General features: G+C 57.6%; 53 protein-coding genes (1 of these 53 cut by a window edge). 28 read left to right on the top strand and 25 right to left on the bottom strand.

From position 1 onward, the window contains the following. Positions 1–134 precede the first annotated feature (134 nt). Positions 135–527: a methylglyoxal synthase gene (locus GOW48_RS20495; protein ID WP_170755957.1), complete on the bottom strand. Its 393-nt coding sequence runs from the start codon at positions 525–527 to the stop codon at positions 135–137. Further along, positions 524–1447, bottom strand: a complete 924-nt coding sequence (locus GOW48_RS20500) for a GntR family transcriptional regulator (RefSeq protein WP_170755958.1) — start codon at positions 1445–1447, stop codon at positions 524–526. Before GOW48_RS20500 ends, GOW48_RS20495 begins: the two co-directional genes overlap by 4 nt. A 390-nt stretch (positions 1448–1837) precedes the next feature. On the opposite strand from GOW48_RS20500, the gene GOW48_RS20505 reads away from it, so the two are divergent. The 8 genes from GOW48_RS20505 to GOW48_RS20540 all read left to right on the top strand — a co-directional run bounded on the left by GOW48_RS20505 (position 1838) and on the right by GOW48_RS20540 (position 9817). Continuing rightward, positions 1838–2818: a Bug family tripartite tricarboxylate transporter substrate binding protein gene (locus GOW48_RS20505; protein ID WP_170755959.1), complete on the top strand. Its 981-nt coding sequence runs from the start codon at positions 1838–1840 to the stop codon at positions 2816–2818. Positions 2819–2890: 72 nt separating this feature from the next. Next, positions 2891–3322, top strand: coding sequence for a tripartite tricarboxylate transporter TctB family protein (locus GOW48_RS20510; protein ID WP_170755960.1), 432 nt, complete (start codon positions 2891–2893; stop codon positions 3320–3322). A 9-nt stretch (positions 3323–3331) separates the two neighbouring features. Beyond that, positions 3332–4876, top strand: a complete 1545-nt coding sequence (locus GOW48_RS20515; RefSeq protein WP_170755961.1) for a tripartite tricarboxylate transporter permease — start codon at positions 3332–3334, stop codon at positions 4874–4876. 50 nt (positions 4877–4926) lie between these two features. Next, the gene (locus GOW48_RS20520) at positions 4927–6012 is read left to right on the top strand and encodes an isocitrate/isopropylmalate dehydrogenase family protein (protein WP_170755962.1); all 1086 of its coding nucleotides are present in this window, start codon (positions 4927–4929) and stop codon (positions 6010–6012) included. Between the two features lie 105 nt (positions 6013–6117). After that, positions 6118–6762 (top strand): aspartate/glutamate racemase family protein, encoded by a 645-nt coding sequence (locus tag GOW48_RS20525; protein ID WP_170755963.1) that lies wholly within the window; start codon positions 6118–6120, stop codon positions 6760–6762. A gap of 10 nt (positions 6763–6772) precedes the next feature. Next, positions 6773–8050, top strand: a complete 1278-nt coding sequence (gene otnK / locus GOW48_RS20530) for a 3-oxo-tetronate kinase (protein ID WP_170755964.1) — start codon at positions 6773–6775, stop codon at positions 8048–8050. Continuing rightward, positions 8047–8688 carry a 3-oxo-tetronate 4-phosphate decarboxylase gene (gene otnC / locus GOW48_RS20535; protein ID WP_170755965.1) on the top strand — a complete coding sequence of 214 codons (642 nt, stop codon included), beginning with the start codon at positions 8047–8049 and terminating at the stop codon, positions 8686–8688. The genes otnK and otnC overlap by 4 nt, the downstream gene beginning before the upstream one ends. A gap of 628 nt (positions 8689–9316) precedes the next feature. Continuing rightward, positions 9317–9817, top strand: coding sequence for a hypothetical protein (locus GOW48_RS20540; protein WP_170755966.1), 501 nt, complete (start codon positions 9317–9319; stop codon positions 9815–9817). A gap of 11 nt (positions 9818–9828) precedes the next feature. Here the strand turns inward: GOW48_RS20540 and GOW48_RS20545 are convergent, their stop codons facing one another. The 3 genes from GOW48_RS20545 to GOW48_RS20555 all read right to left on the bottom strand — a co-directional run bounded on the left by GOW48_RS20545 (position 9829) and on the right by GOW48_RS20555 (position 14877). Beyond that, positions 9829–12573: an AsmA family protein gene (locus GOW48_RS20545; RefSeq protein ID WP_170755967.1), complete on the bottom strand. Its 2745-nt coding sequence runs from the start codon at positions 12571–12573 to the stop codon at positions 9829–9831. Positions 12574–12681: 108 nt separating this feature from the next. Then, positions 12682–13446: a DUF3299 domain-containing protein gene (locus GOW48_RS20550; protein ID WP_170755968.1), complete on the bottom strand. Its 765-nt coding sequence runs from the start codon at positions 13444–13446 to the stop codon at positions 12682–12684. Between the two features lie 69 nt (positions 13447–13515). Then, the gene (locus tag GOW48_RS20555) at positions 13516–14877 is read right to left on the bottom strand and encodes a metal-dependent hydrolase family protein (RefSeq protein ID WP_170755969.1); all 1362 of its coding nucleotides are present in this window, start codon (positions 14875–14877) and stop codon (positions 13516–13518) included. A gap of 182 nt (positions 14878–15059) precedes the next feature. Between GOW48_RS20555 and GOW48_RS20560 the strand changes: the two genes are divergently transcribed. Then, the gene (locus GOW48_RS20560) at positions 15060–16085 is read left to right on the top strand and encodes a helix-turn-helix domain-containing protein (RefSeq protein WP_170755970.1); all 1026 of its coding nucleotides are present in this window, start codon (positions 15060–15062) and stop codon (positions 16083–16085) included. A 492-nt stretch (positions 16086–16577) separates the two neighbouring features. Here GOW48_RS20560 and GOW48_RS20565 read toward each other — a convergent pair whose 3' ends face one another. Both GOW48_RS20565 and GOW48_RS20570 read right to left on the bottom strand, forming a co-directional pair. Further along, entirely contained in the window at positions 16578–17909 is a 1332-nt protein-coding gene (locus GOW48_RS20565; RefSeq protein ID WP_170755971.1) for a tetratricopeptide repeat protein, read from the bottom strand. Positions 17910–17973: 64 nt separating this feature from the next. Beyond that, a complete protein-coding gene (locus GOW48_RS20570; protein ID WP_170755972.1) occupies positions 17974–18213 on the bottom strand; it encodes a hypothetical protein in 240 nt (79 codons plus the stop codon). A gap of 110 nt (positions 18214–18323) precedes the next feature. Between GOW48_RS20570 and GOW48_RS20575 the strand changes: the two genes are divergently transcribed. Both GOW48_RS20575 and GOW48_RS20580 read left to right on the top strand, forming a co-directional pair. Continuing rightward, a complete protein-coding gene (locus GOW48_RS20575; protein WP_170353692.1) occupies positions 18324–19967 on the top strand; it encodes a sulfatase-like hydrolase/transferase in 1644 nt (547 codons plus the stop codon). Between the two features lie 304 nt (positions 19968–20271). After that, complete coding sequence (locus GOW48_RS20580) at positions 20272–21090, top strand: outer membrane protein (RefSeq protein ID WP_170755973.1); 819 nt, start codon at positions 20272–20274, stop codon at positions 21088–21090. A 135-nt stretch (positions 21091–21225) separates the two neighbouring features. Here the strand turns inward: GOW48_RS20580 and pnp are convergent, their stop codons facing one another. Both pnp and GOW48_RS22825 read right to left on the bottom strand, forming a co-directional pair. After that, positions 21226–23373 (bottom strand): polyribonucleotide nucleotidyltransferase, encoded by a 2148-nt coding sequence (gene pnp, locus GOW48_RS20585; RefSeq protein ID WP_170755974.1) that lies wholly within the window; start codon positions 23371–23373, stop codon positions 21226–21228. A gap of 117 nt (positions 23374–23490) precedes the next feature. Continuing rightward, positions 23491–24102: an excalibur calcium-binding domain-containing protein gene (locus tag GOW48_RS22825; protein WP_414478924.1), complete on the bottom strand. Its 612-nt coding sequence runs from the start codon at positions 24100–24102 to the stop codon at positions 23491–23493. A 337-nt stretch (positions 24103–24439) separates the two neighbouring features. Here GOW48_RS22825 and GOW48_RS20595 point away from each other — a divergent pair, with 337 nt between their 5' ends. Beyond that, on the top strand, positions 24440–26041 hold the full coding sequence (locus tag GOW48_RS20595) for a BCCT family transporter (RefSeq protein WP_170755975.1): 1602 nt from the start codon (positions 24440–24442) through the stop codon (positions 26039–26041). Between the two features lie 164 nt (positions 26042–26205). Here GOW48_RS20595 and GOW48_RS22330 read toward each other — a convergent pair whose 3' ends face one another. The 3 genes from GOW48_RS22330 to GOW48_RS22340 are packed head-to-tail and all read right to left on the bottom strand — an operon-like array spanning position 26206 to position 27150. Next, complete coding sequence (locus GOW48_RS22330; RefSeq protein WP_214648694.1) at positions 26206–26673, bottom strand: alpha/beta hydrolase family protein; 468 nt, start codon at positions 26671–26673, stop codon at positions 26206–26208. A 27-nt stretch (positions 26674–26700) separates the two neighbouring features. After that, entirely contained in the window at positions 26701–26922 is a 222-nt protein-coding gene (locus tag GOW48_RS22335; protein ID WP_214648695.1) for a hypothetical protein, read from the bottom strand. Between the two features lie 36 nt (positions 26923–26958). Then, positions 26959–27150 carry an alpha/beta hydrolase family protein gene (locus GOW48_RS22340; RefSeq protein WP_214648696.1) on the bottom strand — a complete coding sequence of 64 codons (192 nt, stop codon included), beginning with the start codon at positions 27148–27150 and terminating at the stop codon, positions 26959–26961. A gap of 116 nt (positions 27151–27266) precedes the next feature. Here GOW48_RS22340 and GOW48_RS20605 point away from each other — a divergent pair, with 116 nt between their 5' ends. Next, positions 27267–27857, top strand: a complete 591-nt coding sequence (locus GOW48_RS20605; protein ID WP_170755976.1) for a TetR/AcrR family transcriptional regulator — start codon at positions 27267–27269, stop codon at positions 27855–27857. A 170-nt stretch (positions 27858–28027) separates the two neighbouring features. Here GOW48_RS20605 and rpsO read toward each other — a convergent pair whose 3' ends face one another. From rpsO to rbfA, 6 genes are all read right to left on the bottom strand, one after another. Beyond that, complete coding sequence (rpsO, locus tag GOW48_RS20610; RefSeq protein ID WP_039528663.1) at positions 28028–28297, bottom strand: 30S ribosomal protein S15; 270 nt, start codon at positions 28295–28297, stop codon at positions 28028–28030. Positions 28298–28443: 146 nt separating this feature from the next. Then, positions 28444–29499, bottom strand: a complete 1056-nt coding sequence (locus GOW48_RS20615; protein ID WP_170755977.1) for a calcium-binding protein — start codon at positions 29497–29499, stop codon at positions 28444–28446. A 95-nt stretch (positions 29500–29594) separates the two neighbouring features. Continuing rightward, on the bottom strand, positions 29595–30098 hold the full coding sequence (locus GOW48_RS20620; protein ID WP_170755978.1) for a DUF1643 domain-containing protein: 504 nt from the start codon (positions 30096–30098) through the stop codon (positions 29595–29597). Between the two features lie 20 nt (positions 30099–30118). Further along, a complete protein-coding gene (gene truB, locus GOW48_RS20625) occupies positions 30119–31024 on the bottom strand; it encodes a tRNA pseudouridine(55) synthase TruB (protein ID WP_170755979.1) in 906 nt (301 codons plus the stop codon). 54 nt (positions 31025–31078) lie between these two features. Beyond that, complete coding sequence (locus GOW48_RS20630; protein ID WP_170755980.1) at positions 31079–31822, bottom strand: phosphodiester glycosidase family protein; 744 nt, start codon at positions 31820–31822, stop codon at positions 31079–31081. Continuing rightward, complete coding sequence (gene rbfA, locus GOW48_RS20635) at positions 31819–32214, bottom strand: 30S ribosome-binding factor RbfA (protein ID WP_170353683.1); 396 nt, start codon at positions 32212–32214, stop codon at positions 31819–31821. The genes GOW48_RS20630 and rbfA overlap by 4 nt, the downstream gene beginning before the upstream one ends. A 91-nt stretch (positions 32215–32305) precedes the next feature. On the opposite strand from rbfA, the gene dapB reads away from it, so the two are divergent. Beyond that, positions 32306–33115 (top strand): 4-hydroxy-tetrahydrodipicolinate reductase, encoded by an 810-nt coding sequence (gene dapB, locus GOW48_RS20640; RefSeq protein ID WP_170755981.1) that lies wholly within the window; start codon positions 32306–32308, stop codon positions 33113–33115. 38 nt (positions 33116–33153) lie between these two features. Further along, the gene (locus GOW48_RS20645) at positions 33154–33837 is read left to right on the top strand and encodes a DUF2306 domain-containing protein (protein WP_170755982.1); all 684 of its coding nucleotides are present in this window, start codon (positions 33154–33156) and stop codon (positions 33835–33837) included. Here the strand turns inward: GOW48_RS20645 and GOW48_RS20650 are convergent. From GOW48_RS20650 to tmpA, 3 genes are read right to left on the bottom strand one after another with little or no spacing between them, the layout of a single operon-like run. Continuing rightward, on the bottom strand, positions 33824–34492 hold the full coding sequence (locus tag GOW48_RS20650; protein WP_170755983.1) for an ureidoglycolate lyase: 669 nt from the start codon (positions 34490–34492) through the stop codon (positions 33824–33826). The genes GOW48_RS20645 and GOW48_RS20650 overlap by 14 nt on opposite strands. Beyond that, on the bottom strand, positions 34489–35079 hold the full coding sequence (tmpB, locus tag GOW48_RS20655; RefSeq protein WP_170755984.1) for a (R)-1-hydroxy-2-trimethylaminoethylphosphonate oxygenase: 591 nt from the start codon (positions 35077–35079) through the stop codon (positions 34489–34491). Before tmpB ends, GOW48_RS20650 begins: the two co-directional genes overlap by 4 nt. Next, positions 35076–36212 carry a 2-trimethylaminoethylphosphonate dioxygenase gene (gene tmpA, locus GOW48_RS20660; protein ID WP_170755985.1) on the bottom strand — a complete coding sequence of 379 codons (1137 nt, stop codon included), beginning with the start codon at positions 36210–36212 and terminating at the stop codon, positions 35076–35078. The genes tmpB and tmpA overlap by 4 nt, the downstream gene beginning before the upstream one ends. A gap of 99 nt (positions 36213–36311) precedes the next feature. On the opposite strand from tmpA, the gene GOW48_RS20665 reads away from it, so the two are divergent. Further along, on the top strand, positions 36312–37166 hold the full coding sequence (locus GOW48_RS20665) for a LysR family transcriptional regulator (RefSeq protein WP_170755986.1): 855 nt from the start codon (positions 36312–36314) through the stop codon (positions 37164–37166). Between the two features lie 4 nt (positions 37167–37170). Here the strand turns inward: GOW48_RS20665 and GOW48_RS20670 are convergent, their stop codons facing one another. Beyond that, positions 37171–37353 carry a DUF1674 domain-containing protein gene (locus GOW48_RS20670; protein ID WP_170353677.1) on the bottom strand — a complete coding sequence of 61 codons (183 nt, stop codon included), beginning with the start codon at positions 37351–37353 and terminating at the stop codon, positions 37171–37173. An 89-nt stretch (positions 37354–37442) separates the two neighbouring features. On the opposite strand from GOW48_RS20670, the gene GOW48_RS20675 reads away from it, so the two are divergent. The 7 genes from GOW48_RS20675 (at position 37443) to GOW48_RS20705 (ending at position 45899) form a co-directional block, all read left to right on the top strand. Further along, the gene (locus GOW48_RS20675; protein WP_170755987.1) at positions 37443–38699 is read left to right on the top strand and encodes an RsmB/NOP family class I SAM-dependent RNA methyltransferase; all 1257 of its coding nucleotides are present in this window, start codon (positions 37443–37445) and stop codon (positions 38697–38699) included. Positions 38700–38788: 89 nt separating this feature from the next. Beyond that, positions 38789–40525: a heparinase II/III family protein gene (locus tag GOW48_RS20680; protein WP_170755988.1), complete on the top strand. Its 1737-nt coding sequence runs from the start codon at positions 38789–38791 to the stop codon at positions 40523–40525. A 22-nt stretch (positions 40526–40547) separates the two neighbouring features. Further along, on the top strand, positions 40548–42137 hold the full coding sequence (purH, locus tag GOW48_RS20685) for a bifunctional phosphoribosylaminoimidazolecarboxamide formyltransferase/IMP cyclohydrolase (protein WP_170755989.1): 1590 nt from the start codon (positions 40548–40550) through the stop codon (positions 42135–42137). Next, positions 42137–42607 (top strand): signal peptidase II, encoded by a 471-nt coding sequence (gene lspA, locus GOW48_RS20690; protein ID WP_170755990.1) that lies wholly within the window; start codon positions 42137–42139, stop codon positions 42605–42607. The genes purH and lspA overlap by 1 nt, the downstream gene beginning before the upstream one ends. Before the next feature lie 49 nt (positions 42608–42656). Continuing rightward, positions 42657–43175 carry a DUF3035 domain-containing protein gene (locus tag GOW48_RS20695; protein ID WP_170755991.1) on the top strand — a complete coding sequence of 173 codons (519 nt, stop codon included), beginning with the start codon at positions 42657–42659 and terminating at the stop codon, positions 43173–43175. 82 nt (positions 43176–43257) lie between these two features. Further along, on the top strand, positions 43258–44598 hold the full coding sequence (locus GOW48_RS20700; RefSeq protein WP_170755992.1) for a M16 family metallopeptidase: 1341 nt from the start codon (positions 43258–43260) through the stop codon (positions 44596–44598). Then, positions 44595–45899: a M16 family metallopeptidase gene (locus GOW48_RS20705; protein WP_170755993.1), complete on the top strand. Its 1305-nt coding sequence runs from the start codon at positions 44595–44597 to the stop codon at positions 45897–45899. The genes GOW48_RS20700 and GOW48_RS20705 overlap by 4 nt, the downstream gene beginning before the upstream one ends. Positions 45900–45904: 5 nt before the next feature. Here GOW48_RS20705 and GOW48_RS20710 read toward each other — a convergent pair whose 3' ends face one another. From GOW48_RS20710 to deoC, 3 genes are all read right to left on the bottom strand, one after another. Continuing rightward, complete coding sequence (locus tag GOW48_RS20710) at positions 45905–46636, bottom strand: Crp/Fnr family transcriptional regulator (protein WP_170755994.1); 732 nt, start codon at positions 46634–46636, stop codon at positions 45905–45907. Positions 46637–46758: 122 nt separating this feature from the next. Beyond that, the gene (locus tag GOW48_RS20715) at positions 46759–49092 is read right to left on the bottom strand and encodes an aldehyde dehydrogenase family protein (protein WP_170755995.1); all 2334 of its coding nucleotides are present in this window, start codon (positions 49090–49092) and stop codon (positions 46759–46761) included. Between the two features lie 11 nt (positions 49093–49103). Next, a complete protein-coding gene (deoC, locus tag GOW48_RS20720) occupies positions 49104–50102 on the bottom strand; it encodes a deoxyribose-phosphate aldolase (RefSeq protein ID WP_170755996.1) in 999 nt (332 codons plus the stop codon). 198 nt (positions 50103–50300) lie between these two features. Here deoC and GOW48_RS20725 point away from each other — a divergent pair, with 198 nt between their 5' ends. The 5 genes from GOW48_RS20725 to mutL form a co-directional block, all read left to right on the top strand. Next, entirely contained in the window at positions 50301–51254 is a 954-nt protein-coding gene (locus GOW48_RS20725; protein WP_170755997.1) for a metal ABC transporter solute-binding protein, Zn/Mn family, read from the top strand. Position 51255: 1 nt separating this feature from the next. Further along, positions 51256–52062: a metal ABC transporter ATP-binding protein gene (locus GOW48_RS20730; RefSeq protein WP_170755998.1), complete on the top strand. Its 807-nt coding sequence runs from the start codon at positions 51256–51258 to the stop codon at positions 52060–52062. A gap of 3 nt (positions 52063–52065) precedes the next feature. Further along, complete coding sequence (locus tag GOW48_RS20735; protein WP_170755999.1) at positions 52066–53271, top strand: metal ABC transporter permease; 1206 nt, start codon at positions 52066–52068, stop codon at positions 53269–53271. Further along, positions 53268–54197: a metal ABC transporter permease gene (locus GOW48_RS20740; RefSeq protein ID WP_170756000.1), complete on the top strand. Its 930-nt coding sequence runs from the start codon at positions 53268–53270 to the stop codon at positions 54195–54197. Before GOW48_RS20735 ends, GOW48_RS20740 begins: the two co-directional genes overlap by 4 nt. 281 nt (positions 54198–54478) lie before the next feature. Beyond that, positions 54479–55996 carry the 5' portion of a DNA mismatch repair endonuclease MutL gene (gene mutL / locus GOW48_RS20745; RefSeq protein WP_170756001.1) on the top strand. 333 nt of this gene lie beyond the right edge of the window, so the window shows 1518 of its 1851 coding nt (coding positions 1–1518); the start codon lies at positions 54479–54481; its stop codon lies beyond the right edge, outside the window.

Below are 55996 nucleotides of genomic sequence, written 5' to 3' on the forward strand. Positions count from 1 at the left end.
TCTTCAATGAAATCAATGTTGGGAATGCAGCGTTATGAGCGCACCTACAGTCGGTGTAGGCAGAAGGGATAGTCTGTAACGAGCCCCAAAACAGTCACAGTCGTTAGACGAACTATCGTATCGTTTGGACTCTATTAAACCTCGCTGATGACCTTCGACGCAGTCGCTTCGTTGATAGCCAGAACTGTGTTGTACAGCGTGGCCAATCGAAGAAGCGATTTTACGTCCACGTCGTGTGGCAACGCTGACAATGGATCAATGAAAAAGATCAGTGTGTCGAGCTTCCCTTCGGCAATCATAGCGCCGATTTGAGCGTCGCCTCCCAAAGGACCACTTTTGAGACGCGTGATTGAAAGGCCGACTTCATCCGCAATTCGCCCGCCAGTCGTGCCAGTCCCAAAAAGCTTCATTGTGCTCAGTGCGGTTTTGTGGGATTTGGCCCACTCGACCATTGTGTCTTTCATCTGATCATGCGCCACAAGCGCGACTCGTTTACGGCCATTTGGACCGTCGCTCCCATTGCTCATGGTGTTGTTTTCCTCGGGGTTGATGTGTCCGTAGCCCAACTCCATGCTAGCGGAGATTTGCGTTTAAGGGCGCCGCTCAAATGCTGCCGCATTCTGTAGGAGGCATCCACGGTGTTACCGGATTCCAGGAGTGTAAGGATCTCAAGGTGCTCAGTACATTGTTCGATCAGTCGTTGATGGTTCACTTCGGCTCGGTACTCCATGAGGCGTCGCATTCTATTCACGCGTTGGAGTGCCATGAGAAAGAACGGGTTTCCGGACAACTTGATGAGCTCCTCATGGAATAATGCCCCGCTTTCTAGCAGCGCTTCTCCATTTACGGCGTCCATATCCATATCAAGCATTCCCTGCTGAATGCGCCGCTGTTCCTCCAGGACTTTGTGATCGAGTTCAAACGAGGGCTCCAGCATGGCGGCTGGCTCTATCGCCATTCTGAACCGGTAAATCTCATCAAATGCCTCGGGCGTTTTTGCGACCGGAAGAAACCGCCAGCCGTAGCCTTCTTTGCGTTCAGCCCAGCCTTCTCGAGAAGCGCGGATCAACAGTTCTCCGACCTTAGCTTTAGTCCAGCCGTACTTCTGCTTTAAGAACTGCTCAGTAACTTCTTCTGGAATTTCATTTGTTAGCCAATCGTTTGCAAGCAGTTGGTATTCGTCTAGCTCGCTCGGGTCGACAGAATCCAGGTTTTCTTTAATGGCTGGAGGCAACTTGTCGGCCACAAAGTACCCGCGGTTTTCCAGGCGGATGAGAACATCTTTTTCCTCTAAGGATATCAGCGCCTCGCGCACTGGGGTTCTGGATACGCCATACCTGTCGGCGACTTGCTGAGCGCTTATGTGCTGGCCACCTTCAAGTGTACCCACAACGATATCATGCAAGAGACGGTTTGATATCTTCTTTGACAATTCGCTGGCTCGCATCGGTATGCCTGACTCCTCTTGCCGCTCTCACCTACGTAGATTGCATCTGACGGCCAGCATACAACCAAATTTTAGGTTTTCTACACGTAAAAAGCCAAAGGCAGGTGAATTCCACACTGCTGAGACGATGATGTTTGCGTGAATTAGATTGGTTTTTTGAGCTTTTCAGCGAAGCCGTTTCCTTTCTAGTGAGCGCCAAGATCTGTAATATAATATATAAAACAAATAGTTAAATTATATCTGGGGATAGCACGTTTAGCTATTTTGGTTTTTCCGGCAGAAAAAAGCAAAATAAAATTGGCTTTTTGAGCAGCAATATGCAATCAAAAGAGCCAGTGCGGGATTCGCGCTGAAAAACACTTGGAAAACTGGGGAGGATTACCCGTGTTCATGAAATTTACTCGCATCGGCGTCATTGTTGCCGCGGCAACCGTTGCCGGCGTGACTGGCGCGTCCGCCGAATTCAAAGCTGAAAGCCCGCAATGCATTGCGCCCTCAAATCCCGGTGGTGGATGGGACTTCATCTGTCGCACAACGGCAAAGTATCTTTTCGATCTCGGGATCATCGAAGACTCGATGCAGGTTACCAATATGAGTGGTGGCGGCGGCGGAGTTGCGTTCGCGCATGTCACGAAAGAGCGCAACGAAGACAACAACCTTATCGTTGCGGCTTCTATGAGTACCAGCGCTCGAATTGCGCAGGGCATTTACGAAGGCGCCCAACAGGATGACGTGCACTTTCTTGCCACTTTCGGAGCTGAATATGGAGCCATCGCTGTTCCCGCAGACTCCAAGTACACCTCTCTTTCTCAGATGATAGAGGACATTGTCGCTGATCCAAAATCAGTTGGGATCGCGGGTGGTTCGTCTGTGGGCAGTTTTGACCACATCAAGCCCATGTTGGTCGCCCGCGAAGCTGGCCTCGAAGATGTTACCCAGATGAAATATGTATCGTTCGATGGTGGCGGTGAAGCCATGACCGGCCTGCTTTCTGGTTCGGTCGAGGCGCTGTCTGGAGATTTCTCCGAGATGCTGGGCTTCCTGGAGTCGGGTGATATCCGGGTAATCTCGATCCTGGCTCCTGAGCGTCTGAAGAACTATCCGGATATTCCTACTGCAAAGGAGGAAGGCTTCGACGTCGTTGGCGCGAACTGGCGCGGCCTTTACATGCCGGCTGGTGCAACTGACGAAGCTAAAGAGTTCTGGAAGAACGCGATCATTACGCTGACCGAGGATCCTGGGTTCCAGGCAGAGCTCGAAGCAGCTGCTATTGAGCCGTTCAACAACTTTGGCGACGACATGTACACCTTTGTTGAGGGCAGTATTGCGGACGTGACCAAGCTCTCGAAAGAGATCGGTATCATCCAATAAATGTCATGCGTGCCCAACCGGTCGAATCTGGTTGGGCACCTAAAATAAATTCCGGAAATCTGGGAGGAAACTATGAGTGACCGCATCTTCGGCGGTTTCGGGCTGGCCCTTGCGATATTCTATATTTGGGCCGCATCGATCATCAAAGACAGTTTCATGGTCGATGTCGTGGGTCCGCGCGCCTTTCCTTACATCGTGGGCACCGTGTTAGGCCTTACGTCGCTCTACTTCATAATCCGCCCGGATGAAGAGCCAAAATGGCCAGGGTTGCGCGACTTTGCCGAGATGTTGTTCGCCACTGCTGTGATGTTTCTGTACGCATGGTCTCTTTCCGAGATTGGGTTTGTTATCGCGACAACCTTTGCAACTGCCTACCTAACCTGGCGACTGGGAACCACTCCGCTTTGGTCGTTCGTCGTAGGCCTGCTGACAGCCATCGGTATCTACGTCGTTTTTCACCTAATCCTAGGCCTTGCTTTGGCCGAAGGACCATTGGGGTTCTGAGGGGGCGCTATGGAAACGCTTGCACTTCTTGTTGATGGATTCTCGGTTGCGTTGTCACCGCAAAATCTGTTCCTTGCTGTCGTTGGATGCTTCCTCGGCACTTTGATGGGAGCATTGCCTGGCTTGGGCCCGGCAAATGGGGTCGCGATCCTCATTCCGATTGCCTTCTCGCTCGGTCTTGGGCCCATCCCATCTCTCATCTTGCTTACAAGTGTCTACTACGGCGCCATGTACGGAGGTCGAATTAGTTCGATCTTGCTAAACATCCCGGGCGATGAACCCGCGATGATGACGTGCCTCGATGGATATCCGATGGCAAAGAACGGTCAGGCCGGCGAAGCCTTGTCTTTAGGGGGCATCGCATCTTTCTTTGGGGCGTTTGTCGCAACAATTGGTCTGGTGATTTTGGCACCGCAGTTGGTCAAAATCGCGCTGCTTTTCGGACCAGCTGAGTACTTTGTCCTCTTTACAGTCGCATTTGCGACACTGGGTGGTGTGTCCTCTACGAACCAAGCCAAATCTGCTTTCGCAGCTGCACTAGGGCTGGGTATCGCGATGATTGGCAGTGATAGCCAAACAGGGTCGCAGCGTTTCACCTTTGGTGAAATCCACCTCTTCGATGGAATCGACTTCTTGATCGCTATCGTTGGCTTGTTCGCCTTGAGTGAAGTGTTGATTTTTCTCGAACATCACCGTGGCGGTGCCGTTGGATCAGCTGGCGCGACAAAGGTTGGACGCATCTTGCCTGACTTCGGCATGATCAAACGTTGCATGCCTTCAATCGCTCGCGGCACTGGTCTTGGTTTCTTCTCAGGCGTCTTGCCAGGTGCCGGAGCATCGCTGGGGTCATTCCTTGCGTACTCACTGGAGAAACAAAGCGTCGACCGGGATGGGAAATCCTTTGGAAAGGGCGATCCACGCGGTGTTGCAGCTCCGGAGGCAGGCAATAATGCGGCCGCTGGAGGCGCGTTGGTGCCGATGCTTTCGTTGGGCGTACCGGGCTCGGGGACGACCGCCGTTCTGTTGGCTGTTTTATTGCAACTTAACATTACCCCGGGACCACTGCTCTTCACAAAGAATCCGGACGTGGTGTGGGGGTTGATCGCGGCCTTGTTCATCGGCAACATCATTCTGCTTTTGATGAACGTTCCGTTGGTCGGGTTGTTCACGCGCGTGTTGCTGGTGCCGACGCGCATTCTGATGCCTGTCGTCGCAATGATCTCGTTCGTTGGGATTTACTCGATAACGGGCTCCACCTTCGATGTAATGCTCATGGTTGGTTTCGGTTTTGCAGGCTGGCTTCTACGCAAACTCGACGTGCCGCTGGTGCCAGTCATCTTGGGCATCCTTCTTGGCAACCAAATGGAAGTGAACCTTCGCCGCGCAATGACGATTTCAGACGGGGATTGGTTGGCGCTAGTGGGAAGTCCCTTGGCAATAATCCTCTGGCTCATCGCAATCGCCGGTTTCGTGTTGCCCATGTTTGTTGGCCGTCGGGTTAAGGACCGCATGGATGCGCAGCGCCATGACGAAGAGGCATCGGTCGGGGATTAAACCCACCGGATTTCAAGAATGACTGGCTTCGGCCAACAAGGAGACAAAAGATGCGTATCATGACATTGCCCTGCGATGGCATCGGACCTGAAATCATGGCGGCGACTTTGGAAGTCGTTGAGGCCGCCAACAAGAAGTACGATCTGGGGTTAACGTTTGAAGAAGAAGAGGCCGGTTTTACCAGTCTCAGGAACCACGGTATCACTCTGCGTGACGACGTGTTGGAACGTGCACGAACTGAGTTCGATGGAGTCATTTTAGGGACGCAGTCCCATATGGACTACCCGCCAGTCGTTGAAGGTGGTCGCAACGTTTCGGCCGGGTTCCGTATCGGCCTCGATCTTTATGCGAATGTGCGGCCGGCCCGGAGCCGTGACTTTATACCGAACAAAGCGCCTGGGATGGATCTTGTGATCATGCGTGAGGCGACAGAGGGATTCTATCCTGACCGCAACATGTACAAGGGCGTCGGAGAAATGATGCCCGATCCGAACATGGCGTTGTCGGTTCGCAAAATTACGCGACACGGATCAATGCGGATTTGCAGAGAGGCTTTCAAACTGGCCATGCAACGGAAGAAGAAAGTCGCCGCGATACACAAGGCCAACTCTTTTCTCATGACCGACGGCCTGTTTCTGGAATGTTTCCGCGAGGTGGCGAAGGACTACCCTGAAGTCGAAACCGAAGAGTTGATTGTCGACGCATTTGCAGCGCTGCTGGTTCGAAAACCGCACGAATATGATGTTATCGTCGCGACTAACTTCTACGGCGATATTCTCTCGGACCTTGCCTCTGAACTTTCAGGGTCTTTGGGGCTCGCTGGGTCGATCAATGCAAACGCTGAAACGGGCTTATGCTGCGCACAAGCACAGCACGGTTCTGCCCCGGACATCCAAGGGCAAAACGTTGCGAACCCGACATCACTTATTCTCTCCGCCGCTATGATGCTCATCTGGCTCGGCGAGCAGAAGGGTAGTCCGAAGCTTATGGAGGCTGGGCGAGCCATTGCGGATGCAGTTGATGCCGTCATGGATGATCCTGCAAAGCGCACCCGTGACCTTGGTGGCACCGTAAACACCGACATCTTCGGGACGCTTGTGGCCGAAATGGTCTCCAAGGAAACGATCCCGGCGTGATTGGATCTCCCGGTGGGCAAACGTGCCCACATCAACTGGTGGCGTCGCTCCTTGCGGCGTCACCCGTCTTGAGCTGGAGCAATTATGAGAAGACCAAGACTAGCGTTGATCCATGCCACCCGCGTCGCGATTGATCCAATCGAAGTTGCGGCACGCGAGCACTGGCCGGAAGCAGAAACCATTTCGATCCTAGAAGAAGGGTTGTCTTTAGACAGGTCTAAGCAAGTCGAATTGTCCGCCGATCTTTTCCGGCGCATCGTAGACCTTTGCCGGTATGCGGAAGGCGCTGACGCCGATGGTGTACTGTTCACGTGCTCAGCATTCGGAGCCGCAATCGAAAGAGCAGATTTCGAGGCGCTCATCCCAGTCATGAAGCCGAATGAAGCGATGTTCGATGCGGCTTTCTCATACGGTGATCGCATCGCAATGGTTTATACTTTTCCTCCAGCAGCGGCAGGTATGGAAGAGGAATTTCTAGATGCTGCTAGGGCGCGCGGCAGCAATGCGGAGATTACGTCATACTATTGCTCTGGCGCGTTGGCTGCAAAGCAAGCGGGTGATGATGAAAAACACAATCGCCTGATTGCGGAAACCGCATCAAGTATCGACGACGCGGACGTTATTCTTCTAGCCCAGTTTTCGATGTCTGACGCCGTTGAGGATGTCCGTAAGACAGTACAGATTCCAGTGTTGACCAGTCCACAGGCGGCGATTCACGAAATCCGACGGCGCGTCGAAGGCAATCAGTGAGGGAGGTTCAATGCTAGTCGGTGTCATAGCGGACGATTTTACCGGTGCGAGTGATATTGCGAACACCTTGGCGAAGGGCGTTGAGCCGGAAGGTGGGTTACGAACCGCGCAGTTCCCGGGTGTTCCAACGACCCCAGCCGACGAGGAGATCGAAGCGGGTGTGATCTCACTCAAGAGCCGCACCGCACCGACTGAGGAAGCGGTAGCGGACAGTTTGCGCGCTCTGCGGTGGCTTAAGGATCAAGGATGCAAGCAGTTCATCTTCAAGTATTGCTCCACCTTCGATTCCACTAAGGAAGGAAACATCGGCCCCGTTGCGGAAGCACTGGCCAACGAACTGGGCGCGCAAAAAGTGATTTTCAGCCCGGCCTTTCCGACCACGGGTCGCACCGTCTATCACGGTCATCTTTTTGTGCTCGGCAAGCCGTTGAACGAGTCCGGGATGGAAAACCACCCACTTACTCCGATGACGGATGCGAACCTCAAGCGATGGTTGCAGCATCAGACCGAAGAAGCCGTTGGGCTGGTGTCAATTGACGCCGTGAAGCAAGGTTCAAAGGCGATTGCTGATGCGTTGCATAACGCAAACGAACGCTTTGTAATCGGTGATGCGATTTCGGATGAAGATTTGCTGGCCTGGGGCGAGGCGCTGAAGGATGCCAAGCTCATTACCGGGGGATCCGGGATAGCATTGGGTCTACCCAGAAACTTCGTCAGAAAAGCTTCCTCCAAAAGAGGTGGCAGTGCGTTCACTGGTATCGCAGGGCCTGCCGCGATACTTGCTGGGTCTTGCTCGGGAGCGACCCGAGGGCAGATTGATGTTCACGCGAAGTCCAATCCGACGTTCGCCATCGATGTTCCGGGTGTCATGTCCGGGGATGTGACCACGCAAACGCTTCTGGATTTCTTTGAAAAGCATCCGGGTCAGGCACCGCTCGCATATTCATCGGGAAGCCCGGATGATGTGCGTGCTATACAAGGTCAATTCGGTCAGGAAGCTGTAGCGGACAGGCTGGACAATCTCTTTGCAGATACCGCGCGAGAGCTTGTTCAGAAGAGCTACAAGCGATTGGTGGTGGCAGGAGGGGAGACCTCGGGAGCTGTTGCCAAAGCCGTCTCTGAGGCACTGGGATCCCCGGCCATGTCAATTGGGCCAGAGATCGACCCGGGCGTACCAGTCTTGAGCGTTGGGAAAACTGAACCCATTGCGCTGGCTCTAAAGTCTGGAAACTTTGGCGCTCCGAACTTTTTCGCGAAGGCCCTAAGAATGATGGAGGCCAGCAAATGAGTTCTCAAGAATTGGCTTTACGACAGCAGATGTCGGAACTGTGTGCTTCGCTGTTTGAGCGTGGCTTTTCCGTCGGCACTGCGGGCAATGTCTCCGCACGTCTTGATGACGGAATCCTCATGACGCCAACCAATTCCAACTTGGGTGATATCGACCCAGAGCGTATTGCTAAGATTGATTTGGATGGCATCCACGTATCCGGCGACAAGCCGACCAAGGAAGTTTTTCTACATCAAGCCTTCTATGAGACAAGACCTGAGGCTGGCGCCGTGGTGCATCTGCATTCGACCTGGGCCACTGCACTGTCGTGTCTGGAAGAAACCGATCCAGACGACTGTATTCCACCGCTGACACCATACGTGGTGATGCGCGTCGGCACGGTCAAACTGGTTCCATACGCTAAGCCTGGCGACCCGAAGTCCGGTGATTTGATCCGCGAACTGGGCGGCAAGTATAGTGCGGTTCTATTGGCCAATCACGGACCCGTTGTCTCGGGAAAGGACCTGTTCTCAGCGGTCTGTGCAGCTGAAGAGTTGGAAGAAACAGCCAAGTTGCTCGTGGCACTGCGAGGTATGCCAACCCGGATGTTGGATGAAGCACAAGTCGCAGAACTCAAAGAGACTTTCGGAAGGATTTAATTCGACACCGAAATGGGGGCGTGCAAACTTTTGGGAAAATCGTGCAAAACTATGCGCAAATACGGCGCAAAGTTATGGGCAAGCACACTTGAATTTGATGAACGAAATCAATGGCAGGAGCGCAGCGTTATGAGCGCGCCTACAAGCAGTGTAGGCGCGCTCATAGTATTTCGCGCACCTCATAAGTTTGCGTATTTTGCCAATAGTTTATCATCTTCATGTCTGACATCGCCCTCGCGACAAAGCTTTTGATTGGGTAAACTGCGCAATACGTCAAAGTTCACCGACTACTCGGCCAGGGAAATTTCGTGGTTGCTTTTAGCCATGTAAAACAAGACGAGGACGATTGGGCCGTCTTTGACTTGTTCCGGCTGGAGGGTGGAAAGATCGTCGAACATTTGATGTTCAGGACCAGATCGGCCCGAAAGAGACCTGTAACAACTCTGGCAAATTCTAGGGGAGTAGAGTGTTACAGCCTATCTGGCGGAGGCCGATGATGATTTCTTTCTCAGGCAAACGCGCGTTGATGCCGGGTCAACATTCCAGAAATCGAATGGTTGTCTTTGACTGAACCAGCGCGATAGTCTGATTGCATCTAAGGATTGGCGGAACATGTGTGGAGCTTTGAATGAACAGGTTGGTGTTATCAGCAATGGCATTGATCTCCACTGGCGCGGTGTGGGCCGCCGGTATGGAACGGTGGGGTGAATCCGGCGACTGGACAATTCTGATTGATGCCGAAAAGGGCAATGGCTGTCTTGCGTGGAAGCCCTTTGAAAATGACATGACCGTTGAAATCGGCGCAGCACCTAATCAGGACGGCGGCTTTTTTGCCGCTTTTAATCCAGCCTGGGTGCAAATCGAAGAAGGTGCGACCGGGATCGTACAGTTCGATTTTGGTGATGCGAGATTCGAAGGCGAAGCGGTGGGTGTCTACAAGAATGGCGTGCCCGGTGGTTACGCCTTTTTCGACAACCCGGCATTTGTAACCGAGTTTGGAAAACGCCAAAGCGTCACGATTATTGGCGAAAGCGGGGCCGAGGTTGAACTCGATCTCAGCGGGTCTGCCAAAGCCATTGAGGCCGTTCTGACGTGTCAGGCCGAACAGCCGGAACCACTAAAGAACTAGGTCGCGTCAGATCACTGCAATTGGTTGATATCAGGCACGCAGGGTTGCCTGTCGACAGGCATAGCATCTGCGCCGTCTGGAGCCTTGTTTCTGGACCCGCCTACATCCAGCTTGAACTTTGGCGACGAAAGTTGGCCAGTCACATCAAAGGGCCAAGCGCTTCTGGATAAGGGTTTGCCAACGCGCCGCGGCTCAGCTCTGATCGCAATGCTGTCGTTCAGCCAGTCCACTTGTCCTCTGGCCACCAATTGAACCGATCCCGTTTCAATGACGATAGAGTTTGAACTGACTCGCCCGACTTGGATATTAACCGGGGCAACCACGCAAGTGATGTCGGTGTAGCCTTGTCTGAACTCCTCTGAAAACAGCCAGGGGAAAATTCCCAGCCCCGCCAGCTCCAATAGGCTGGTGCTGATATAGCCCTGCGACATCGACAAAGACGCGTTGCCGCGCATCGAGTTGATGAAGGCTTTGCCAGAGCTGGTGCTGCCAGAAACGTTGAACTCTCCGCTCAAACGGCCATAGGCATCAATACCGATTCCCAATTCATCAAGGATCTCCCCGAATTCCCATCCCGAGGTTGATCCCGACAATGAAAGCCAATCGGGTGAATCAATCAGATCCATGACCGCCCGAAGGCTGAAGTTTCCGCCACCGTAAGCCATCTGAAGGGGGCCGAAATCCACAGTTCCTTCTTTTGCTGACAATTGGCTTGAAACAGACGTTACACCTTGCTGGCCTACAATCTCTTTGAATTCGATCTGTACCTCGACGTCAGCTTCGCGTAGCACGCGCTGCACATCCAGAAGATCGGCAGGTTTCCCTTTTTCCTTTGGCAATACCAAGGGCTGCACGTCTGTCTCCTTCGGTAAAACTAAAGGTTGCACTTCGGCTTCAGGTTCTTTTGACGTCTCCCCTACCAGACTTTTCAGTTGGTTCAGCACGGCAGTCAGGTTCTTCAGGTCGTTGAGATCGAGCTTTTCGCTCGTGATGTTGCCCCGAACAACAGAAGTGCCCTCGGGGAAATTTGCGTTCAAAGTCGCAAGGAGATGCGAAGACCCGGCTTCGAACTGGATTGCGGCATCAAAGTCCTCGCCCTGTTTGGAGGTTTCAGCATCGATAGCTAGTGCCCCGAGCTCGACAGGTTGTAGATTAACTGCTGTCAGAAACTCGACGCTGTCGTCGACATCCAATTCTACATCAAAATCGAGACCGGCCAGCCCTTTTAGCTCGTTGACGGATAGTGCAAGATCAAGCGCCCATAGATCGGTGTCGTAAGTGGTCGCGTTAAACCTGTTGAGAGAAACCGACCCGCCCGCATTGGATACGTTGAAGTCGGCTTTGATGCCGCCGAATTGGTCAACGTAGTCTTTATCGAGGTTGGGCAAAATCAACTTGGCGGGCCCGTTTAGCTCCCCATCGAAAGTCACGTCCTGAAGCTGAAGCAGATCGAGGATTTCACCTTCGGCTTTCAGGACAGGCTCTTCAATTGGACCGGCTTGTAGCGCAATGCCCAGCATGGCGAGCCGTCCGTCTGGCATGCGGCGAATACTTTCGATTGAGGCTGGGCCGATTACGTCCAGCCCTTGGTCAAATGCATTGGTTTGGAACAGCAACTTCTCGAATTCGAAGGAAGCCAGAGATCCGACCATGTGCATTTCAAAGCCGGTGAATTTCAGCTCTTGGATACGTTTTGCTGCAGGCGGCGGCTGTCCTTCGGGATGAAGCCGTGCGTTGAAAAACAGATCGACGCCTTGCGCGGTGTAGAGGTCATCTATTGCGCCCTCAGCTTCGAGCTTCTGCCCATCTTCCAGGCTGACGGTGGTTTTAAACGCCTCGATCTTCAGAGCGTCCTGAGACACAAGCTCTGCTTGCAGCTGACCATTGCCTTCCAGAACGCGTTCCAATCCTATGACATCTAGAAAGTCACCGAATTCTCCGGTGTCCATCTCCAATACAGCCCGATAGCCGCCCCCTTCGTCTGCCGATAAGGGCTCGCCATCGTAGCTGACGGTTATTTCTCCGAAATTGGCCCGTGTTGTAAACGGTGCGTCATGGGGGTAGTCGCCTTCGATTTCGAAGCCTTGACCGTTGACGGAGCCGGAACCAGAGACCTTTGTTCTTTGTCCATTATCTACTTGTTCGAGCGCGAGTGACTGAAGGTCAAACACAAATGAGAAGCCCGAGACCTTGTCGTCGATGTTTAACCCGATTGATGTGAAGCTGACGTTCTTGTCGCTCAGGAAGTTCAGGATTCCGCTGCCTTCTGTGTCGTTCTCATTGGTACTATCAGCGCTAGCGACGTCTTTTGGACCACCCGCTGATACAGTTTCCTTGGACACTGGTTTGGGTGTTGGCCTGTCTTTTCGCCAGCTTGTGGTGCCGTTTTCGGCCGTAAGAATATTTGCTTGGAGGCCCTCCACGACGAGATTGTCAAAATGCAGACGCCCGTTGGTCAAGGCGATAATATCCAACTCCAGTTCTAACAGGTTCAATTCTACAAGAGGTGACTCCGGCATTGTCAGGCTCGGGATAACCACCCCGCCGACGTAGATGTGACTAACGCGCCCAAGCGCGACGCTTACATCATCGTTCACTAGAAGGGGCCGACCAATTTGTTCTGAAAGAACTTTTTCTACAAGGTCGCGCCGCATGTCCGAGAACATCGGAGCCGCAAGCAACAACCAAACGAATGCGACCGTTGTGAAAGCGAGAATTGCGACAAGCCCAATTATTCTAATAAGCCAAACCTTCATGCGCTCCCCTATCGCCGCTTTCGCCGTTCAGTCTTTCACGAGCAGCAATTTAGCCCACCAGCTTGAACGCTCGTTCTGAAACATATTCTGATCAATTGGTTCGTGTCACTAATCGTCTCTAGTAGCCCCGCCAGTCGCCTTGATCCTTCCCATCAATACTCGTTCCCTATTGGTTGAAGCCTCTTCGGAAGTCTGGATTGGTCCAAAAGTCTGAACGTCATCGACCTTCATAGTGAACGCAGCCTTCATGAGGACAGTACCATCAACAACCAGCATTTCCTTCTGCGTCGGCTCGATCCTGATTTGACCAGTCACAACGATGGGTTCGTAGACTGTCGATGGCGTCCATGAATCGCTTAGGTGCAAACGCACCATCTGGTTCGGAGTTGGAGGTGGTACGTGGCTGCACATTCCACGTTCCGGCACGATATATGCCATTTGGGAACCATCTTCGTCGCGGGGTGCCGGGATCACAAACCCGCCCAATGAAACGATCATGCCGTCGATGTCGATGTTAGCGGCCGTGCCCGCCTTCTCACGTCTTTCCATCACAATCCAGCGTTGGGAAATCAGCCAGTTCGCATCAACGCGTTCCTCAGCAAGAGTTGCTTCGGTCGCCTCGATATCCACTTGAAGCTGGTCCAACAGCTCTGGCGACGACCCGCCTTTTTCTTGCTGCGCGCGCAACCGGACCAATTTTCGAAGCGTGTTAAGCTGTTTGCCCGTCAATTCGACGAATGGATCTTCGTAGTTCTGAGCAGTTTCATCGATCAAGTCAGCCCATTCGATACGTGTAACTTCTGAGTGAACCGGCAAAGCCAAGAAAAATGCGAGAACTGTTGGAACAAGTGTCAGTTTGGCTCGAATTCTCATTTTGAGAAGTTCCCATTTGTAGAGCTAGGGATGCGCGGGGTGCCGAGGTAAATTCACCCCGCGCGACACTCAATCGAGTGTATTCTTGTAGATCACACCATCTTTCATGATCAGGTCGATGTTGTTGGTGTAGTCGACCAGGATCTCGGCATCCTCGACCGGGTTTCCCTCGACCAGCAGCAGATCGGCGTATGCGCCCTGTTCGATCACGCCCAGCGGACCTGCTTGATAGGGGTTGAGTTTTCCTGACAGTGCCAGAAGTGCGGCCGATTTTGACGTGGCTTGTTGCAGGATTTCGTACGAAGTCCACGCCTCCAGCCGGTATTTGAACTCATCATTCTGCTTGGTCAGAGCCACCGGGTCGCCGATGATATCGGTCGAGAATGCGACGTTTTCGATCTCGTATTCTTTCAACAATTTCATCTGATTGCGCGCACCGGCCTGAACATCAAGAAACTTGGGCGCTGCAGCGGGGCCAAGCGCCTTTTTGACAACTTCCTCGTCAAGCCCAAGCAGAGAATAGAACGGGACAATCCAGGCGCCAGACTCCTTGATGGCTTGCGCCGATACTTCAGTCATCAGTTGCCCATGTTCTATGCTGATGACGCCCGCTTCCAGTGACCGCAGGATCGAGTCGTCGTTATAGGCGTGGACCATGACATAGGTCCCCCAATCAGCCGCCGCGCGAACCGAAGCCTCTAACTCTTCTGGCAATCCTTGAACGGTGTGCAACGGATCAACCGAAGATGACACACCACCGCCTGCCATTACCTTGATCTGCACCGCGCCCATGCGCAGTGCTTCTCGCGTTGCCCGCAGTACTTCGGGCACGCCATCGGCCAGGAACTCGACGTGCTGGTTAAAGAAAGACGGCTGCGCCCCCATGAAGTTCGGGTGGGGTTCGGTGTAGACCCGGTGCTCGCCATGTCCGGAAGTCTGCGAAATGACTGGCCCTGATGCATAAATCCTTGGCCCCACGGCCTTACCGCGGTCTATAGCTTTTTGCAGACCAATTGCCGGGCCGCCCGCGTCCCGAACGGTTGTGAACCCACGCAGCAGCATTTTCTCGGCTTCAATTGTGGAAACCGCGCCCCAGTACATCCAGTCAAAGTTGTCCCTCAAATCTGCGACGGGCTCGGTGATTGCCATATGCACGTGAGCATCGATCAAGCCCGGCATCAGTGTTCGACCTCCGCCGTCAATGATCTGAGCATTGGCGACGACCAACGGTTCTGACGACACTTCTGCGATCAGGTTGTCCACGACCAGAACGTTTGCGTTCTCAATTCGCTGTTCATCAACGCCGTTAAACACGTGGATGTTGGTAAAGAGGATCGGAAAGCTCTCTTCCTGCGCCAAACCTGGGCCCGCGATTGCCAGGCTTGCAGAAAAGGCTGTCGTGGCCACCATGCGTTTGAGTTTCGGCGTCATCGAAGTTCTCCAAATGCGAATCACAGATGTATATTTCTGAATGTGATTTTAGAGTGATCGCCGAATATTGTCTGACAGTATGGCAGATTTCACCAAACTGATTTGGCATTCTGCCAGCTTTTGGCGCCTTTTTGTGTGTTTACTGTCTTTCTGTCGTTACCTTCATGATATTTGAGGGCGACATGGACGCATTTGACCAAAACACAAAGAAGGCCTTGCCGTTGGTTCGGGCATCGGTTGCTGCACCCGTGGTAGCTGCTTTACGTGGTGCCGGTGTTGAACCGTCCTTCGTTCTAGACCCTCTGGGCGTAAGCGAATCCCAAGTGATGGATCGCCAGAATTTCTTGCCACACGAGACGATTTATAAAATCCATCAGGCCGCCGCTGACGCAACATCGCCGGACTTCTGCGCGCAAGTTGGTCAATCAATCGACCTTGTTCGGTTTCTTCCTCTAGGTGACATGTTGGCCGAGGCGTTGACGCTGGGCGACTTCTTTACGCGCTACACTCAAGCCGTCTCGAAAGAATCCAACGCTGTCACGCAATCGCTGCTAGTGGAAGGCGAGCATGCTTATTTCAGTGCCAAGCGGAACTTCAACATTTCGGTTTCCCCCGGACAGACCGACGCATTTCTGGCGAGCATTTGGATATCACTACTGCACCGGGTTATAGATTTCAGGTGGGATCCGAGCCAAATCATTTTACGGGTAAGCGAACCAGACGTGCTACCTAGGCACTTTCATGGTGTTCAAGCCATCAAGTGCAGCCCACAGGGATTTTCGATCAGGTTTCCCTCAATCTGGCTGAGCCATCAGTTGCTATCGGAAACACTGGAAAACCCGTCAGACCAGACAGGCGCTACCCCCGAGCAGCATGCGCCTCAAGATTTCTTAACCGGGCTTCAGGGCCTGATCCGAATTCATCTTGGCGAACCAGGATTTGGTGTAAACGAACTGGCGCGCCTGTGCGGTTTCCACCGGGAGACATTGAACAATCGGCTGGCCCCTTACGGGCAATCGGCCTCTCAGGTCATATCTGGCGTCAAACTGGAAGAAGCAAAGAAGCTGCTGGGTCCAGCAGGAAAGTCCGTTAGTGAGACCGCACTGCGGCTTGGCTACGCAGACCCCACTGCGTTTTCGAGGGCCTTCCGAAAATGGTCAGGAATGTCACCGTCAGCTTATAGAAATTTGGTGAAGGGGCGGGCCTGACCATCTCGGTGCCAATGTCGATCGAGGTTTTTGTGCTCACCACAAGATTGCACCAACTAGTGGTTTTAAATGCTCGGCAGGAAGATCGCTGAACTAATCCCAAGTAATTGTCAGTGACCTTGCATCCTTCTTGTTGGGCTTGAATTTCGTTCATCGAAGTGCACTTTTGATTGGAAAATAACGATTTTATTTGAGTGGTTTGCACGACGCCGTCGACATCCCAGCGTCCTGTTCTTTGATCATGCCGACGATTTGCGGTTCCGTGAAATAGCTCTTTCGCATCCGTTTGATTCTTCAAAAGGTTGAGCAAACTCTACATTAGAACGAGGGACGATTAGGGTGGCAGATCACCAGGGGCACAGCTTTGCTGCGGCTGACTTGTCATGCCATCAGCAGCGAACGGCATTGAACGAGTATCCAAGCGACTTGGCTCCCTTTCCCGCCCAATATTTTACCATGGCTACATTCGCTTGAATGTTTAGGGCTCAGCCGTCAGCCTTTTGGCTCCCAACCAGCGTCTTTCATTGCCCGCCCGAGTTCCTCGCCGTGTTTGGGATCAGCGAACAGTTTTTGAAAAAGTAAATCAACGCGACTTTCGGGCCATTCGCGCGAAAGTTTTTTTGACAGGGTCTGCGCTTCGGCGACGTTGCCCAGCATCTGATGTGCCGCCATCAAGTAAGCGACCGAGACGGGCCCAACCGGGCCTCCTTTTTCGGCCACGTGTTCGAAGGTGGATACTGTGCCTTTGTAATCCTTGAGGTGGAACTTTGCAGACCCCATCGCATTTTGAAACACGTATCCCCTCTCTAGATCGATTTTCGAGAGCGCCTCTTTGCTGATGGAAACAACGTGCTCAAATGAGCCCGAATAGAGAAGGATCAGCGAGACGAATTCCAGCACGTGCACATCATTCGGGGCCAAGCGGCGCGCTCTCTCCGCAAAGTTCTTGGCTTCTGGCCAATTGCCTTTAGCGAATTCAACCCACGCCTTGGCAGCTTGGCTCCAACCTGTTTCAGGTGCCTGCTCGAGCGCCATTAGGGACTGACTGTCTGCGTAGGCAAGCATGTCGCGGGTCAGGTCCGGATCCGGTGTAACCACTGCCATTGTCGCGGCGACCTGGGCAGCTCCGGCATATCCGCCGAAATAACTGGGGTCATTCTTGATTGCACCTTCGAACATGATCAGAGCGGCATTCAACCGTGCAGGCTCCAGGGCAGGAAAAATCAGATCCCGACCTGAATTGGCGAGGTTTACAGCTTCAAGCCGCATTGGGGATGCATCGAAAATGGCGCTGCGCTCATCTGGGCTAAGGCCATCCAGCATTGATTGACCCGGCGCGTCCCTTTTGGGCGATGTCAGCATAAGTACCGTAGCGAACCCGACTAGAACGACAATCCCTGCTGCGCCAATGGCCGGACGATGCCATGCGCGGGCCTTGATATGCGGCGCCACTGGACTGTCAGGCATGCCCCCGCTGGGTACCCTTACTGTTATCTGAGGCGCATACCCCCCCTTGGGTAAGTCGAACAGTGTGTCCTCATTCCGGCCAGCGTCGGCATAGTACTCTGACAGCTTGCGCCTCAGGCGACCGGCGTCCACGCGTACAACGTTTTCACGGCGCGCCATCTCGGACATCGTTCCCCCATACACATCCATAGCGATGGTCTTCGCCCGGATATCATCGGCTCTGCCCCTCAGAGACTCTTCGACCACATAGATCAGAAAGTCCTGTAGTCGCTGCGAACCCGCAAAGGTGGAAGATTTGACAAGTCGCTGCAGCGCCGCCCGCACATCTTTGGCGTCCGGCGTCTGGTCCTTATTCACAGTCGGTGATGTATTTCCAGATATCTTCATTATTACAGCAGGTTGGACCTATGATTAAACCGTATTATGCCCCGATAAACCTTTTGTGAGAAGAAAATTCCGCGAACAGTTTGGGAACCATGTCGATCCAACAAACGAGCGTCAGAATTGAAAGGCTGTTCTCTTGATTCAGAATTTCCCGACCACCGATCCGCCATTGCGGATCTTCGGCGCGTGGATGCGGTGTTCGATGAGATTTGCCGTGACTACCAGCTTTTGTGTGCGGAGCATCTGTCAATGAATTCTGAACCCGGAAGTCGGTCATATCAGATTACCTGCGATATCCGCGAAACCCTAAGCGGTCTTCGGGGTGAAATCGCTCAGGCGCTTCGGCGCGCAGGAAAGATGTAATTCAAAAATGGGGAAGGGATACCGATGAAATCACTGTTGCAACATGCTTCGGTCATGGTGCTAATGGCTGGCGCCAGTTTGGCTCAGGACATGCCGCCCATCATTCATGATGGAGAGTTTCAGTTTCTTCGCGCGCAGTTCGGCGAAGAATGGGACGCTCAGGATGCGGAAATTGAAGCAAAACTTGCCGAGATCCGCGAAGCCAAAGGCGGGCAACCCCCCAATTTTCTATATATTTTGATTGACGATGTAAGCTTTGGTCAGATGGGCAACCGGACGATGAACTACGTTACCGGTTTCGATACTCCCAACATCAACGACTTTGCCACGGAAGGTATGTCGTTGATGAGAATGTATACCGAGCCATCCTGCACTCCGACACGAACGGCGATGTTGACCGGTCGTCATCCCGTGCGTGCGGGCGTGGAAGAGGTCAAAGTCGCGCTGGTCGGCGAGGGGCTTGCGGCTGAAGAAGTTACCATCGCTGAAATTCTGAAAGAAAAAGGATACAACACGTCGCATGTCGGGAAGTGGCATCAGGGCGACATCGAGGAAGCTTATCCGCATAATCAGGGTTTTGACTGGGCGGCATTTCCGTTGCATCAGCAGGTCCAACTTAGCCTGATGACACGGGATGCAATGGTGGCCAACAATATGCTCGGCTTTCATCCGTCGGGGCAGTCCAACCAGTTCCAGTTGGATCAGCGTTTCAAGCCGTACGGCCTTGTAACTGGGGTTGAAGGCCAGGCCGGTGGGATTGCTCGGGAAGTCGACATGGCGCCCGGCGAGGAATGGACACAGGCGAAATATGAAGAAATGAACCTGCGCTATCAGCGTCAGGCATTGGAGCAGTTAGAGCAGTTGGCCGCGCAGGATTCCCCGTTCTTTATGCAATACTGGCCGCTTTACCCGCTGAATTTTGCTTATCCTGATCAAGCCGTTTCAAGAAATGGTGGGTTCCATGCTGACAAGTTGCAGGTTCTGGATGGCTGGATCGGCGAAGTTTTGGACAAACTGGATGAAACGGGTGAGGCGGACAACACCGTTGTCATGATTATGGCTGATAACGGCTTGATGTATCATTACGAGGGTACTTCGGGACTGAACCAGTTGATCTATCGCGGGGGCAAGACCCAACACCTCGAAGGTGGTGTGCGCACGGATGCGTTCATCCGGTGGCCCGGTGCAATTAAGCCGGGCAGCGCGGCGGGCGACATCGTGCATGTCTCGGATCTGTTCACAACCTTCGCGCGCATTGCAGGTGCGACTGACCAAATTCCGCGCGACCGTGTGATTGACGGGATCGACCAGACCGCGCTGTTGCTTGAAGGCGAGGGTAATTCCCGCCGCGACTATGTTTATGTTTACGAAGGGCCGGTATTACGCTCGGTGGTCAAGCAAGAGTTCAAGATGCATCTGGCTGCCCCCGGTCAACCCGGCGCTGCAGCGCCTGTGTTCAACGTTTACCGCGATCCACGGGAAGAGCATCCGCTTGTCGGGTATTCGTTGTGGTCGGGGGCGTCTTTCCAGGACATGGTAAAGCGTCATCAGAAAACCATTGCCGAACATCCGCATCTGCCGCTTGGAAAAGGTATCCCCTATGAAGGGATCGAGAACCTGCGTCCCGAGAGCGAATTGACCCGAGAGATTTTCGCCAGCTGGCAGTGACAAACGCAGGGCGGTGGCAAATTGGCCGCCGCCGTCCCGATCGCCCAAAATCGCGTGGTTTAGATAAGGGCTCGTCGCTTGGTGGCAGGAGCTCGGCCAGAATAGAGCTCAAGGCACTCAGCTTCTGGAAAGAGGGCGCCTGGTCGGTTGGTTATCGTCCGCAGGGTGGTAAAACTTACGGCCCCGGTGTTGCCGTTTGCGAAGCGGCAATGATCGGGCGCGCTTCTGATTGCCCGACAATCTGGGAACCAGGGTCGAACAGCGGTTTGAAAGTTAAAAGCGGCTAAATTCCAAGGAAACTTCCATGCAACATCTGCAATTACTCGTTGCCGTGGCGCTTGCGACGGCGCTAGTCGCAACACCTGCGCCTGCTCGCGCTCAATCTTTGCCCCCACTGGGACAGGATGAGAGGGGGTGGCGACACGCGGCTTCGGTCTTCCTGTTTGCACCCCTGCGTACCACCGGGACATCCACTGTTGCGGGGCAATCAGTAGAGCTTGATCTGGATATCGGAGACGTGCTGGACGTGCTCGAGTTCGCGGCTTCAGGCCGGTATGAGGCATGGAATGGGAACTTTGGGATCATAGTTGACGCCAACTATGTCGGCATAGAGCAGGATACCACATTGCCCAGCCCTTTGCGCGCGCGCCTTGATGTCGATGTACGCCAAAAGTGGTTTAGTGTTCTTGGCGCGTTCCGGGTCATGGACGGCACATATGGTGACAGCAAGAAACGCTATGTAATCGACCTGCAGGGCGGGCTGCGATACAACTCTATTCGCCAGGAAATTGAGCTGACAAACCCAGGTCCGGTAAGCCCACCTGTGTTAGGCGGGGATCAGAATTGGATCGAACCTGTCTTTGGCGCACGCGGCATGTGGCGGCTGAACCAAAAATGGACCGGAATTGCATCGGTTGAGCTTGGCGGCTTCGGTACAGGAGGTAACGACCTCCAAATTGGCGCAAATGTTGGATTCGACTATCAGCCGTGGGAAAACACGGCGCTTACTTTTGGATATCGGTATTTTAGCGTCGACTACAGTGACACGCTGAGTTCCGGAGAATTTGCCTATGACGTCGACCAGCATGGGCCATATTTTGGCATCAAGTATTTCATTCAATAAGCAAGTGCACGACCTTCGCGACTGCGGGGTTTAAGACCTGCGTCCTGGAAACGGTTATGGCGAAAAGCTGTTGCCTATAGCGAAAAAGGCCCCGGCGTTTCCACCGGGGCCTTCATCATGGGAAAGAGCGATGGATTATTCCGCGTCTTCTTTCTTTTCTTTCTTTTCGGGAACGATCTCTTCACCGGTTTCCTGATCGACCACTTTCATCGACAGGCGAACCTTGCCGCGGTCGTCAAAGCCCAGCAACTTGACCTTCACTTCCTGACCTTCTTTCAGAACATCCGAGGGATGGTTCAGGCGGCGGTTTTCGATCTGGGACACGTGGACCAGACCATCGCGCTTGCCGAAGAAGTTCACGAAGGCGCCAAAGTCGACGATCTTGACCACTTTACCGGTGTAGATCTGACCTTCTTCCGGCTCGGCCACGATCGAATAGATCATGTCATAGGCCTTCTGGATCGACTCTCCGTCCGGTGAGGCGATCTTGATCACGCCATCGTCGTTGATGTCGACCTTGGCGCCCGAAACCTCGACGATCTCGCGGATGACCTTGCCGCCCGAACCGATCACTTCGCGGATCTTGTCGGTGGGGATGTTCATGGTTTCGATGCGCGGCGCGTGGACCGAGAATTCGTTGGTCTCGGACAGGGCTTTGCCCATCTCACCCAGGATGTGCATCCGGCCGTCCTTGGCCTGGGCCAGAGCTTTTTCCATGATCTCGGGCGTGATGCCTGCGACCTTGATGTCCATCTGCAACGAGGTGATGCCGTTTTCGGTACCCGCCACTTTGAAGTCCATGTCGCCCAGGTGGTCTTCGTCACCCAGAATGTCCGACAGGATGGCATAGTTGCCGTCATCTTCCAGGATCAGACCCATGGCCACACCGGCAACCGGTGCTTTCAGCGGAACGCCCGCATCCATCATCGACAGCGAGCCGCCGCAGACCGACGCCATCGAGGACGATCCGTTGGATTCGGTGATCTCGGACACGATACGGATCGTGTAGGGGAAGTCGGTCGCCGCAGGCAGAACCGCCTGCAGGGCGCGCCATGCCAGCTTGCCGTGGCCGATCTCACGACGACCGGGGCCACCCACGCGGCCAACTTCACCAACCGAATAGGGGGGGAAGTTGTAGTGCAGCAGGAAGTTCGATTTGAAGTTGCCGTGCAGCGCGTCGATGAACTGCTCGTCATCACCGGTGCCCAGGGTGGTCACGGCCAGCGCCTGCGTTTCACCACGGGTGAACAAGGCGGAACCGTGCGTACGCGGCAGCATCGAGGTTTCGGCCACGATCGAACGGATATCAGTGGTCGAACGACCGTCGATCCGCTTGCCGCCTTTGACGACGTCACCGCGCAGAATACCGGCTTCCAGCTTTTTCATCGCCGAGCCAAGGTTGGCGTCTTCCAGCTGTTCTTCGGTCAGGGCTGCCTTGATGGTTTCGCGGGCAGCAGAAACAGCGGCGGTGCGCTCTTGCTTGTCAGTGATCGCGAAGGCGGCGCGCATCTGTTCTTCACCGGCTGCAGCAATAGCGGCATACAGGTCCGCATAGTCGGGAGCTTCGAATTCAAACGGCTCTTTCGCGGCGTCTTCAGCCAGACCGATGATCAGGTCGATCACCGGCTGAATCTGCGCGTGCGCAAAGTTCACGGCACCCAGCATTTCAGCCTCGGACAGCTCATAAGCTTCGGATTCCACCATCATCACGGCGTCTTTGGTGCCGGCCACAACCAGATCCAGACGCTGTTCAGGGTTCAGGCGCAGGTCCTGCATGTCGTCCACGGTCGGGTTCAGGACATATTCGCCATCCACGAAACCAACACGGGCGCCGGCGATCGGGCCCATGAACGGCGCGCCGGAAATGGTCAGAGCAGCCGAGGCCGCGATCATCGCCACGATGTCGGGATCGTTGACCAGATCGTGGGACAGCACGGTGCACATCACCAGAACTTCGTTTTTAAAGCCGTCAACGAACAGCGGGCGGATCGGACGGTCGATCAAACGCGCGGTCAGCGTCTCTTTCTCGGTCGGGCGCGCCTCGCGCTTGAAGAAGCCGCCCGGAACCTTACCGGCGGCGTAGTATTTCTCTTGGTAGTGGACGGTCAGCGGGAAAAAATCCTGACCGGGTTTTTGGCTCTTGGCAAAGGTCACGTTGGCCATGACGCTGGTTTCGCCCAGCGTGGCAATCACGGTGCCGTCGGCCTGACGGGCAACCTTGCCGGTTTCCAGTGTCAGCGTCTCTTCGCCCCACTGCATAGATTTCTTAGTTACATCAAACATATGCGTATCCTAGAACGGAGCACTCCCGCCCCTGCGGGTCTCCGGTTTGCATGGCGGCCCCATTGCCGCCGACCCCATTTATCTTCCATTCGAGTGCCAGGGTCAGGGCACAACGTCTCAGATACCCGCGCGCATACATGAGATTGGTGTCAAAGGGAAGGGATAAGGCAGCCGAGGGCGTTTGGGTAAACAGCCGTCGTAATTCTTGTTGCCGCTTGCCGTTATCGTGTAGGTCCCGCCCCGTGGACCTGTATAGCATTTGGAGTAGGTTCGCCTGACGACGGGCGTGGGTCGGCGGTATGTCGATATCTTTCGGATTTGCGTGCCCCACTCGCAGGCGAGGCCGTCGCCATCTCCATCAAGATTATGAGGGTCGGAAACCGGACCACCAGAAGCCAAAAAGAACTTCTGAGCCGCCGCGCCGGTTGGAAAGTCGCTGCAATCATATGTGTCTACGCTGGGCGCGTCGGACCTTGAATAGATTGTCTTCCCAGCCGTCGACACACTGAATTGACCGTAGTTGCCCAAAGTGCATTGGTTTACCCCGCGCTCGGCCAGTTCTGCTTCGATCATGAGTTTACCGCGGGAGGTGGTTTGCGGCTGAAAGTAGGCACCGCACAATTCTGAAGTCGATGCCTGAGCGACTTTCGAAGACAGAGCCTCGGGTGAGAGCAGGTCAGCGGAGCAGGCAGTTGTTAACATTATGGCAAAATAGAATGAAAGGCGCATTAGAGTCCTCAATTCGGCTAAGTATATGCTGGCGTTGATCGGAGGCGAATGGTCAAAATGGTTTAAGTCAAATTCAGGATTGAGAGCCTAGCCTACTGAGTGATTTTTGAAAGAGGCGGGGGTAACCGGCTTGCAATAATTGCAGGATTGCACATTGATTTATTGCGCTAACATTCGTCCAAAAGAATGCATTTTGGGAAATATTGCTTTGCGTGTAGGCTGTTAGCACTGAACCCGCGGTCGAAAAGACGGAACGACGCCAAGGGGGTACGATATTCTTGTCCGTCAGCCGACCGACTACCTTGGCGTTTGCACCTAGCGGACAGAGGGGCTTCGAATGGCTCAAACCAAGAAAATGCTGGATCCCGATCCAAGGATCTATGACTTTGAAACAGAATACGAATTGGGGCAGGACAACGTTCGCCCGTTCGGTCTGGATATACACAATCCGGTCTTTTTGATCTCAAGCATCCTGATCTTTGCGTTCGTCCTGATCGCTCTGGCCAACCAAGAGGCAGCCGCAACGTTTTTTGGGTGGCTCAGGCCATGGCTAACCAGCACGTTTGACTGGTTCCTTGTCTTGTCGGTGGACGCCATAACCTTGTTCTGTCTGGTGTTGATCGTTCTGCCTGTGGGCAGCGTGCGCATTGGCGGTAAGGACGCCAAGCCAGACTATTCCTATGCCGGGTGGATCGCGATGATGTTCGCGGCCGGTATTGGTATCGGCCTGCTGTTTTTTGGCGTGATGGAGCCGGTTTATTACAACTTCGCCGAGGGCGGCAACGCCGTACCGCTGGGCATTGATATCGCTGTGCCGGGCAATGAATACGCGGGCGTTGTGGGTACGATCCACCACTGGGGTCTGGAAGGCTGGGCAGTTTACGCTGCCGTGGGCCTGAGCCTTGCGATCTTTGCCTATAATCTGGACCTGCCGTTGACCCTACGGTCGGCCTTCTACCCGATCCTCGGCGAACGCGTCTGGGGCTGGTGGGGTCACATTATCGACACTCTGGCGGTGTTTGCCACGCTGTTCGGCCTGACCACATCCCTGGGTCTGGGTGCGCAGCAGGTTGCAGCCGGGTTGAATGAGGTGTTCGGCATCGAACCCAGCCCGACCGTCGTTGTCCTGCTGATCATCGGCATCACGCTGATCGCTCTGGGCTCGGTCCTGATGGGCATGGATGCCGGCGTGAAACGGCTGAGCGAGATCAATATGATCATGGCCGTAGGTCTGTTCATCTTTGTGATCGTCGTCACCGGCGTCGGAACCGCCATCGCGCGGTATTTAAACGTCATGGTGGATTACGTGACGCACCTACCGGCCTTGTCCAACCCGTTCGGGCGTGAAGATACCAGTTATTTCCATGGCTGGACGACTTTCTATTGGGCCTGGTGGATTGCGTGGTCTCCGTTCGTGGGCATGTTCATCGCCCGCATCTCCAAGGGTCGCACGGTTCGCGAGTTCATCCTGTGTGCGCTGCTGGCACCTACTGCAGTCTGCGCGCTTTGGATGTCGACCTTTGGCGGAGCGGCCATCGACATGCTGAACGCAGGCGGCGCCGAAGGCGTCCGCGCCACGGTGATCGACAGCTATGCGCCCGAGGGCGCGCTGTTCGGCTTCCTGAAAGAGTTGCCGTTGTATTCGATCGTGGCCCCCATCGCACTGGTTCTGATCGTGGTGTTCTTTGTCACCTCGTCGGACTCGGGCTCGCTGGTGATCGACACGATCACGGCGGGTGGCAAGATGGATGCGCCAGTGATCCAGCGCGTGTTCTGGTGTACGCTTGAAGGTTTGGTGGCGATTGCCCTATTGCTGGGTGGCGGTTTGTCGGCCCTGCAGGGCGCGGCGGTGTCAACCGGTATCCCGTTCACGCTGGTCGTTCTGATGATGTGCTACTGCCTGTGGTTGGCACTGAAATCGGAAAAGGCCAAGATGTAAGACCGGGAGCAGTCAAAAAAGCGAAATGCCCGCCCTTTGGCGGGCATTTTTTTCGAAAGTGACCGTCGACTAAGGACCCATTTTAACAATTGCTGCGCTACAGCCAAAGGGCCGACTTTCGGTAAGATAGCCAGAGCCTAACCTGTGACCTCTGCCTCATTGGTTCATCTGTTGAAGAACTCTGCAACGGCATCGGTCGATGCTTTCACAGCTTCGGGCTTGTAGTAGAAGTCTACATGGCTGAACTCGTCAAAAGCTACTTCCTCGTGCTCGTTAGTCAGCTTCTCGATGAAGGCCGTTGAGCAAATCGCAGTGACAGCAGTTGTGCCGTAGATAGTCAGAGACGATTGCGTGATCTTGTCGGCGTAGGCTTCACAAATCGAGAACAGCGACTGCATGGGCTGATCGCCAATATGCATGTTGGTGTAGTTTGGAACCGCAACCGGGCCTTTGGCACCGTCACGTCCGTAGTAGTCGTAAGTTTCCCCCGCCATTGGGTTGATTCCAAGGTCGATGAAGTCTTGTCGGGACATCTCGTCGTTTAGGCCGAAGGGGGCAACGAAGTCTGGTTCGCCGGTCTCATATTGCTTTTGCATCGAGGCGTTTGCGGCCTCGATCATCTGGTCGACCATGTCGCGGTCGGTCCACTGGAACGCGTCTTAGGCCATCATGCCCGAGACCATCGCAATTTTCTTGATGCGGTGGTCGGTCACCGCTGCCGATGCAATGGTCTGACCACCCTGACAGACGCCGAGGCCGTAGATTACCTCAACGAAGGGTAACGTGCCCAAATAGGATACCGCGTCCCATGTGTTTTCGATCAGGCGGAAGTTATAGCGCGACTGTTTGTGTTCGCCCGGAAGCGCCGGGGAGTCGCCCATGCCGAGATAATCGAAGCCAAGATAGATGAAGCCGCGTTACGCCATTTCTGGCCCATAGGTTGCCGGAATTTGGTCCTTTACCTGCGGGAAGGGGCTGGCCCCTACGATGGCCTTGTAGGTCTTTGTCTCATCAAAGCCTTCTGGCAGGTAAAGATCACCTGCCAAATCCACGCCAAAGGATTTGAAGGTCACTTGGTTTTTGCCAGCAGTGAAAGTTTTGGTAGCCATGATCCAGGTCCTCTTGGGTTGGAAGGCACATTGCCTTGCAAAAGTAAAATATAAAGTTTACTTATGAGAGGATGTGATGATTGTAAACAAGTAATTTTACTTTTGAGGTGAAAACCGTGAAACGTACTGAAAAAAAACGGAAAGATATCATCGACGCAGCCATCGATGAGTTCAAGGAACAGGGGTTTCTGGGGGCGAAGACCACCTCCATTGCCAAAAAAGCGAACGTATCGAGTCGCACGCTTTACAATCACTTCGAAAGCAAGGAGGCGCTGTTTGACGCGATTTCAGAGATCATGTTGGAACAGAACCGGAGCATGGAGCCGGTCTCCTACGATCCAGAGCGCGACTTTGTTGAGCAATTGAGGGATGCTTTGTGGAAGTATATCGCCATCATAACGGAAGAGACGGCGATCGGCTTAAATCGTATGGTCTTGTCAGAGTTGATCCGTGACCTCGACCGGTCCCGAAGTTTTTTCACAGAGACCGAAACCCACGACTACCCGATGACGCGGTTGATCGAAGAAGCCATGGACGCAGGCGTGATCCGCAAAGCCGATCCGGTCTTCGCAACTAACCAACTCCTGGCGCTCGCGAAAAACTTCTTTTTCTGGCCAGAGTTCTTTCTTGGTGAGAACCCAACGCCAAGAGAAATTATGGATGACTGCATCGCAATGTTTCTAGCGCACTACAAAGCGGAGATTTGATCGGTCATCACCGACGGAAAGAAAGCCCCTCGCGGTTGACACCACCGAGTGCTACTGGCGTTATGCCGTGACGTTGCCGCCGAACTCGTAAAGCCACAAATAAAACGCCCACCAAATTGGCGGGCGTTCAAATCGGAAATATCCGGTTTCAAGCCTGTTGCAAGAAGCGTTTAGCGGCGGATGCCCAGCTTTTTGATCAGGTCCTGATAACGGGCCTCTTCCTTGCCTTTCAGGTAGTCCAGCAGCTTACGGCGCTGGGCGACCATTTTCAGCAGACCGCGACGACCGTGGTTGTCTTTTTTGTGGGTCTTGAAGTGCTCGGTCAGGGTGGTGATGCGCGAGGTCAGGATAGCAACCTGGACTTCAGGCGAACCGGTGTCGCCTTCTTTGGTTGCGAATTCTTTCATGACGCGTGCTTTTTCAGCGGCAGTAATCGACATCGGGGTCTCCTTGTAAAAGGTTAAGGTTGATGGCGCAGGCCGGGATGTCGTCCAGCACAGGCCCATGGAGAAAACCGCACCGATTCCGATGCGGATGCGCGCGTATAGGCGGTATTGGGAGAAATGGCAAAGGGATTCTGTGACGCTCAGCCCTGTGTCATTTGACCCAGTGCGTTCAGCTGCGCCAGATCTCCTTCGGCGATCAGCTGGATATCATCGGGGGTCAGCCCCTCGGCCTTTAGCAGCTTAGCAATGGTCTGGCCGTCGATCGTGACATTGGTCAGACTGTCATCCTCGGTATCCGGTTCGATATGAATGTCGGGGTCTCCCTCACCCTCCCACGAGATCAGCAGCTTATCCTCACCCGGTTGGAAGTCCATGACAGTGACGGCGGCGTCATCTTCTTCGGGCGTGATCACGATGTCATCCTCGCCTTCGCCGCCGGTGGCGATATCCCCGCTTTCGGCCAGAATTGTGTCATCCCCTGCGCCGCCATTGAGGAAATCAACCGCATCCCCATCCGCGCCATCCTGCCCGGTCAGCACGTCATCGCCATCGCCGCCAAACAGAACGTCTTCGCCTTCGCCACCGTCAAGATGATCGTCGCCATATCCCCCATGTAGCGCATCATCGCCCGCATCCCCGGTCAGAGTGTCATCGTCCTGCCCGCCGTAAAGCTCGTCCTCGCCGTCGCCGCCTGTCAGGGTGTCATCACCGAAATGACCAAACAGCGTGTCGTCGCCCTGATCACCGGAGAGCTGGTCGTCGCCGTCCTCACCATGAAGCACCTCGTCATCAAGGCCGCCCGTGATAATGTCATCACCTTTGCCGCCGTGAAGCACATCTTCGCCCGCGCCGCCGATGATGGTGTCGTCGCCTTCATACCCGTTGATCTGATCGTCACCTTCATACCCGTTGATCTGATCGTCGCCGTCCTGCCCTGTCAAAAGGTCGGTATCTTCGGACCCGGTGATGATCAGATTGCCGTTCTGCTCCGTAAGCACCGTTCCGGTCGAGATTTCCGAGGTTTCGGGGGCGTCGATATTCTCATCCACGTCCAGCAGGTTGCCCTCGGACAGGTCGACGGGTTCGTCTTCCTGGATGTCGTCCTCTTCGACCTCTTCCTCGGGCTCAAACACATCGCTGATTGCATAGGCCGCACCGCCCATGGCGGCCAGACCGAGTAGTCCGATCAAGAACATGGCAACCCTCCGTGAACGCAGTTCTCCGAGGATGATTTATCCTATTTTCGTAAGGCTTTGGTCAAAGGCAGGTTGGACTCGTGGTTAACTGTTTGTCACCACGGTTCGGGCTGCTGGGTATAGGCGATGTACAGAGGGTGCTTTGGATGCCCCGCCTTTGTCAGCCCTAGATGGAACAGCGGTTGGCCGGTGCCGCGCAGCAGCGACTCGACCGCCGGGCCGCGATCCAGGTGCGTGCCATGGGTGCCCCATGCGGCAATGACCTGATCGGCCCATTCGACACCGTCTAGAATGGCGGCGTCATTCGCGGGGCCTACCGGATCGGCGGCGGCGCGCATCTTGCGTGGGTCAGTATCGCGCCAGGCAAAGATGTTTGTAACCTGAAACGCACCGAACCCCAACGCCCGCGCGCGCCGTTCGCAGCGCTCGACCGTGGGGTCATTCTGTACCTCGGTCGCGGTCGAGGGGTTCAGCATCACAAACAGCGCCTTGCGCCCGCCCGCATCCCACACGCGGGTCAGGCTATAGCGATACTTCTCGCAATCGGAGTAGACGGCGGTCGAGGGCGCATCGCCCTTGGTATGCGTTCGGGTGATCATGCCCCCGCCTAGCACGGCGTTCAGGAGACGAACACCCGGCTGGGGTGCAATTCGCCGGATTTATAAATGCCCACTGCTACGGCTTTGCCTTCGAGCGAGGCCCAAGCCTCGTCGCCATATTCCACGTCGCTAGCCAGCACCATGCCCGGATTGCCATTGCGCAGGCGGGTGGCGCCCTCGGGCGTGCATTTCAGCTCGGGCAGGTCGGCGAGGCCGGTTTCCAGCGGGTGCAGATACGCGTCCAGCGCCTCGGTTTTGGCCATCTCGTCGATCTGGTCGATGGACAAGCCATCTTCGACCTCAAACGGGCCGGACCAGATGCGACGCAGCTCTTTGACATGGCCGTGGCATCCCAAAGCGGCACCCAGATCGCGGGCGATGGAGCGGACATAACCGCCTTTGCCGCAGGTCATCTCAAGCACCACGTGATCGGCGTCGGGGCGGTCGACAAGGATCAGTTCCTCAACCCACAGGGGGCGGGCGGACAGCTCCACATCCTCGCCGTCGCGGGCCAGTTTATAGGCGCGCTGGCCGTCGATTTTCACGGCGGAGAACTTGGGCGGCACCTGCATGATGTCACCCAGAAACGGGGTCAGCGCCTGTTTGATATCGTCATCCGAAGGGCGCGCATCGCTTTGCGCAATCACCTCGCCCTCGGCATCGTCGGTGTTGGTGGCCTGACCCAGACGCACGGTGAAGGTGTAGGCTTTCAACGCGTCGGTGATGTAGGGAACGGTCTTGGTCGCCTCACCCAAAGCCACGGCCAGAACGCCGGTCGCCTCGGGGTCCAGCGTGCCCGCATGGCCTGCCTTTTTCGCGTCCATCGCCCACCGCACCTTGTTGACCACAGCGGTTGAGGTCATGCCCGCAGGCTTGTCCACCACCAGCCAACCGGAAATGTCGCGGCCCTTGCGTTTGCGTCCCATATCACACCTTGATTCATGCTAAGGCGCGCGGGTTAGCGGATCACATGGGCGCTGTCAATTTACGGGTGCGCTTTCGACCACGCCCACGATCGGCCCCAGCGAGAACCCGATATCCGAGCGGCCCCTGGCACGGTCATACATGCGCGAGATATTGCCGTCGAAGAACAGCGCGTTGGGCGTTTTCAGCACGTCCCGAAACAGGCTGCCAAACTCGTGGAAGGTGACATAATCGTCCGAGATTGCGAATACCGCGCGGGTGCCATCGGCGCTGGTGCCCACCCCGTTGCGCACGAACAGAGAGGTCGAGTCGGGCAGAAAACGCGGGTGCAGCTCTTCGTCGATCACAAGCATGGGGCCGGATTGGGTGGCAAAGCGGCAGTCCGGCGCTTGATCGACGAAGTCTAGCGTCTCAAACACGTCAGCGCGGCCGTCGCGGATACAGAACACCCCATTGGGTAGAAGGCCGAAATTACCGGGGCCGGGGTTGGAGATGACGCGCATCTGTTCCTGCCCGTCCTCGACATAATGGCCCACGGGTGAACGGTCGTCGTGATACATGCCCGCATTCATCGCAAAGGCCAGACGTTCGCCGCCGGGGGCCAGCGCCTCATTCACCGAGGAGAAATGCCCCAGCAGATCGCCATTGTCGTCGTTCAGAAACAGGCGCAGGTCTTCATTGGCGGCGTCCACCTCGCAAACAGTATAGCGCTTGTCGTCGTGGGTGACTTTCTCACAACTCACCGCACCGGCTTGCGCGGCCCATAGGAGCGCGCCCAATGTGGCCAGCGTGCGGATCACTCGTCCAGATCGCGGCGCACCGCGTCCTGTTCGAACATGCGGCGGGTATCGTCCAGACGGTCGAACGTGTCATCCAGACGGAACCGCAGATCCGGTGAGAACTTCAGGTTCAGCTTCTTGCCGATCATACGTCGCAGCTCACCCTTGTTGCGGGCCAGCAGCTCGATCACATCCTCCTGCCCTTTGCCGCCCAAGGGCAGCACATAGGCGGTGGCGATCTTCAGATCGGGCGAGGTGCGCACTTCGCCTACAGTGATCGACATACGGTTCAGGTCGGGGTCGTGGACATCTCCGCGCGCCAGAACTTCGGACAGGGTGCGGCGGATCAGTTCGCCGACACGCAGTTGCCGTTGGGACGGGCCGGGGCCATCGTGGAATTTGTTCTTTGCCATGACTTCGATCTAAGCCCAAATCCCACCTTTGCCAAGCAGGCGCGAACCGGGTAGGAGGCTTTGAGCCGACAAACGCGAAAGGACCAGCGCCATGACCCATATTCCGGGGATCGTCATCACAGGGGCTTCGGGCCGTATGGGGCAGATGCTGATCAAGACCGTGTCTGAGAGCGATCAGGCGCGTCTGGTCGGCGTTGTTGAACGTGCGGGCCATGACTGGATCGGGCAGGATGTAGGGACGGCTATGGGCGGTTCAGCGCTGGGCGTCACAGTCACCGATGATCCGCTGGAGGCCTTTGCGCAAGCGCAGGCGGTGATCGACTTCACCGCGCCCGAGGCAACGCTGGAGTTCGCCACGCTGGCTGCGCAGGCGCGCTGTGTGCATGTGATCGGCACCACCGGCATGACTGACGAACAGATCGCGGCGCTGGAACCTGCCGCGCGCCATGCGGTGATCGTGCGGGCCGGAAACATGAGCCTCGGCGTCAACCTGCTGGTGCAGCTGACCAAAAAGGTCGCCGCCGCACTGGACGAAGATTTCGATATCGAGGTCATCGAAGGCCACCACCACCACAAGGTCGACGCGCCCTCGGGCACGGCCCTGATGCTGGGCGAGGCCGCCGCCGAGGGGCGCGGGGTCAACTTGGCCGATGTGTCCGACCGGGGCCGCGACGGTATTACCGGCGCGCGCAAACGCGGCGACATCGGTTTCCACGCGATTCGCGGCGGAGACATCGTGGGCGAACATGACGTCCTGTTCGCCGCGCCGGGTGAACGTATTGTCCTGCGCCATCTGGCCACCGACCGGGCGATATTCGCCCGTGGCGCGCTGAAAGCGGCACTGTGGGGGCAGGGCAAAGCGCCGGGTCAGTATGACATGGTGGATGTGCTGGGCCTCTGAGCCATAGACGCGGAGACCAAAGGCGCTAGGGTCAGCTTATGCGAACCGTGAAGTCTCGCGTAGTTTTGGGCTTGTTGCTCGTGGTGTTCTATCTAACGCTGCTGCCTTTTGTTGTGCATGGGTTTGGCATGATCCGTGTCGGGCTGTCTGAAGACGCGGCGCAGCAAAGCTATTTGTTTGCAGACGGGCAGGGCGTCGGAAATTTGGCGATGCTGGTGCATATTTTTGCCGGGACCGTATTGGTCGCACTTGTCCCTTTGCAAGTGCTGCCAGGCTTGCGGCGGAAATACACCCGTTTCCATCGCATTTTGGGCCGAGTGCTAGTCACGCTTGCGTTGATCACGGGTTTGGCCGGAATGACCTACATCCCCCTGCGTGGGACGATCGGTGGGTCGGTCATGTCGGCGGCCTTTTTCCTTTATGGGCTTTGCCTGTTCACGGCAGCGCTGATGGTGGCGCGTATGGCGTTGAACAAAGACCGTGCCGGTCATTGGGCTTGGGGCCTGCGCCTGTTCTGGCTGGCGCTGGGATCGTGGCTTTATCGGGTGCACTACACGATTTGGTATCTGCTGACCGGTGGGCTGGGGTCCGAGCCCGATTTCTCGGGCCCGTTTGACCTTGTGCAGAACTTTGCGTTCTACGTGCCGTATCTGATGGCCGTTCAGCTATGGGTCGCCCGCAAGCGACGGGCGCATACTGGGGCTTTGCCTACACGTCCTTAATCTTGTACGCGCGCAGCGGGCAAGACAGGTAGACGCCGAACTCTTTCCCGATATCGGCGCTGACGCGCGCATGAACTGCGCCCTGACGGTCAAGAAACCGCTGGCTGTCTTCGACTGGGAAAATCCCCTCGTGCCAGATACCGGGATGAATATAGAGCCCGCGTGAGCCGTCGCACCAGAAGGCCACCACCTTCTCGGGCGTCAGGTTGTCGCCGGGCAGGGCAGCAGGAACGATGAACGGCTTGTTGACCAGGGGCCAGAACATCTGACCGCCATCCGGGTGATAGTTCATGTGCCACAGCAGGACCTGATCACGAGGCGCGGTTTGGCGTGCGGTTTGCGCCTGCTGCGGATCGGCGGACCAGCCCAGAACATAGTGGCCTTTGACCGCCTCGTTCTCGCCATAGAGCACGTCGCCTTGCCAGTCGCATTTGAACGTGCCTTCAACCCAGCCGCCTTCGTCACCGGTGCCCTCGTCGATGGGCCGCCAGCCTTGCTGCGGCCAGCGGGTGATCTCGATCTCGAACCCTTGTGGGTTATCGACCAGACAACCATAGCCTTTGACGGATGCATCAGTGGCTCGGATCAGAGGCACCTCGTGCCAGGGCAAGGACGGCTTGGTGCTGGCTTCAAAGATGTACTCAGGCGCGGTCATGCGGCCCCCATATGCTTGTCGACCATGCGCTGCACCATCGGGGCGAAATGGGCGAAATCGGGGGTTTCCATGCCCGCGCGTTTGCCGGCCTCGTCCAGATAGCGGACCTGAACGATCTCTTTCAGGTTGGGGTTTGATTCGAATGCGGCAACTTCCTCGGCGCTCATGGGACCGCCTTGTAGCTCCAGGGTATGAACCGAGGCTGCCGACAGCCGGTCGAAATACGCTGGCTTGGTGGCGCACAGATACCGTTTGGCCGCAACGTGATAGCGGCAGCAATCGGTGATGACCGACGGAAAGAACTGTTCCAGCACCTTTGCGCCTGCGTCCTCGTGATGGCGGTCTTCGGTGTCGTCGGGGTGATAGGTGCCGAACTCGGACGTAAAGTGGCCGATATCGTGCAGTAAAGCACCGACGATGATTTCCTCAGGCATCCCGTTCTGTTCGGCAATCGTAGCCCCTTGCAGCATATGTTCGGCCATGGTGACGGGTTCGCCCAGATATTCCTCACCGCCGCGGCGGTCGAAGATATCGCCGATGAAGGCCACAATGTTGGTGCGGTTCAGGGTCGAGAAATCGGGTTTCATTCCGCCGCCTCCGGCTGTGCCATTTCCATCGCCGCCAGTGTGGACAGCAAGCCATCCTTGTCGGCGTAACACCCCTGCAACCAGCGCGATCCAGTACCGGAATAGCCCAGCCGCGCATGCAGGACGCGGGTGTTGTCGACGATGAAGCTCTCACCTGGTTCCAGTTTGAAGGACACACCCATGGCCGAGTCGTCGATGATGTCGCCAAGCTGACGATAGGCGGCGTAATAGGCCTCCATCCGGTCGAACGGGATATCAACAAACGGTGCAGAGGAGCGGTTGTTGAACCGGATGCTGACCAGCTCGCCATCCGGTGACAGCTCGATCATCGGGCGGCGCGACCGCAGGCAGACGTCGTCCTCGCCCTTGTATTCGAACCGCGCTGGGTATCCGGCCAGCAGGGCAAAGCCGTCGGGGTTCTGATCGCGCAGCTTTTCGGCGGCACGGAATCCGTCCACTACGACGGAATCGCCGCCCTCGGCGCTGTTCTCCAGACAGTAAAGGATTTGCAGCGTCGGTACCGGATCGCGATAGGGATTGTCGGTATGCGCCTGCAACCCCAGCCCGGTAAAAGCGAGGTTGGTCGGGTTCACCTCGGTCCGGACCTCGAAATAGGGGCCGTAGTTGGTTTTGCGCACATAACCGAACAGCTCAGCCACCTGCAGCAGCGATTCCGGTTCGGTCGGGCCGCCGGTTAGCTTGGCAAAGCCGAACTCTGCCACGGCGGCCAGCCAGTCGCGCTTGGCCTTGGGATCGACGTGGACCGCGTTCCAATCCGCGCTGGGCGGGGTCAGAGTGCTTTCCCACGTGGTGAGGCCGGGGGCAAGGCGGCCCATCTGTTGCGCCGGATCGCGGTCATAGATGTGATCGGCCAGCCAGCGGGCAGGGAAGGTTACGGTTTTGTCCTCAGGCTGAAAGGTGACGCTCAGATCGCCGTTCAGAACTTCGGCCGCGCTGACCGAGACATTGGCGGGGATGTCCCCGATGGTGATCAGGCGCTGACCATTGCCCGGCGCGCGGGTGTCGGGGTCCAGCGCATTGTCGCGCAGCCAGATGGCGTGAAAACGCGCTTGTGTGCCATCGGCAAATTCAACAGTCACGATCTGGGTGGTGTGAGTGGCGGTGCGCAGCATGAGGTCTCTCCTGTTCGGCGCGGGCTATGGTTGAGGAGATACGCCCCTCGTGGCATTAACACAATTAAACCTTATTGCGACTGAGGACTGGAAAAACTTATGGCTCGAAAAAAGATCGGATTGCCGCCTTTGGACTGGCTACGGGTGTTCGAGGCCGCCGGCCGGCTGGGCGGGTTTTCTGCGGCGGCCCGGGAATTCGGGTTGACGCAGGCGGCGGTGAGCCAGCGGATCGCAAATCTGGAATCGTGGCTGGGCCGGACCCTGTTTGTGCGTGAAGCGCGTGGCGTGTCGTTGACGGTCGAAGGCGAAAGCTATTTGCCGCTGGTTCAGGACAGTTTGCAGGCGCTGGAACGCAATACCGAGGATCTGTTCGGTAAAGCCCCGCGCGAACTGCGCGTAGCGGGGCTGTCGTCGAACATCCACGCGTTGGTTCTCCCGGCGATCCCCCGGTTTCAGCAGCTGCGCCCCGAGGTGCGGGTTATGACGGATTCAGTCGCTCGGCGCTCATCGCTGGACGAAGAACGCACGTGGCTGCAAATCCGCTATGGGCGCGGCACGTGGCCGGGGCGTGAGGCGGAACGGATCGCGCCCGAGGTTCTGGTGCCCATGGCCGCGCCAGGCGTGGAATGGGGAGCCCCCCTGATCGACCTGCGAGGGGAGCGGCCCGCCTGGCGCGACTGGGCGCGCAAGACTGGCCATGACGATCTGCCGCCTTCGGTGATCAGCTTCGATTCGATGGAACACGCCCTGTCGGCGGCACGGCAAGGGATGGGGGTGGCGTTGGGGTCCGAACCTTTGGCGCAGGCCGATCTGCAGGCCGGGAGTTTGCGGCAGCTGGAACTGCCCGCGCTGAACACGAAAGACGGCTATTGGCTGACATGGTCCGAGGATCGGGCGAAATCCAAAAAACAGCGCGCGTTGATTGCCGATTTCCTGACCGCGCTGCGGGGCTGAGCGGTCAGAAATCGATCGCGATGCCCTTCTTCTCCCAATCGCCATAGCGGGCGGGGTCGGGGCCGTCGCGGCCACCCAGTTCCTTGGGCTGCTCTTTCGCCTCGGCTGCGGCCTTGCGGCGGCGGTCCTCGGCCTCGGCCAAAGCGCGTTGGGCGGCGGGCGGCAGGTCTTTGCGGTCGTCGCTCATGTGATCGGGTTCCTTTCCGTGCTAGGGCTTGATATACGCCCCCGTCCGCGTTTGGCAATGCGGGCGAGGGTCACATCAAAGGCGGTTCCATGTCCGACAACGCAACGGCAGCGCGGCGCAGCGCGATCTATCTGCTGGATCAGATATTGGGCGAAGGGCGTCTGTTGTCCGAATGTCTGGCCGCCGGCGCATTGGACCGGCTGGACCGCGAAGACCGCGCCCGCGCACAGCGCCTGACGCTGGAAACCCTGCGCGGGTTGGAACGCGCCGACCGTCTGCTGGACAACCATTTGAACCGGACCCCTGCGTTGACCGTACATAACGCCCTGCGTCTTGGCGCGGTGGAACTGTGCCAGGGCGAGGCCGCGCATGGGGTAGTCAATTCTATGGTCGAGATCGTTGGCCGGTCGCGCAAACATGGCCGCCTCAAGGGTCTGGTGAATGCGGTGCTGCGCAAGGTGGCCGCTGAAGGGCCCGAGGCATGGCCCAAGATGCGCATCCCTCGACTGCCCGAATGGCTGCGCGACCCGCTGACCGTGGCTTGGGGCCCTGATGCCATCACCGGTATGGAGCAAGCGCATTTCGCAGGCGCGCCGCTGGATATTACCGTCAAACCCGGCGCCAATGGCCCCGGTGAGACGCTGCCCACTGGCTCGCGCCGGGTACAGGATGGGGGGCAGGTCTCGACCTTGCCGGGGTTCCACAATGGCGATTGGTGGGTACAGGATGCTGCTGCAGCTATCCCCGTTCAGGTACTTGCACCGAGAGCCGGAGAGAAAATACTGGACCTCTGCGCCGCCCCCGGTGGGAAAACCATGCAGATTGCCGCGGCCGGAGCGAACGTTACAGCGCTTGATGTGTCGGATTCTCGGTTAGAACGTGTGCGCGAGAATCTCCAACGAACAGGGCTGAAAGCCAAGATCATCGCTGGTGACGCGCTAGAGCATCAGGGCCAATACGACGCGATCCTGTTGGACGCGCCCTGTTCGGCAACCGGTACGATCCGCCGCCACCCGGACCTGCCCTTTGCCAAGGATGGCTCGGAATTTGGCGGGTTGATCGAATTGCAGGCACAGATGCTGGCCCATGCGTGGGGCCTGCTTAAACCCGGCGGGCGGCTGGTTTACTGTACCTGTTCCCTGCTGCCGGACGAGGGTGAGGTTCAGATCGAAGAAGCGTTGGATCTTTTCCCGGACATGCAGGTCGACCGCGAGGCGCTGGATATTGCTGGCATCGACAAGGATTGGATCACCGAAGAAGGCGGCCTGCGCCTTCGGCCTGACTATTGGGCGGATCGGGGTGGTATGGATGGTTTCTATATCGCGTGCCTGAACAAATCTGCCTGATGCGACGCTTTTCGATGACATGACGCGCGACGCGGTTTATCGTTGCGCTTAGGCGCCAGCAGAGCGCACAGGGCAGAGTAACGGGCGGCATGTCAAACAAGGATACCATGGCAAACCGGTGGACGCGGTTTCAAAACCGCCTCTACGCGCGGCTCAGTCAGCGGCGCAAACCCGTCAGTGGTTTTGTGGGTGAGCCCGAACCCCGGACGATTGGCGCGTTTGCCCGGGGTCGACAGCTGGTCGCCGGAAACCTTCTGTTTGCAGGTTTTCTGGTCGAGGCGCAGGATACCGAGCTATGGGATGTCACGGCCCCAAGTACCGGTTTCGACAATGAACGGCACGGGTTTGCATGGCTCGATGATCTGGCGGCCGTTGGCGACATGCGTGCTCGCGAGAAGGCGCAGCGCTGGGTCTGGGGTTGGATTGCGGCGCATGGGCGCGGTCACGGTCCCGGCTGGGCGCCTGATCTGACCGGGCGTCGTGTGATGCGCTGGGTCAACCACTCTGCCTTTCTGTTACGTGGTACGGATGAAAAACAGCGCCAGCAGTTTTTTCGAGCTTTGTCGCAGCAGACTTGGTTTCTGTCCAAGCGCTGGAAAGCCGCCACGCCGGGATTGCCGCGGTTCGAAGCTTTGGCGGGTTTGGTTCAGGCCGGTCTGGCGCTGGAGGGTCTTGAACATATGGCAGACCCGGCCCTGCGCGCTTTGGCGCGGGAATGTGACAGTCAGATTGACCCCAAGGGTGGTTTACTGACCCGCAATCCAGAAGAATTGCTTGAGGTTTTCACGTTGCTGGCCTGGACATCCGCAGCACTCAGCGAGCTAGGCAGGGGGACGCCCGGCGCACAGGCGGGTGCGATCAAGCGGATGGCCCCCACACTGCGCTGTCTGCGGCACTCGGACGGGGGGCTGGCGCGGTTTCACGGGGGCGGGCGCGGGCTGGAAGGACGTCTGGATCAGGCACTGGCGCAAAGTGGCGTGCGGCCACATCACGCCACTGGCCTGTCGATGGGCTACGCGCGCCTTTATGCAGCGCGAACCAGTGTAATCGTGGATGCCAGCGCGCCGCCCAAGGGGCCCGCGTCGTATAACGCGCATGCCTCAACCTTGGCTTTCGAACTGACCTCGGGCCGACGCCCCCTGATCGTGAATTGCGGATCAGGGGAAACCTTCGGCGCGGAATGGCGCCGGGCGGGACGGGCAACCCCGTCGCACTCAACCTTGTGCCTTGATGGCTATTCCAGCGCCCGCCTGACCAGCCCTGACCACCGAGGAGCCGAAGCCCTGGTCGATGCACCGGCTGATGTTCCGAACGAATTCGAAGAATCCTTTGAAGGTGCGAAGTTCATGGCCGGGCATGATGGCTATTCGAAAGTGTTCGGCCTGACCCACGCCCGTACGTTCGAACTGCGCTTTGACGGGCGCGAACTGGTTTGCGAGGATATTCTGCTGACGTCGGATGACCGTGCAAAACGGCAATTCGACAAGGCGATGAACGCCTCGAGCCTGCAGGGCATCGGATTCGATATTAGATTCCACCTGCATCCCGACGTTGATGCGGCGCTGGATTTGGGCGGCGCGGCGGTGTCGATGGCGCTCAAAAGCGGTGAGATCTGGGTGTTTCGCCATGACGGGGTGGCAAAACTGTCCGTCGAACCAAGCGTTTATCTTGAAAAAGGGCGTCTAAAGCCGCGCGCGACAAAACAGATCGTTCTATCTGGCCGCGCAATGGAGTATGCGACGCGCATTCGGTGGACGTTGAGCAAGGCACAGGATACAGCCTTTGCCGTGCGCGATGTGCACCGGGACGAGCCCGATTTCGACTGACGCCAAAAGGACCTTTGGACCCATGACCGACCTTCACCCCGTGCGCCGCGCGCTGCTTTCCGTATCCGATAAGACCGGATTGATCGATCTGGGCAAGGCGCTGGCCGAGCGCGGGGTCGAGTTGTTGTCAACCGGCGGCACCGCAAAGGCGCTGCGCGAGGCGGGGCTGGACGTGAAAGACGTCAGCGAGATCACCGGTTTTCCCGAAATGATGGACGGCCGGGTCAAGACCCTGCACCCGATGGTGCATGGCGGGCTGCTGGCGCTGCGTGACAACGACACCCATGTGGCCGCGATGACCGAGCACGGGATTGGCGCGATCGACCTGCTGGTGGTGAACCTCTACCCGTTCGAGGCGACCGTAGCCAAGGGTGCCGACTATGACGAATGTGTCGAGAATATCGACATTGGTGGCCCGGCGATGATCCGCGCGGCGGCCAAGAACCATGCCTTTGTGAATGTTGTCGTTGATGTCGAGGATTACGACAAACTGCTGGGCGATATGGATCAGCACAATGGCGCGACCTGCCCGAAATTCCGCCGAAAGCTGGCGCAAAAAGCCTACGCCCGCACCGCTGCTTATGACACCGCTGTGTCCAACTGGCTGGCCGATGCGCTGGAACTTGAAGCCCCCAAACGCCGCGCCTTTGCCGGTGAGTTGAAACAGACCCTGCGCTATGGTGAGAACAGTCACCAGACGGCGGCCTTCTACACCGATGGCTCGGGCCGCCCCGGCGTGGCCACGGCGGTGCAGCATCAGGGCAAGGAGCTGAGCTACAACAACATCAACGACACAGATGCAGCCTTTGAGTTGGTGGCTGAGTTCGACCCGGCGCAGGGTGCGGCCTGTGCGATTATCAAACATGCCAACCCCTGCGGCGTGGCGAAAGGTGCCACGCTGATCGAGGCCTACAAGGCTGCGTTCGACTGTGACCGTACCTCGGCCTTTGGTGGGATCGTGGCGCTGAACCAACCGCTGGATGCGGAAACCGCGCGGGAGATCACTGGCATCTTCACCGAGGTCGTGATTGCTCCGGGCGCGTCGGATGAGGCCAAGGCTATTTTCGCCGCCAAGAAGAACTTGCGCTTGCTGACGACCGAAGGCCTGCCGGATGTGACCGCAGGTGGCAAGACCGTCCGTCAGGTGGCTGGTGGCCTGCTTGTGCAGGACAAGGACAATGGTTTTGTTGGCATGGATGACCTGAAGGTCGTCACCAAAAAGGCTCCGACCGAAGATCAAATGCGCGATTTGCTGTTCGCGTGGAAAGTGGCGAAACATGTCAAGTCTAATGCCATCGTCTACGTCAAAGATGGCGCGACCGTAGGCGTCGGCGCAGGGCAAATGAGCCGCGTGGATTCGGCGCTGATTGCCGCCAAAAAAGCCGAACGTATGGCCGATGTGCTGGGGCTGCCGCAACCGCTTACCATCGGCTCGGCCGTGGCGTCTGACGCGTTCTTCCCCTTCCCCGACGGTCTGATGGAGGCGGCCGAAGCCGGTGCCACCTGTGTGATCCAGCCCGGTGGCTCGATGCGCGATGATGAAGTGATCGCAGCGGCGGACGAGGCCGGTCTGGCCATGGTTTTCACCGGTATGCGGCATTTCCGTCACTAATGCGCTATCGCTTGCTCCTTTTGGCTGCGCTTGCGGCGTTCGCGATCGACCAGATCAGCAAATATCTGGTCGTCCACGTCATGCGCGTGGCCGAGGGCGATATCGACGTTCTGCCGCCCTTGCTTGTGTTCAAATACGGCGAGAATCGGGGCATCAATTTCGGCCTGTTTCAGGGCAACAGCGACGCGGCGCGCTGGGTGCTGATCGGCGTGTCCGTTGCGATCTCGGTTGCTGTGTTGATCTGGCTGATGCGCTCTGCACCATCAAAGCTGATGCTGTTCTGCGGCGGTTTGCTGATCGGCGGAGCGCTGGGCAATGTTGTTGACCGTGTGCTTTATGGCTTTGTTCTCGATTTCTTGAACATGTCATGTTGCGGCATCAACAACCCATTTGTTTTCAACCTTGCCGACGTGTTCATTTTTGCGGGGGCCATAGGGCTGGTGCTGTTCGACAGCAAAAAGCCCTCGTGACGCGCTTGTCGATATGCGCTAAAACGCCCGAAACAGGCTGGAGACTCTGATGCGGTTGCCGCGTTCCATATTTGCCGTGACATTGGCTTTTGCGGTTGCAGGATGTGCCGATATCGGCCTGCGCCACCTTGAAGCGCCGGGGCCAGGGCCGGACGAGTTTTCCGTGCTGCCGGTGAAACCTCTGACGCAGCCCAAGGACTATCAGTTCCTGCCTGCTCCAACTCCGGGCGGTGGTAACCTGACCGACCCAACGCCAACAGCCGATGCGGTTGCGGCGCTTGGTGGCAATCCGGCAGCTCTGAATCCGAATACGGCGATTCCATCGACGGATGCCGCGTTGGTGACAGCCTCAAGCCGCTACGGTGTCCCGTCCAATACCCGTCAGGTGGTTGATACTGAGGATGCCGAGTTCCGTAGGAAGCAAGGCCGACTGACCCGTTTGCGTTTGTTCAAGATCGACCGCTATGAGCAGGTCTACCGGAAAGAGGCGCTGAACGCGGAACAACAGAACCAGGCGGCCCGTCGTGTAGGTATCGAAACGCCTTCGGCCCCTCCTTTGGATGAATAATCCTTAACTTTTCGTCATCGGCCTTGAACCTGCGCCGCACCACCGTAGTTTGAACCACAGCAAACTATACGGAGGATGCCCCATGGTTCGGGCCTTGGCATTGTCGGCTGCCCTGATCGCCGCCACCCCGGTCTTAGCCGAGGATGGGCAGGAGACGGTCACTACCTTCACGCTTGATAACGGCATGGATGTCGTGGTGGTTGAAGATCACCGCGCCCCTGTGGTGCAGCATATGGTCTGGTATCGAGCAGGGTCTGCGGATGAGCCGATTGGGTCGTCTGGTGTGGCGCATTTTCTGGAACATCTGTTGTTCAAAGGCACGGATACGCTTGCACCGGGTGAGTTCTCGGCCACGGTCGCAGCCAATGGCGGTAATGACAACGCTTTCACCTCCTACGACTATACAGCGTATTTCCAACGCGTGGCCTCGGACCGGCTAGAGCTTATGATGCGGATGGAATCCGACAGGATGCGCAATATCCGCCTGAGTGAGGAAGATATCCTTACCGAACGCGACGTGATCCTTGAAGAGCGTAATCAGCGCACAGAAAACAATCCGCGCGCCTTGTTCGGCGAGCAGATGAGCGCGGCGCAGTACCTCAACCATCGCTATGGTGTGCCGATCATCGGCTGGCGGCATGAGATGGAGACACTGGACATGCAGGATGCGCTGTCCTTCTACCAGACCCATTACGCCCCCAATAACGCCATTCTGGTCGTTACAGGAGACGTTGATCCCGATGACGTAAGAACCTTGGCCGAGAAATACTATGGCGTCATTCCGGCCAACCCGGATCTGCCCGAACGCATCAGGTCGCAAGAACCGCCTCAGACCGCAGCGCGGAGGCTGACCTATAAGGACCCGCGCGTCTCGCAACCCTATGTTCAGCGCAGCTATCTGGCGCAAGAGCGCGACGCGGGCGCGCAGGAAAAGGCTGCGGCGTTGTTCCTGCTGGCCGAGCTTTTGGGCGGGGGCAATACGTCATACCTGTCCGAAAAACTGCAGTTCGACCAGCAAAAGGCCGTCTTCAGCGGTGCGTTTTATCGCGGGATGTCGCTGGATAATACAACCTTTGATCTTCTGGTTGTCCCGGCGCAGGGCGTGTCTTTGCAAGAAGCCGAAGATGCGATGGATCGGGCTGTTGCGGATTTTATTGCCGAAGGTGTGAACGAGGACGACCTGGATCGCATCAAGATGCAGTTGCGGGCATCGCAGACCTATGCGCGTGACAACGTGGACGGAATCGGCAACCGCTATGGCCGTGCATTGACCAGCGGATTGACGGTCGAAGACGTTCAAGCTTGGCCCGATATTTTGCAGGCCGTTACCGGCGATGAGATCATCGCGGCCGCCCGCGAAGTCTTTCAACTCGAAACATCAGTCACCGGGTGGCTGATGCGCGACGATGAGGTGACACAATGAAACGGATCTTTGCCACTCTGATCGCTTTCATTATCGCTTTGCCAGCCTGGGCCGAGATCGAAATTCAGGAAGTCACGTCGCCCGGGGGTATTACCGCCTGGCTGGTCGAGGATCATTCGATTCCCTTCACCGCGATCGAGTTGCGGTTTCGTGGCGGCACCTCGCTAGATGATCCGGACAAACGCGGCGCAGTATACCTAATGGCGGGCCTGATCGAAGAAGGCGCGGGCGATATGGACTCGCGCACCTATGCCCGCGAGTTGGAGTCTCTGGCCGCCTCTTTCCGGTATAACGCAACTGACGACCAGGTATCGGTGTCGGCGCAGTTTCTGACCGAAAATCGCGACGAGGTGGTCGATCTGCTGCGCGTTACTTTGCATGAGCCGCGCTTTGATCAGGACGCTGTGGACCGCGTGCGGGCGCAGGTTCTGTCTGGGCTGCGCTCGGATCAAACCGATCCCAATGACATTGCCGGTCGCAACTTTGCCCGCATGGCCTATGGTGATCATCCCTATGGGTCCGAGGGCAAAGGTACCATCGACAGCGTCACCACCCTGACGCGGGACGATATTGTCACGGCTTACGAAAATGTGTTCGCCAAGGACCGCATGTATGTTGGCGCAGTTGGCGACATCACGGCCGAGGAACTGGGCGTGCTGCTGGATAAGCTGTTGGCCGACCTGCCCGCAAGCGGCAAACCGATACCGGGCCGTGCTCAGGTGACCATTCCCGGTGGTGTAAGCGTGGTCGAATTCGACACTCCGCAATCGGTGGCATTGTTTGGCCATGAGGGGATCGACCGTGATGATCCCGACTTCTTTGCGGCCTTTGTTCTGAACCACATCTTGGGCGGGGGTGGTTTTGAAAGCCGCCTGATGCATGAGGTGCGTGAAAAACGGGGCCTTACCTATGGTGTCAGCACCTATCTGGTGCCCAAGGATCTGGCCTCGGTTTATCTGGGATCCGTGTCTTCGGCCAATGATCGTATTGCCGAGGCCGTCAAAGTCATTCGTGACGAATGGGCCCGCGCGGCAGACGAAGGTGTGACGCAGACGGAATTGGATGAAGCAAAGACCTATCTGACCGGTGCCTACCCGTTGCGCTTTGACGGAAACAGCCAGATCGCGTCGATCATGGTTGGGATGCAGATGGAAGACCTGCCGATCGACTATATCGCGACACGCAACGATCAGGTGAACGCCGTTACGTTGGAGGATGTGAACCGCGTTGCATCCGAGCTGTTGGATCCAGAAGGGTTGCATTTCACCATTGTCGGCAAACCCGAAGATCTGGACGGTTGATCCGGTTAGGCAGCGGCGGGTCTTTTCTGGGCCAGTAACGTATGCTTGTTGCTGCTCAGCAGCTTTTGCCGCGCATGTCTGAAATGCGCGGCCTTTAGCGCATCATCAATATGTCTGTTTCGTTTGAGCAAGCGCGTCAGCTTGATGTTGTCGAAGACCAGGCATCTGGTCGGTTCGGTTGCGATGACGGTGGCAGTTGCGGGCAGGCCAAGGCCGAAGGTCAGCTCTCCGAGTATTTCATCCGATCCGCAGCAGTTGATCACCTGACCGTCTTTCAGGATCGTGGTTCGACCGGTCAATACAAATCCCAGAAAATCGGTGGTCTTGCCTTCTTCGATCAGGATATCCCCGGTTGGGAACTCTTTCACGGTGGCCGTGTTCAGCAACCTGCGGGCCTGATGGGGTTTTAACGATTCCAGATGTAGTGCGATGAATTGGCGCTCGTCCTCCGAGAACCGCACCAAGTGCCGGGACAAGTAGCCTCGCAATAGACCAAGGACCGAGATCAGAATATATGCCATCTGGATGATCGAACCCGCCAGATTGAATTCTTCAGCCATACTGATCAGGACGCAACTGGCGGCGATAATGGTCAGGACGGGGTAAAGGATTCCTGTTCCCCTGATGACACCCATCTGCAGCATGAAGTAGTTCAGAATGTACAGTCCGGCGCCGCAGACGCCTACCAACGTGACAATCTGTAAAGAGGTTGAGAAATCAATCGGTAAACTCAGCATGAAAAAAGGCCCATTCTGGATTAGAATGGACCTTACGTTGGGTCAGGCAAGCGGCTTTGTCTGTGACCCCATTCACAAAATGTCTGCACATGAGCGGGCTTTCGCCTGCGTCCTGTGTTGCTTTACTCGCCGTAAGGCACCCAGATGTTCTTGACCTCGGTCGCGGCCTGCAAAAAACGGCGTGTGTGGTCGATGCTCCAGTCGGTTGTCGCGCCGTTATTGACCCATGTACGTTTCAGGTTCCCTGCAGATACAACCTCAATCTCTTTGGACAGGTCAGTGGACGAGAACGTCCAGACCGCATCCACGTTCATGTGTGAGGCAAGTGGTTTCGCCAGCTCCGCGTGACTGCCGGTCAGGATGTTGACCACCCCTGCGGGTACATCCGAGGTTTCAAGGATCTGATAGAAATCCGTTGCAGCCAGTGGATAGGGTTCGGAGGCCGCCAGCACCACCCGGTTGCCCATCGCAATTGCGGGGGCCATGGCCGAGATCAGGCCCAGCAAAGGTGCCTCATCCGCGCACAGTGCCCCGATCACGCCAACAGGTTCCTTCATCGCAAGGGCAACACCCCGGATCGGTACGCCATGGACCTGACCGTCATATTTGTCGGCCCAGGCCGCGGCGCTGAACAGGCGCTGGATTGATTCCTCAACCTCGGCCGCGCCGGTTTTGCCACCGGTCATGGTGTCGATCCGGGTGGCGAACTCATCCGCGCGGGCCGAGAGGTTTTCGCCGATGTAGTACAAGATCTGCGCCCGCAGATGGCCGGTGGTCTTGGACCAGCCTTTCGCGCCCGCCGCGGCTTCTACCGCGTTGCGCACGTCCTTGCGGTTCGCCAGACCCACATGGCCCAGCAGGCCGGATTTACCCCAGACGGGTTTCGAATAGCCTCCGTCCGGTCGCGCTTGCTTTCCACCCACATACATCTTGGCGGTGCGATCAATAGGATCAACCGGCGCGCCTTGGCCCATTGCAGCCTCGACCTTTGCCAGCGGCTTGGTCTTGCCTTTGGGCTTGGTATAGGCGGCCAGCCCTTCCCAGCCGCCTTCACGGCCAAAGCCGCTTTCGCGCACTCCGCCGAACCCGGCAGCGGCGTCAAACAGGTTGGTGGCATTTACCCAGACCACGCCCGCAACCAGCTTGGGCGCGATATCCAGCGCGAGGTTCACATTCTCGGTCCACACGGTCGCGGCCAGCCCGTAACGGGTGTTATTGGCCAGTTCGACCGCCTCAGTGGGCGTGCGGAAGGTCGAGGAGACCAGAACCGGGCCAAAAATCTCCTCTTGCATCAGCGGATCGGATGTCTCCAGACCCGAGATCAGCGTGGGCGGATAATAGCAGCCGTTCTCGGGCAGCGCGCAGGCCGCCTGATAAACCTCACCTGCGGTGTTGCTGTCGACCATGCCTTTGATCGTCTGCAACTGGATCGGGTCCACAACCGCGCCCACGTCGATGCACTTGTCCAGAGGATCACCGATGCGCAAGCCGTCCATCCGCGCGCGCAGCTTGGCGTGGAAACGGTCGGCAATGCCTTCCTGCACTAACAGGCGCGAGCCCGCACAGCAGACCTGACCCTGATTGAACCAGATCGCATCGACTAGCCCTTCGATGGCGCTGTCGATATCGGCATCGTCGAACACTATATAGGCGGATTTACCGCCCAGCTCCAACGTCAGTTCCTTGCGGGATCCAGCAGTCGCCTCGCGGATGCGTCGCCCAACGGTGGTTGAGCCGGTGAAGGCAATCTTGTCCACGTCGGCGTTGACGATCATCTCACCCACCGCGCCGTCGCCGGTGACGATATTGACTACGCCCTTGGGCAAACCGGCTTGCGTGCAGATGTCAGCAAACAGCAGCGCAGTCAGCGAAGTGTACTCGGCAGGTTTCAGAACCACCGTGTTCCCCATCGCCAGCGCGGGCGCGATCTTCCACGCCAGCATCAGCAGCGGGAAGTTCCACGGGATGATCTGCCCGCAAACGCCCAAAGCCTGCGCGTCGGGCAACTCGCTTTCCATCAGCTGCGCCATGCCAGCGTGGTAATAGAAATGCCGCTGGGCCAGAGGGATGTCGATGTCGCGCGATTCACGGATCGGTTTGCCGTTGTCGAGGCTTTCTAGCACCGCGAACAAACGCGAATGCTTCTGCAGCAGGCGCGCAATGGCATAGAGATACCGCGCCCGTCCCGCGCCTCCCAGCTTCTCCCACTTGGGTTGCGCTTTGCGGGCTGCGGCCACTGCGGCGTCCACGTCGGCCTGTTTGGCTTGGGTCAGCTTGGCTAGCACTTCTCCGGTCGCCGGGTTGCGGCTGTCAAACCCTTTACCGGGTTTGGTGAAGGCCCCGTCGATATAGTGGCCGAATTTGTCACCCTGATCGACCAGCCAAGCCAGCGCCTCGGCTGCGCTTTCGGGGGCTGGGCCGTAATCCATGGTTTCGAAAATCTCTTTGACTGTCATTGTTCTTTTCCTCAGCCCATGGAGTGACGGTAGCCAGCCGAGTACGCCCCGGTGGCATAATGTTCCAACTGCCGCTCGATATCGCCCAGCAGCGACGACGCCCCGAACCGGAACAGGTCCGGCTTCAGCCAGCGATCGCCCAACTCGTCCTTGATCAGCGACAGATAGACCAGCGCGTCCTTTGCTTTGGAAATCCCACCAGCCGGTTTGTAGCCGACGCGGTATCCTGTGCGGTCATAGTAATCCCGGATCGCGCGGATCATCACCAGCGAGACGGGCAGGGTGGCGTTGACGCTTTCCTTGCCGGTCGAGGTCTTGATGAAATCCGCCCCCGCCATCATGCACACGACCGAGGCGCGGGCTACATTTCGTAGGCTGCCCAGCTCTCCGGTCGCCAGAATGGCTTTGACATGGGCATCGCCACAGGCGGCGCGGAACGCCTTCATCTCGTCATACAACGCCTGCCAGTCGCCCGACAGCACGTGACGGCGCGAGATCACGATATCGATTTCCTCGGCCCCGGCCTTCACGCTTTCTTCAATCTCGGCTACGCGCAGATGGAAAGGCGACAAGCCCGCCGGGAACCCGGTCGAGACAGCCGCCACGGGAATCCCCGTGCCTTTCAGCGCGGTCACGGCAGGTTCAATCATGTCGTGATACACGCACACGGCCCCGGTGGTGATCGGCGGCATATCCATTGCCTGCAGCAGCGCGGGCGCAACGGGCTGGCGCGCCTTGGCGCACAGGCGGCGCACGCGGCCCGCCGTGTCATCGCCCGACAACGTGGTCAGGTCGATCATCGTGATCGCCTTCAGCAGCCAAGCGGCCTGATAGTCTTTCTTTACCGAACGACGACCGGGCAGGGTGGCGGCACGGCGTTCAATGGCCGAGGTGTTGGCCTGCACGGCGCGCACCCAGTCCAGATCCAGATCCATGCCCGGATTGCGGGGTTCGGTCACTTGCGGCAGATGCGCGGTGCGCACGGCGCTGTCAGGGCTCTGCGTTTCCATTCTCACATCCTTTGGGAGGTTTGCGCCAAAATCGCACGGGTTGCGCCCAAATGAAAGGCAAACCGGCAATTCAACGACAACTTTTTGTCCATTTGGTCAAAAATAAATACTTTGTTGCGAATAATTCGCAATAGCATTGACTAAGTTGCGAATGGTTCTCATATTAATGGTCGTGGGGATATCAGATCGGGGTCTGACATGATTCGTCGTAACTTTCTTGCTGCGTTGGCTTTGGCTGTCGCTTTGCCAATTTCGGCCAATGCCGAAACGCCACTGAAAGTGGTTGCGACAACCGGTATGATTGCCGACGCCGTGCGCCAGGTCGGTGGCGATCAGGTCGAGGTCAAGGGCCTGATGGGCCCCGGCGTCGATCCGCACGCCTATCGCCAGACCCGCAGCGACATCGTCGCCATGACCCGCGCGGACCTGACCCTGTGGCACGGCTTGTATCTTGAGGCGCAGATGGAGGATTTCTTTCACGATCTGTCCCGCAAGCGCAACGTGGTGGCAGTGGCCGAAGGGATCGACACGTCCAAGCTGCGCGCCCATGATGATTACGCCGACAAATTCGACCCGCATGTCTGGATGAACCCGGCCCTGTGGCGCGACGTGGTGGTTCAGGTGCAAAATGCGCTGACCGACACCCGCCCCGAAGCAGCCGAGATTTTCGCGGCCAATGCGCAGGCCCATCTGGCCGAGATCACCCAGTTGGAAGCCTATGGGAAACAGATGCTGGCCGCCGTCCCAAAGGACAATCGCATTCTGGTGACGGCCCACGACGCATTTGGCTATTTCGGTGCGGAATACGGCTATGAGGTGTTGGGCATTCAGGGCATCTCGACCCAGTCCGAGGCCGGTCTGAACCGGATCGGCGAACTGGTCGATACGCTGGTTGATCAGCAATTGACAGCGGTGTTCGTGGAAAGCTCGGTCTCGGATCGGTCCATGCGCGCGCTGATCGAGGGTGCCGCGGCCAAGGGGCATCAGGTGGATGTGGGCGGAGAGCTGTATTCCGACGCCATGGGCGAGCCGGGCACCTATGAAGGCACCTATATCGGAATGCTGGATCACAATATCACTGTCATTGCCAGCGCGCTGGGTGCGGATGCACCGGCACTGGGCATGAATGGCAAATTGTCGGCGGGGTTCTGAGATGACACTTGAACTGGCCGCAAATCACGGAGTTTCGGTTCAGGAAAACGGGCTGGGCAGTAGCCCTCTGGCCATTCGCGGGCTGACCGTGTCCTACGGCCAGAAACCCGCGGTGTTCTCAGTGGATATTACCGTGCAGCCTGGCGCTATGACCGCGATTATCGGGCCGAACGGCGCTGGCAAGTCGACTCTGTTGAAGGCTGCGTTGGGGATTGTGCCCGCGCTGTCGGGCCAGGTGACGGTTTACGGCGACGCGCTTGAGAAACAGCGCGCTCGCATCGCCTATGTCCCGCAGCGCGCCAGCGTGGATTGGGATTTCCCGACCCGCGTGATCGACGTGGTGCTGATGGGCCTCTCGCGCGAGTTGGGTCTGCTGGGCCGCATTCGGGGTCGTCATCGCGCGCGCGCGATGGATTGCCTGAACCGTGTCGGTATGCGTGATTTCGTGGACCGTCAGATCGGTCAGCTTTCGGGCGGTCAGCAACAACGTGTCTTTCTGGCCCGCGCTTTGGCGCAAGGGGCTGATCTGTATCTGCTGGACGAACCTTTTGCCGGGGTCGATGCGGCCACCGAAAAGGCCATTATCGCGGTGCTGAAAGCGCTGAAAGAGGCCGGGAAGACCGTGGTTGTCGTGCATCACGATCTGGCCACCGTCACTGACTATTTCGACCATGTCTTCCTGATCAACACCAGCAAAGTGGCCGAGGGCCCGGTAGAGCAGGCTTTCACCGCCGAGACCCTGCAAGCCGCCTATGGGGGCCGTCTGGCGACTGCCCAGATCGACCAGATCTCGCGCGCGCTGGGATAATCCATGTTTTGGGACGCCTTGACCCTTCAGCTGGGCTATAACGCCTCGCTGGTCGCCATCGGGGCTGCGCTGCTGGGCGTGTCGGCGGGGGTGACGGGCACGTTCCTGTTTCTGCGCAAACGGGCGCTGGTCAGCGACGCGATCAGCCATGCAACGCTGCCCGGTGTGTGTCTGGCCTTCATGTTGCTGGTCGCCTTTGGCGGCGACGGACGTAATCTTCTGGGACTGCTGGCTGGTTCGGCCCTGTCGGCTTGGGTCGGCTTGCTATGCATGAACTGGCTGACCCACCACACGCGACTGGCCGAGGATGCCGCGATCGGTGCGGTTCTGTCGGTGTTCTTTGGCTTTGGCATAGTGCTGCTGACCGTCATCCAGACCATGGGCGTGGGTCGTCAGGCGGGGCTTGAAGGGTTCCTGCTGGGCTCGACCGCCGGGATGCTCTGGGCCGATGCGCTGGTAATCGCGCTGGGCGGGGCGGCCACGCTGGTGCTGGTAATGATCCTGCGCCGGCCCATGACCATGGTGGCCTTTGACCCCGAATATGCCGCCGCCCGGGGGCTGCCGGTGCATCGCATCGACCTTGCGATGATGGGGCTGGTGATGGCCGTCACGGTGGTGGGGCTGAAAATCGTCGGCCTGATCCTGATCGTGGCGCTGCTGATCATTCCCGCTGTCACGGCGCGGTTCTGGACCGAACGGTCCGACCGCGTGGTGCTGCTTGCCGGGATTGCCGGAGGGGTATCGGGCTATGTGGGCGCGGCGCTGTCGGCCTCGGCCCCTAACCTGCCGACGGGTCCGATCATCGTGCTGGTAAGCTTTGCCCTGTTTGCCCTGTCGCTGCTGCTGGCCCCGGTGCGCGGCGTTCTGGCCGCCGTGCTGCGCCATTTGCGGTTTCAGCGCCGGGTGCATATCCGTCAGGGCCTGCTGGCGCTGGCGCAGGGGCAGAAGATTTACGAGCCTCTGACCCTGCGTCTGTTGAAGCGCGCCGGTCTGGCCCGCGCCGATGGTGTCGCGACCGAGGCTGGGAAGGCCCGCGCCGCCAAGGCCCTGCGGGATGAAAAACGTTGGGAAATTGTCCGCGCGGATCAGGCGCATGAGGCAACAGCGGCGCTGTACCACGGGTTGCGTGATATCGAGACTGTCCTGACCCGAGACCAGATCGCTGAAATCGACCGTCAGATCGGCGGCCCACAGGGGGTGATGGCATGAGCGGTGAAGAGTTTGTCCCCCTGTCCCTTACGCCCTTGCTGATTGGCACATTCGCGGCGATTGCCTGCGCGTTGCCGGGTAATTTTCTGGTGCTGCGTAAACAGGCGTTGATCGGCGATGCGATCAGCCATGTGGTGCTACCGGGGATTGTCGTGGCCTTTATCCTGACCGGAGCAATATCCACATGGCCCATGATGCTGGGTGCGGCGGGGGCCGCAGTGGTCGCCGTGGTAATGATCGAAGCGATCCGGAGACTGGGCCAGATCGAACCCGGTGCCGCGATGGGTGTGGTCTTTACCACCATGTTCGCCGCCGGGGTGCTGTTGCTGGAACAGACCGATACTTCGACCGTGCATCTGGACGTGGAACATGCGCTCTATGGCAATCTGGAAAGCCTGATCTGGCTGGATGCGGTGGGGTGGTCCTCGTTGCTGGATCTGACGGCTTTGGCGGGGCTGCCGCCCGAACTGCCGCGCATTGCTGCGACCTTGCTGGGCGTGACGCTGTTCATCTGGTTGTTCTGGCGACCGTTGAAGATCTCCACCTTCGACGAAGGGTTCGCCCGCACCATCGGCATTCGCACTGGTTCGTTGGGCTTTGCGCTTGTGATTGTCGCCGCCATTGCAGCTGTCGCTGCCTTTGACGCGGTAGGGTCGATCATCGTGATCGCCATGTTCATCTGCCCCCCCGCCGCCGCGCGGATGATGACCAACCGGCTGGAAACCCAGATCGGCTGGAGCGTTGTCTTTGCCGTGGTATCTGCGGTATTGGGTTATGTTCTAGCCGGGTATGGCCCGTTGTGGCTGGGCGGCGCGGATGCGGTCAGTGCGGCAGGCATGATCGCCACCGTGTCGGGCCTGATCCTGGCCTGCGCTGCGCTTTGGGGGCCATGCAAGACCCGCGCCGGAACACCGAAAGTCTCTTGACACGGCATGTTCTTGCCACTTCTGCCCGCGTGCAGTCGGCTGAATTCTGCTCAGATTGCACGCCATCCAGAGTTAATGAGGGCCCATAGTTCATTCGTGCTAAGTGCACTTAATTACTTTCTGAATGACCACCACTCACTATCGATCGTTCGGACAATCGCGACCTTGTTTGCTGGCTGCAAAACCCGGCCCCGGCGCGATTGTTCGAACGCCCCCTCTTGGAAAAATTGTGCGTTCAAACCAGTGGCAGAATCGTGTGTGCTTATGCTAGGTCTGGTGGTATGGCGCAGGCACACCCCAATATCAGCGATATCCGTCCCGTAATACGACAGTTGGACGATGCTGCGATCAACCGTATCGCGGCAGGCGAAGTGGTCGAACGTCCGGCCTCAGCGGTCAAGGAACTGGTGGAAAACGCCATTGATGCAGGGGCCAGCCGGATCGCCATCGATATTGCCGATGGGGGTAAGACGCTGATTCGCGTCACCGATGATGGTTGCGGGATCGCGGCCGATGATCTGCCACTGGCGCTGTCGCGCCATGCGACCTCGAAAATCGACGGGTCAGACCTGCTGAACATTCATACCTTTGGCTTCCGGGGCGAGGCGCTGCCCTCATTGGGCGCGGTGGGTCGGTTGACCATCACCAGTCGCGTGGCCGGGGCTGAGGCAGCGCAGATCAACGTCTCGGGCGGCAAGATGGAGGCGGTCAAGCCCGCCGCCCTGCGCGCGGGCACGGTGGTTGAGCTGCGCGATCTGTTCTTTGCCACGCCCGCAAGGCTGAAATTCATGCGTACCGACCGGGCCGAGGCGCAGGCGATCAGCGACACGGTCAAACGTCTGGCCATGGCCGAGCCCGCGATCACCTTCACCCTGCGCGATGTCTCGGGCGGGGGCGAGGGGCGTGTGACCTTCCGCGCCGACCGCGAGAATGGCGATCTGTTCGATGCGTTGCACGCCCGTCTGGCCCGCGTGATCGGGCGCGAGTTTGCCGAGAACGCCCTGCAGATCGACGCCACGCGTGAGGGGATCAGGCTGTACGGATACGCCGCCCTCCCGACCTATTCGCGCGGCGCGGCGGTGGCGCAGTACCTGTTCGTCAATGGCCGCCCGGTGCGGGACAAGATGCTGACCGGAGCGCTGCGGGCGGCCTATTTCGATTTCCTCAGCCGGGATCGCCATCCGGCGGCGGCGCTGTTCATCGACTGCGACCCAACGCTGGTGGATGTAAACGTGCATCCTGCGAAATCCGAGGTCCGGTTCCGCGATCCCGGCGTGGCGCGCGGGCTGATCGTCTCGGCCCTGCGACACGTGTTGGCCGAGGCCGGGCATCGGGCATCTTCGACCGTGGCAAACGCGACCTTGGGCGCGATGCGGCCTGAACCGGCACAGCCTGTGCCCACGCGGGTCTATCAGATGGACCGGCCGTCGCTGGCAGCCCGGCAGGCATCCTACCAGGCGCAGGCGCCGGGCTTTGCGGAACTGTCGCAGGATTACAGCGGTAGCATCGTGGAGCCCGCACCCGTCGTCGCGGAAGAACCCCCGGCGCAGGATCTGCCGCTGGGCGCAGCGCGCGGGCAGGTGCATGAGAACTACATCATCGCCCAAACCGCCGATGGAATGGTGATCGTCGATCAGCACGCCGCGCATGAGCGGCTGGTCTATGAGAAACTCAAACGCCAGATGGCGGAAAACGGCGTCGCCGCGCAGGCGCTGCTGATCCCCGAGATCGTCGAACTGTCTGACGGCGACTGCGCCCGTCTGATGGCCGTGGCTGACGACCTGACACGCCTTGGCCTG

This window comes from Ruegeria lacuscaerulensis (assembly GCF_013033355.1).
GTDB classification, from domain to species: Bacteria; Pseudomonadota; Alphaproteobacteria; order Rhodobacterales; family Rhodobacteraceae; genus Ruegeria; species Ruegeria lacuscaerulensis_A.

What these genes read in the sequence shown, in the direction of transcription:
- GOW48_RS20495 (WP_170755957.1), bottom strand. Translation starts at nt 527, where the DNA reads ATGAGCAATGGGAGCGACGGTCCAAATGGCCGTAAACGAGTCGCGCTT.
- GOW48_RS20500 (WP_170755958.1), bottom strand. Translation starts at nt 1,447, where the DNA reads ATGCGAGCCAGCGAATTGTCAAAGAAGATATCAAACCGTCTCTTGCAT.
- GOW48_RS20505 (WP_170755959.1), top strand. Translation starts at nt 1,838, where the DNA reads ATGAAATTTACTCGCATCGGCGTCATTGTTGCCGCGGCAACCGTTGCC.
- GOW48_RS20510 (WP_170755960.1), top strand. Translation starts at nt 2,891, where the DNA reads ATGAGTGACCGCATCTTCGGCGGTTTCGGGCTGGCCCTTGCGATATTC.
- GOW48_RS20515 (WP_170755961.1), top strand. Translation starts at nt 3,332, where the DNA reads ATGGAAACGCTTGCACTTCTTGTTGATGGATTCTCGGTTGCGTTGTCA.
- GOW48_RS20520 (WP_170755962.1), top strand. Translation starts at nt 4,927, where the DNA reads ATGCGTATCATGACATTGCCCTGCGATGGCATCGGACCTGAAATCATG.
- otnK (WP_170755964.1), top strand. Translation starts at nt 6,773, where the DNA reads ATGCTAGTCGGTGTCATAGCGGACGATTTTACCGGTGCGAGTGATATT.
- otnC (WP_170755965.1), top strand. Translation starts at nt 8,047, where the DNA reads ATGAGTTCTCAAGAATTGGCTTTACGACAGCAGATGTCGGAACTGTGT.
- GOW48_RS20540 (WP_170755966.1), top strand. Translation starts at nt 9,317, where the DNA reads ATGAACAGGTTGGTGTTATCAGCAATGGCATTGATCTCCACTGGCGCG.
- GOW48_RS20545 (WP_170755967.1), bottom strand. Translation starts at nt 12,573, where the DNA reads ATGAAGGTTTGGCTTATTAGAATAATTGGGCTTGTCGCAATTCTCGCT.
- GOW48_RS20550 (WP_170755968.1), bottom strand. Translation starts at nt 13,446, where the DNA reads ATGAGAATTCGAGCCAAACTGACACTTGTTCCAACAGTTCTCGCATTT.
- GOW48_RS20555 (WP_170755969.1), bottom strand. Translation starts at nt 14,877, where the DNA reads ATGACGCCGAAACTCAAACGCATGGTGGCCACGACAGCCTTTTCTGCA.
- GOW48_RS20560 (WP_170755970.1), top strand. Translation starts at nt 15,060, where the DNA reads ATGGACGCATTTGACCAAAACACAAAGAAGGCCTTGCCGTTGGTTCGG.
- GOW48_RS20570 (WP_170755972.1), bottom strand. Translation starts at nt 18,213, where the DNA reads ATGACCGACTTCCGGGTTCAGAATTCATTGACAGATGCTCCGCACACA.
- GOW48_RS20575 (WP_170353692.1), top strand. Translation starts at nt 18,324, where the DNA reads ATGAAATCACTGTTGCAACATGCTTCGGTCATGGTGCTAATGGCTGGC.
- GOW48_RS20580 (WP_170755973.1), top strand. Translation starts at nt 20,272, where the DNA reads ATGCAACATCTGCAATTACTCGTTGCCGTGGCGCTTGCGACGGCGCTA.
- pnp (WP_170755974.1), bottom strand. Translation starts at nt 23,373, where the DNA reads ATGTTTGATGTAACTAAGAAATCTATGCAGTGGGGCGAAGAGACGCTG.
- GOW48_RS22825 (WP_414478924.1), bottom strand. Translation starts at nt 24,102, where the DNA reads ATGCGCCTTTCATTCTATTTTGCCATAATGTTAACAACTGCCTGCTCC.
- GOW48_RS20595 (WP_170755975.1), top strand. Translation starts at nt 24,440, where the DNA reads ATGGCTCAAACCAAGAAAATGCTGGATCCCGATCCAAGGATCTATGAC.
- GOW48_RS22330 (WP_214648694.1), bottom strand. Translation starts at nt 26,673, where the DNA reads ATGGTCGACCAGATGATCGAGGCCGCAAACGCCTCGATGCAAAAGCAA.
- GOW48_RS22335 (WP_214648695.1), bottom strand. Translation starts at nt 26,922, where the DNA reads ATGGGCGACTCCCCGGCGCTTCCGGGCGAACACAAACAGTCGCGCTAT.
- GOW48_RS22340 (WP_214648696.1), bottom strand. Translation starts at nt 27,150, where the DNA reads ATGGCTACCAAAACTTTCACTGCTGGCAAAAACCAAGTGACCTTCAAA.
- rpsO (WP_039528663.1), bottom strand. Translation starts at nt 28,297, where the DNA reads ATGTCGATTACTGCCGCTGAAAAAGCACGCGTCATGAAAGAATTCGCA.
- GOW48_RS20615 (WP_170755977.1), bottom strand. Translation starts at nt 29,499, where the DNA reads ATGTTCTTGATCGGACTACTCGGTCTGGCCGCCATGGGCGGTGCGGCC.
- GOW48_RS20620 (WP_170755978.1), bottom strand. Translation starts at nt 30,098, where the DNA reads ATGATCACCCGAACGCATACCAAGGGCGATGCGCCCTCGACCGCCGTC.
- truB (WP_170755979.1), bottom strand. Translation starts at nt 31,024, where the DNA reads ATGGGACGCAAACGCAAGGGCCGCGACATTTCCGGTTGGCTGGTGGTG.
- rbfA (WP_170353683.1), bottom strand. Translation starts at nt 32,214, where the DNA reads ATGGCAAAGAACAAATTCCACGATGGCCCCGGCCCGTCCCAACGGCAA.
- dapB (WP_170755981.1), top strand. Translation starts at nt 32,306, where the DNA reads ATGACCCATATTCCGGGGATCGTCATCACAGGGGCTTCGGGCCGTATG.
- GOW48_RS20645 (WP_170755982.1), top strand. Translation starts at nt 33,154, where the DNA reads ATGCGAACCGTGAAGTCTCGCGTAGTTTTGGGCTTGTTGCTCGTGGTG.
- GOW48_RS20650 (WP_170755983.1), bottom strand. Translation starts at nt 34,492, where the DNA reads ATGACCGCGCCTGAGTACATCTTTGAAGCCAGCACCAAGCCGTCCTTG.
- tmpB (WP_170755984.1), bottom strand. Translation starts at nt 35,079, where the DNA reads ATGAAACCCGATTTCTCGACCCTGAACCGCACCAACATTGTGGCCTTC.
- tmpA (WP_170755985.1), bottom strand. Translation starts at nt 36,212, where the DNA reads ATGCTGCGCACCGCCACTCACACCACCCAGATCGTGACTGTTGAATTT.
- GOW48_RS20665 (WP_170755986.1), top strand. Translation starts at nt 36,312, where the DNA reads ATGGCTCGAAAAAAGATCGGATTGCCGCCTTTGGACTGGCTACGGGTG.
- GOW48_RS20670 (WP_170353677.1), bottom strand. Translation starts at nt 37,353, where the DNA reads ATGAGCGACGACCGCAAAGACCTGCCGCCCGCCGCCCAACGCGCTTTG.
- GOW48_RS20675 (WP_170755987.1), top strand. Translation starts at nt 37,443, where the DNA reads ATGTCCGACAACGCAACGGCAGCGCGGCGCAGCGCGATCTATCTGCTG.
- GOW48_RS20680 (WP_170755988.1), top strand. Translation starts at nt 38,789, where the DNA reads ATGTCAAACAAGGATACCATGGCAAACCGGTGGACGCGGTTTCAAAAC.
- purH (WP_170755989.1), top strand. Translation starts at nt 40,548, where the DNA reads ATGACCGACCTTCACCCCGTGCGCCGCGCGCTGCTTTCCGTATCCGAT.
- lspA (WP_170755990.1), top strand. Translation starts at nt 42,137, where the DNA reads ATGCGCTATCGCTTGCTCCTTTTGGCTGCGCTTGCGGCGTTCGCGATC.
- GOW48_RS20695 (WP_170755991.1), top strand. Translation starts at nt 42,657, where the DNA reads ATGCGGTTGCCGCGTTCCATATTTGCCGTGACATTGGCTTTTGCGGTT.
- GOW48_RS20700 (WP_170755992.1), top strand. Translation starts at nt 43,258, where the DNA reads ATGGTTCGGGCCTTGGCATTGTCGGCTGCCCTGATCGCCGCCACCCCG.
- GOW48_RS20705 (WP_170755993.1), top strand. Translation starts at nt 44,595, where the DNA reads ATGAAACGGATCTTTGCCACTCTGATCGCTTTCATTATCGCTTTGCCA.
- GOW48_RS20710 (WP_170755994.1), bottom strand. Translation starts at nt 46,636, where the DNA reads ATGCTGAGTTTACCGATTGATTTCTCAACCTCTTTACAGATTGTCACG.
- GOW48_RS20715 (WP_170755995.1), bottom strand. Translation starts at nt 49,092, where the DNA reads ATGACAGTCAAAGAGATTTTCGAAACCATGGATTACGGCCCAGCCCCC.
- deoC (WP_170755996.1), bottom strand. Translation starts at nt 50,102, where the DNA reads ATGGAAACGCAGAGCCCTGACAGCGCCGTGCGCACCGCGCATCTGCCG.
- GOW48_RS20725 (WP_170755997.1), top strand. Translation starts at nt 50,301, where the DNA reads ATGATTCGTCGTAACTTTCTTGCTGCGTTGGCTTTGGCTGTCGCTTTG.
- GOW48_RS20730 (WP_170755998.1), top strand. Translation starts at nt 51,256, where the DNA reads ATGACACTTGAACTGGCCGCAAATCACGGAGTTTCGGTTCAGGAAAAC.
- GOW48_RS20735 (WP_170755999.1), top strand. Translation starts at nt 52,066, where the DNA reads ATGTTTTGGGACGCCTTGACCCTTCAGCTGGGCTATAACGCCTCGCTG.
- GOW48_RS20740 (WP_170756000.1), top strand. Translation starts at nt 53,268, where the DNA reads ATGAGCGGTGAAGAGTTTGTCCCCCTGTCCCTTACGCCCTTGCTGATT.